This is a genomic window from Alteromonas sp. 07-89-2 (assembly GCF_013113925.1).
Classification (GTDB): domain Bacteria; phylum Pseudomonadota; class Gammaproteobacteria; order Enterobacterales; family Alteromonadaceae; genus Alteromonas; species Alteromonas macleodii.
This window is the reverse complement of the sequence record NZ_VTYM01000002.1, coordinates 173,014-228,397: the sequence shown is the minus strand read 5'-3', so window position 1 is coordinate 228,397 and position 55,384 is coordinate 173,014. Positions and strand designations below refer to the sequence as shown.

Below are 55,384 nucleotides of genomic sequence, written 5' to 3'. Positions count from 1 at the left end.
CACTGCGTTGGTATCTAAGCTGGCGAAGCAAAAGCAAAATGGTAAGGAAAGAAAGCATTGGGTTTAAGATGCCACCGAAGAAATCGCCAAATGCGCCGAAGTCACCCTGATCACCAAAACCACTGTGAAAATTGAAAAAGTATGCCGCTAACATCAATATGGCGATGGGTACTGCGAAATAGGGGAAATAATGAATTATTTTATCTAACGTTGAGTTTTCGTCTTCGACAAGGGGCTTCCCTTCGCTCATTGCTGTTTAAATCCTTTCAGAAGTGTTTAAGTTTTTTAATTGGTAACTTTGCTCGTCTAATCAACAAAGTCGCCTTAGGATGTCTTACAGGGCGCTTTTATGCAATAGCATCTTTTAAGTGGTCTTGCAGTATTTCAACAATCTCGTCTGCATCTCTCCACGGCCCAGTTGTGAGACCTAAGAACGGCCTAGCGGGTATGCCGTCTTCTTCTCTACCGAATTGGTGCGTGGCGGCGTATTCTTGGTTGCTTCCGAATGTGAGTACTCTTCCCGTTATCTGATAGGTTAACAAATCACGCATGGTACCGGATTGCTGCAGTATCCTATCTTCGCCACCTTTTCGTGCTAACGTCTCTGGCGCAAGCGGTTCCCACTGTTCACCATTGGGCGCTAGCTCAAGCTTAAAACGTTCTTGGGTTGCTTCTATCAGATATTCACCGATTTCCGCGAACGCTGGCTCTAAGTCAGTTCCTGCCCTGGCAATGCGAGAAAGCAACGCATTTATCTCACCACTGCCATAAGCACGAACTGTAATGAAGCTGCCAGCCATATTAATCTGCCTGCAGCACTAGGTTAGAAAGAAGATCACCAAACATGGCTTTTTCATGTTCAGGGGCTTTTTTCATTAGCGCTTCAATACGCGCTTGCTTTTCTGCAGTTGGTACCGACGATTGAAGCACTTGCTGTGCGTCACGCAGCTGCTCGCTTTCTTCTTTATGGCCAGCGTTAATTTTGTCGAAAATACTCATTACAGTAGTTCCCCCATTAGTTCGTCGAAGTATGCGACTATCGCTGGATAGTGCGTTTCAAGCATGGCGCGATTAAGCGCCCATGCGGCAAAGTGCTCGGCATGCCATTCCATGGTGTCTTGCATACTGTAAGTGGTAATACTCTCATTTAAGCCAAGTGTAGGAATATCCATGCGCATGGCCTGAAATTGAACTTGGTGTCCCATTTCATGAAGCCATGTGATTATTGCGCCACCATGATCACCACTGTCTGTATAGTGCCTTACAATATGCGACAGTGACCATTGCCGCTTGCCAGCCTGTAAAGCGAGTATTGCCGCCTCTACCGCATTGGTTAAGTCGGTAATGTCGGCAATTTTATTTAAGTTTACACCTGTTTTGGCTTTTACGACGACGTGTTTCCAAGCAAGTGCTGTGTAACCATTTGCACGTCGTGCGGTGTTACTGGGTACAGGCCAATGGCCATTGGCTTTTGATATTGGGACATTTAAATAACTGGTAATGTCCTCTTCCAACTCTTTGGCTTTCTTGCTTCCACGCACCATTTCAGTCGGTTTAAGAAACAAGGTCTTCATACCGTAGGTAGTAATGAAATCGGTCACTTGGCGCATTTGTGGTTGCGCCTGGCTCAATTCTGAAATGACCTTGTTTAACCCATGAATGGTTACATTTTTATTCGTTGAGTAAGCACTAGGTACCACACGTTCAGGAAGGCGCTCTTTTAGTGGTGGCTTTGAAAGTTGCTGCTGGCGCAATACATCGGCTTGCGATTTTGAGCCAGGCGAATAATCGAAACCAGGGTCGATACCTACTGGCACATAATGTACTTCACCTGTTCTCTTATCTACCCATTCACGCGTCTCAATAACGGGCTCTTTGCTTAACTTCAGGCCTTTTCGCTGAATGCTTCTGGCTGTCTCACCAAACACTTTGCATTTACAGCCCCAGCCGTTTTGGGGAAACCAGGTAAGCCAGAACGGCGACTCTTTAGGTAAAATGGTACCGTCTTTACTTTGGTGATGTGGGCGAGGGTAGCGACTATCCCCGTGCGCGTAGCGCCAAATCGGAAAGTTCTGCAGCTGCTGGAAGCGCCCCGCATTATAAGCTTGGCGCATGTTTGTGTCATAAATGATATTAGCTCGCCATGCGGCACTGCCTGTGTGTTCCCATCCATGCTTTTTAACCAGGTGTTTAAACTCTTTTTGAAACCAGCTTAAACTTTTACCCTCTGCTATTGCGCTGTCTACCATTTGGCGAATGTCGGCCAACAAATCCGTTTTCGTTGCGCCAGCCACCATAAAAGCGTTATTGTGCTGTTCACGCCACACATCAGCCCAGCGTTCGCTGGGCATGTTCAACTTGTTTCTAAAGTGGGTGATGGCTTCAGAAAACTTCTGAGGGCCGTACTGGGCAGGCATAAGTTAGAGCCTATCCAGCTTGCTGTAATCGTTATCAAGCATCGCCCACATAAGTATGAGCGAATACAAAAAAGCGACGACGATGCGAAAGTGCTCAAGTGCATCGAAATGGCTTAGTATTACGAATATCCACGGGCCAGTAATTAATAAGTGCCCGCCCAAAACCACACCAATAATTCTGGTGTAGTCGTTAAACCAAAATCGTAGCCATGCTTTCCGCATCGTTATCTCCCCTCATTCACATCAAATCGTCCGCTTAACTCAGCTGCGGTAAATGCTTGGCCCAAAAGTAGTTGATAATCTTCAATGGGCAGTTGGTCTTCTAGTTCCAGCAGCTGCTCTAATAGCGCCTCCAATGAATCAGCATTAGCTACGAGTGATTCAATGGGTTGCATTAACTGACTGAACGATTCGCCAGCCTGTTGTGCTAAGCGCTTGGTGAGCACATCCGTACCGTCGTCTTTCGGTTGTTGTGCTTTAAGTGCAGCGAGCGCTAAACGCAATGCAGCGGTTTGCGGCTCTTGTTTTGGGTCGTCCTTATCCGCATCTTTTTCCTCTGGCTCGTTAACAGCAGGTGTGGCGACAGCGCGAGCCAAGATGGCCTCTTCGCCTTCAGGCTCTGGAATGCGAAGCTTATCTTGTGCCCAGCTGGCCGGAATGCGAAAACCAATGTCGACCAGCTTGGGTAGGCTCTCAGCGTATTGGCTGATGTCTTCGGGCTCTTGTGTGTCGAATATAATGCGCGGCTTACGTCTTGGGTCGCCTCGGTAGCTTAGGCTGTTAAGCGCGTGCATAGGCAACACAAGGTCGCGATTTAACGTATTGGCTATTTGGCGCAAATCGTGGTCGCGAATGTCTTGTCGTACTTCATTGTGCACATTGCCTAACGCTTGGCTGCCCGTGCTGTCTACCTGCGATGTGAGGGTTTGACCCAAAATGACTTTGGATTGAATGCGCTCACACCAGCTCATCATGGTCATGAAGGGGTCGCTGCCGCCGCCTTTCGCTGCTTCGTGAAATTCAATTTCCATGCCTTTGGGGATTATGCCCCCAGCATTGTGGCCAATGCCGAGTACTGCCTGAAGCAAGCGGCTCTTTTCAGTATCAGTTGCACCACTAGGGTATTTACCCAATTTAATAGGAATGCCGTAGATCTCTAAGAACTCGGCTAGGTCGCGTACAGAATAGTTTTTGAATATGAACGGCCATGCCAGCTGACGAATTAGGCCTATACGTGCGGCATAACCGCTCTTTGCAGGGTGGCGGTGCTGCAGCCAGTTAAGCGGGCGTAGTTTCTCGCCTTTGCCCGTTTGGTCTCGAAGGGCAATGCAGTCTTGGTCGTCGTGGTGTAACTGAAACCACGTAGCAGGGCGGTGCACGAATGCCTCAGGAATACGGAAGTTATTGTAAAAGCCCCATTCATACTCAATGTTTGAAAAGCCTTTTAAAATGCCGTCACCCATACCAAATATGATGTTGTGCCAGTCTTCCACATCTTTCAGCATTTGCTCTATGTTGGCCGCATCCTTTTGTTCCTGGGCCGAAGCATTCACAGGCGGCTCTATCTGCCAATCGATATCGGTTAGCGCCATCTTACGCTTGAATATTTCAGCCTGGATGTGACCGTCTTTCTCTTCGATGTCTTCAGCCAGATAGCACTGTTCTAATAAGCTACCTTGTTCAGCATTTTTAAGAATGACCGCCAACGTGGCAGGCGTTAGCCCAGAACTTGGATGCTCAGCAAACTCGCGCCGCATTTGCGCCACGCGTGCTGAATTATCGGTTTGTTTGGTTTTAAGGGCGCGTTCGCGTACACGAAAGCGCGTACCGTTTTGCTCGTAGGTTTCCATCAATAACACCCACTTTGTTGGATTGAGTAGTTGTCGTCATTGTTGCGGTTGTCGCGCCTTTCGGCTTTAGAAGGTAGGCTCATGTAGTCAATTTCACCGCCCTCCATTTTACTGGCCGCAACCATCATGCAGCAGGCAATAGCGCCGTCGCCATGTCGCTGTTTTTTGCTGTCGGTTTTCGCATCGGGTATGCGAGGCACGCCCCGGTTGTTAATTTGAATAGAGCGCAGGTCATCCAAGATGTCAGCGTCACTCGGCAGGATAATGGTGAAGTCCTCAAAGTGGGCTTTCATAGGCGGCATGCTTTCTCGATACCAGTTTTCGGTGATCTTGACCGACTCGATAAGCCCCGCGCCGTAGTGGTCAACTGCTTGCTCTGCCAAGTATTCACCGTTACCCGTGGCATCCAATTGCGCGCCAATAAAGCGCGGTAGCCTGTCGATGATGAAAAATAGAATTTGCTCCTGCTGCTTGTAGGGAATGTTTTTAAGTTCCACCACAAGCGGTACACAAAGGCTTAAGTCTTGCTGTATTGCGCCAATCCATAAACACGTTAAGTCGCCAGAACGCGCAAAGTCCTCCCCTAAGCAGTGGCGCTGCTCTGGGTTTAACTTCTCTAGCTGTGGCAGTAATACCTCTTTGCACCAGTCTTTAATATCAGCAGCGCGCAAGTCAGGGCGCATCTGGTTCCACTCAGCACTTTGTGCGTAGTGGACTACGGTGGGCTGACCATTCTCGTCGGGTTGCACCATGGCCTTATCGATAAGGGCACGGCTGATGTAAGCGCCACCACCCGATTTAGGCACACAGAAGTATTCTTCCAGTGCATCCTCTTGGCTGGCGGTATCGTTAAGTAAATCGTCCTTCCACTTTTGTTCGGCCTCTTGGCTCCAGTCATTCCCTTTAACCTGGCATATCCGCTGATATAGCCCTTCATTACACGCATCATCTAGCGTAATACGATGAATGCTGTAACGCTTTTTGCCTGCTCGGCTGTCTTGTATTAGCTGGTTAAAAAGGTTCTCTGCACCGTTGTGAGTGCTGATAAGGCGCACCTTTGCGCCCCACATGGTAAGTGCAAGTGCGGCCTTGAGTACTTCCGCTAATTGGTCGTGAAAGGCGGCTTCATCAATCGTTACGTTACCCTGCATACCACGCAGGTTAGACGGCTTCGAGCTCAGCGCTTGTATTTTAAAACCACTGGCAAAATGAATAACGAAGGTAAGAATTTCTTTGCCTTCTTGGCCATCATCAATGAACAGCTCTTCTTCAATGTCACCTGCAGCTTTATCAAAGGCTTTTGCCCACATGGCCGCTGCATCAATGAACTCGCGGGCCATTTCCTTATTCGAGCCCACATAGAAGTGATTGGTACCGTGTGCGCTTTTGGTTCTACTGGCGGTAAGCACAGCGTCTGACGCTTCGGCCCACGTGATACCGGTTCGACGGGACTTCTCAGCAATCTTCAGCGGTGAGTCATCGGCTACCCAGCGTTTCTGGTACCCAAGTAAAAGTTCGTTCTCATCGAAGGGAATGAAGGTAGGGAGGCCGAACCGCGTTTCTAGTCTGTCGCATTGCTCAATGGCTTTTTGATATTGCGTTTTACTGGGCCTGATTTCCTTAGGTGTAGGGGCAGGCTGTGGTGGCAGCTTCATTAGGCAATCCCCAAAATCTCACGCTTGATTTGCGCAGCACCATCTGCGGTTAATCCCGCTGCTTTGGCGACTTCTGCGGCGCGCTCTGCGGCTTCTTCCGCCATGGCCTTGCGGATTTCTTTTTCACGCTTGGTACTTTCAGTAGCGGCTTTCTCAAGTTTTTCTACTCCAACGGCAAGTTCTTTAATGAATTTTGGGGGAACCGCCTCACCAGACTCAGACAGTTTTAATACTTGGTCGAACGCTAGAGTACGAACCATTTCAATGAGCACTTTCGATACTTCGCCCGTTGGCTTACCGCCTAGCTGGTCTACCCATTGTTTTGACACTTCACGGGCTTCCTGAATTCGACTGCCCACTGTGGCCATGCGCGTGGCATAGCGGTTAAGGCCGCTACGTGAGATATGTTCTTCTTCGGGTAAGCCTGCGTCACGTATTAGGGTGTTAACCCGTTCAAGCACTTCGGTTTGTGTAACGGATTTATCGCGCAATAGCTCAATCAGCTCAGACTTTATGTCGTCGGGAAGCTGGTCTATTTTGCTGGGCTTGCCACGGGTGCGTTTATCGCTCATGCGTTCTCGTCATCCTTATGCTCTTGAAATGCCTTAAGCACCTGTTTGCGGATGCGTGGCACGGCTTTTTGGAATTCATCTAGAAGCCTGAAACCTTCAGGGAATTCTTTGCGCATATGTTCACGATATGATTTAGCGTGTTCGGGAAAGACCTCGTTGCCAATTTCTGAAACAATGAATGCATGAACAAAACGAGTAATCATTTCTTTTTCAGCTTTAGTTGCTACTTTGCGCTTAGCCAATATTGCTACCTCGGTCCTGGGCGTTTAACACCTGGTGTGGTGGCAAGGCCTCGTTCAACGTCTAGGCCGCGCTGTGTAATGCGGGCTATGGTGTAACTCTCATGATGGTCTAAGGTGACTAAGCCTTGCTCTTTCAACCAATGAAGCTGAGTGCCTAGCTTATCGATGGTCATTGTGTTGCCGTACTGTGCACATATGCTTTGAATAATGCTGTTATTCGCGGCGTAGTCATCCATTGCTGCTAGGCAGTGCAAGATGCTTAAGCGCTCGTGTTCGTTTACTATAATTGCGATTGCCATTAGTTCTTGTCTCCGCGCAACTCGTTTTCAAAAAGTATGTTTACGTTGTTTAACACCTGTTTAAACAAAGGTTCCATGCCTTCTAATCGTCCATTTAAACGGGCTATTTCTTCTCGAAGGGCGGCGCTTTCTCCGGCACTTGGAAGGTGCTTAACGTGGCTGTCAATTTCATGCACCTTATCGCGTAGCTTGTAGTGCTCAATCTGATGGTCTTTGAACTTCAGTTCGTTTAGTTTGAAGCGCTCTTCCTGGCTGTTAACGTGCGCTGCTAACTCTGTCTTTGTCGCGAAATACTTGCTCAGCCAATAAAGTCCAGCCATCAGCATTACTGATACAAAGAACGAATAAATCTTCCAGTTGTCGTTAAGGTGGCTTACTACATGTTCCATGCTATCGATTCCCGTTCTCTACATCTTGTTGGCAATCGGCGCAGCGCTGAGCATCGACTATTATTCTGCGGCGTTGAGTTATATCGGCATCACAGCGCACGCATAAAGGTGCGCCATGCTCATCAGTTTTAATGGGTGGTGTAGGTGTTACTTGGTTAGGCCTAAAGCGCGTGGCCATTCGTTTAAAAGGGGCGCTGGCTTTATCTGCCATATCCGCTGCATCCATCAGCTGGCTCCCTGCTTGCTGAACTTATCCCATGTTCTAAAGCCAAACCAAGCAAGCACTGGCGAAGCGATAAGTAGCGCTATCTCCCAATTGGCACCACTGCCATGGTCGAAGGCATTGAGCAACTCCATTACAAAGATATACGCCACTGTGAACCAGCTGTGCCTTGACGCTATTTCAGGGCGAAATGTTTTAATTTCTTTACCCGAACGCAGGGTTTCTTGCTGCTGAGTATGCATCCCCAAATCATGAGTTAGCCTGGCTTTCTCTCGCTCGGCTTCAATTTGTGCTAGCCCTAGCTCAATTTCGCCTACAACCTCGGGCGGCAAGCTGTCTACGGTGGCCTTTACCTTGGCTACGCTACTAGGCGATGTGTCGCCGTTAACTGCCTCTACGACATCAGCAATGGTGTGTGCGACTTGCTCTGTCGTACCGCCTTTACTCTCACCAAGAATGCGAATCAGTGACGGACCATATTTAATGAGGGCTGAAATTCCTGCAGTGGCTAATACAGACATTAAGCATGTGCTCCAAGTTGTTTACGTATTTTAGTAATGTGTTGCTCGGCATTCAGTCGCTGAGGTGTCTCACCATTATTTAGGTAAGCTTCCAGCTCTTGGCGCGTCACACTATTCCAGCCCTGCCGCCAGTACCAATGAGCAGTAGCGCGATAGCTGCTTTCAGGTAACAGCGTAAGGGTTCCCGACATTCTCGCTTGTTTCTCGGCTTTAAAACGAGCACGGCGACCCGTGTTAAACCATTCTTGGTTAAATTTGCTTACGGGCATGGTGGTGTGCTCAAGTCTGAAGGCGTTAGGCAGTAAAGATATGCATGAGCATTGTCTAAGTAGTGTTGAACTGTGCCTTTACCTGCCATTGAGTTGTAAAACTGTTTCCAGTACTCCGCGCGACCTCGCAATGACGAAGGGATTGGCTCTGGCCGTAAGCGATAGTGCAGACGACAGAATATGAAGCTAAGAAGCGGGTCATTGGCCAAATCGGTATGCACCAGCTTTCGAATGTCGTAGCCGAAGTGCATATGAATAGTCTTTACCAATCGCATGGGTGTGCGGCTAATGATGTCTTGAAACCCGATTAAATCGTGCTGATTTAAGCCCATGCCAGCACCGCCAGGCGTCGGGTCTTCATAAAGGCCAAGGCACGTTTCAGCTGCTGCAGTTTCAAGCAGCAGGTTCGTAGCACAGCCAGTCGAGCCATGGCCCAACACATTACAAACTTGATGTGCTAAAGAAAGAGCTTGAATTTTCGACTTAAGGCCGTAGTAGTAAGTGAGATTTTCTTGGTTCATGCCGCCATCGTAGCGATGGCGGTGAGATAGGTGGGATTAGTCTGGGTTTAGGTTAACTTTTAACTTCAAGTAAAAAACGTTTGAGCGCATGGTATGACTTACTATCTTTACCATTGTCTATGATAGCGTCCTCTATTGTACCGTCGGGCGTTTCAACTCGCATCCACACTCTATTGGCGTTTTCAATGCTCTCAAGGGTTTCTAGACTCACTGAAAAAGCTTTCGAACTGTTTCGCGTATAGCCATCGACGTCGTAACTCGAAACAAGTTGGCTTTCTTTTAACGTGATAATGTCACCGTCAATATTTAACTGCGCACCAAAAATTGGAGTGACGTTATTGAATACTTGAACGATCATAAAAGCATCATCTGGATACTTACTATTCCATTGAAGACCGAAGCCAGTGCAAGTCATGTAAGTGCAAGCGTTACCGTGCGGTGCGATATTAACGACTTTTGAATTATCAAAACCAGAATGACTGACTTTTGGGGCTAGCCCAGACGTATTTGAACAAGCGCCAATGGCTAAAGCAGAAAGAAACACGATAGTTCTAAACATATTAAACTCCTTTTAAAAGCCAGTAGAATGGATCGCATTTTGAATTCAGTCAAATTTAAACACGTTCTGTAAATAAAAAGCCCGCACTTGGCGGGCTGACGTTCATCGTTTTAACGCTTCTATCAGGCTTACTTGCTGTGACTGAAGGTAATGAAGTAAAACGGCAAGCTTGTGTGTTGAACATATACCTTCTGGTACGGAACTCAACAATTCGATCAAAGCCTCCTGGCATAAAATCAAAGTGTCTAGCTCATCAAAAAGTTCGGTGTTTTCCATTTGCATTACTCCTTGCAAAAAAGCGTGAGAGATACCGAAAATTTCTCTCTCTCAGTGGATGCGATAATACTCATGCCAGCGATTTGCGGACTACTTTATCTTCCAACTGCAAGGAGCAGACTACTACTTAATTTACCTTAAGGGGTGGCTACAACAACTACAACTACGACAACTGGTAAAATATGCGAGTGTGGCGTTTAGAGCTTTTCCAGTAAATACCGTCGTATTTTTCTAGTCTAGCGCGAGCGGTCTTATCATCTTTGGCATATCCAGCGGCGTTAAGCAGGTCGCCTTTTCCAACTTGGCCTTCTCGAACTAACACGTGCTTAACCTGGTTTACAAACTCAAGGTCTTGTTCTGAGGCTTGCGCTTCAATTAAATCTACCTCTTCTAGGTCTAGCGTATTCGGGTCGATATCAAATGCTTTGTCGACAATGGCGGCACGTTCTTTCCTGACCTCAAGAATCACACCTACGCCTTCAGCAAGCTCTCGCTTCTTAAGCTGATACATATTGTCTAGGCTATTTCGAATTGCATTACTGCCCTGGTAATTGCGCCCGTCTTTATTGCTGTGGCCGAGTATAAGAATGGTACCGCCCGCTTCTCGAATATCTTTTAGTAGGTTCATTACCAGTCCAATTTTGGCTTCGTTGTTTACATCGGCGAAGTCTCGAAGACTGTCCACAAAGAAGATCATGTTTTCAAATTGATTGGCAGTTGCGTTTTCTGCCAACGTTCTTAAAAGCTCGAACGGGGGCAGGGGGCTTTTGCTACGTTGCACATAGTGCAAGTTTGCATGAGGTGCGATAAGCAGTTCGTGTACCTTGCGCTCTTTCAATACACTTAGAGGGTTGTCAAAATCTAAGTAGAACACTTGTTTCATTCGGGGAGCACAGTACTTAGCCAGCGCAAACGCTAACCAGCTTTTGCCATTCCCACCATCGGCATACACCATGGTCATCATGCGCTTAGTGATGAAGCCTTCAATAACGAAATCTATCTTTTGATTAAAATCAGCTTCGCACAGGCTTGCTTGTGTGAGTATTTGGAGCATTTATTGGTCCTTTCTTATTAGAGTTCTTCTAGCGCTTGGTATTTGATGGTGTGATACACGCCACCAAAATGTTCAATGTCTTCATCTGTAAAGCCAGCAGCAATCAAATGGTCTTTGGTTAAACTTTCAAACAGTTTGAATAAAAGCTTTGAGCCGCGTTTAGAAAGCTCCACACAGCCAAACAATTCGTCCATTGGAATATCTTCAGACTCGGTTTCTTTTTCTATCACTGGTATTTCTCCTGATAATTTGTTGTTACCGCCGTAAAGCAGTTTGTTTAATACTGGCGTTACCCTTAAGCCCTCCACCTGAACACGTCGCACCACTTCTTTGACGACAGTTGCGGGTAACTTGCTTCTAATCGCCAACTCGCGAGTGCTCTCAATTCCTCTGCCATCTAAAATGGCATTGAGCTGTAATTGCGTAATGGTGTGGCCGAGTACTTGTAGAGTCATCGTTTCACCTACAAAAGCTGTGGTTGGATTTTGTTGCGATATTCTTCACGCTTGGTGCGCAGAATCTCGTAAACACGAATTTGATTGAGTTCAGGACAGTATTCTTTTCGTATCTTTTCTACTGGCCAGTTGTGGTTGTGCCACAAACGAAACATTTGAATGTCTCGTAGTTCTTGTTGAAGGCGCTCACCGCGTGGTAAGTATCTACACTCACCACCTTGGTAATGCGCTATTTCTGCGATAAGTTGGCAGCTAAGCTTGTAAGCCTTGTTATCTTCGATATTTGCCTTTTTAAGGCGGCGCTCACAAATTAAAACCAATGCCCACAAGTGCTCTTTGTATCTGGCCATGGCTAGTGCTTTGTCGTCAGCTAAATCCGGCAGGTGCTCCAATAGTGAGTCAAAGTCATCATCAAAATCGAACTGCTCTTGATTGCTCACGGCATCAGCTCCTCAAAAGCGCTTTTTACATACTCGTAAGGCGCTTTTTCTGTACTCCACACCTTTCTATGCCCTTTCAACACGGTGTACCCTTCAGCAATGAGTTTTATTGCCATCTCACGTCGATGCCAGTTCTTTAGTGACTCCAGTACTTGTGCCAAGCTCTCATCTTTCAGCCAGCCCACGTGCGACACGTTAACAATGCGAGACACATAGGCGTCTAATGCACTCTCAGAACCGTCTCGCACAAAACCTTGCTGATACATGGTTATCCAAATAGCACGTATTTTGTCTATTCCCGTACCTTTAGACTTGGGTGACAGTCTGCGTCCAGAAGATGCTTTTCTGACTTTGAACCCTTTATCTTTCATTTCGTCCATGACGCGCTCAAGCTGTTCTACGTTCATGCCTGCACATGAATTCGTCCCTGTAACGCGTTGAAGCAAGTTGCGGTAACTGTCCTCATCCATTTTGAGCTGCGCTTTTGCGACATGAATTTTGGTAATTAACCCGCGCTTGATAGACATTTATTCGTCTCCGATTGGCAAGCTGTCAGCCGCGCCTTGAAAAAACGCTTGAGCAAACAGCAACGCTGCAACTAAAAGTGAAAACGCACCTCCCCAGTTGTATCCGAAGTAAAAGCAATACGCCGTGGCGTAAAGAAACATCATAAATAAACAAAGACGTAGCATGGTTTTCTCCTTTCCCTAAACAAAGCCCTGAACGTTCAAGGCTTTGGTTAAGGGCCCCGAAGGGCCGCTCGTTAGTTAGCTGGCATTATTTCTAGCCACTTTTCGTTGTTGCTTTCGTCGTGATACACGTTCATCACGTAAGTTTCTTCTACGCCATCAACGTCTGGCGGCAGCTGCGCAACGGCTTCGGCTAGCTCTCGTTTCGAGCCAATGTGGGTTCGGCTAAGCACTTTCGGTTGGTTGCTCATTTTTTAACTCCTTGTTGGTGTCAGTAGTAATGTCTGAGATATCCAGGGCAAGCTGGCGATACGTGCCATCTTCGAGACGGAAATAAATGCGGAAGTACTCAGCACTGCTATCAACCTCAATGGCGTCAGCCAGTGCGGTCATGGCCAGTTGCCATTGCTCGTCTTGAATGTTGTGTTGGCGAAGGCTTAGTACCTTGGCAGCGCTAAAGCGCCCGTGCTTATCGGTTTTAAATGCGCCTTGCACAATGGCTTGGAGGTTCTTGTTACTGCCTTTTGACCAGCGTTTGATGCACTCGTCAATCATTGCTTTTGCGGCTACAAGGTTTTCGTTGAAACACAATCTGTCTTGACGGCTGCGCTCAATCTTTATGCGACGGTCAAAACTATAAAGCGTGACATTGCCCTTGGTGCCGCCCAGGCGTTTGTCATAATTCTTCATTGCGTGACTTACAAACTCAGCAACGTCTCGTTTCAACTTTTTTGTGAACGCTTGTAGTTCGTCATGCACCAAAATTGCGTTAAGAAATAACTCTCTTGTTAATTTGTCCCGCTCAATCTCAAGCGGCTTGATACGGTCTTTGCGGCGTAGGTTGCCCTCACCATCTTCCATAAACCCAGTCGGGGCTTCTGGTTTGGCAATTTGATAAAGCTTGTCGATAGATGTCATGCGTTTAGTTCCTGTTGTGGTTCTTCATTGGTTAAGTGCCATTGCACAGTGCAGCCGTATAGTCGTGTAGCCATCATGTGACAGCGGCCAGTGTGCGTTCCCGTAATTGAAATCAGTGTTCCTTTAACCCGCTTATCTCTTGGCGGGAGGATATTGATAACGGTGGATGTGTCTTGGATAGACAGGCCAGTGATGGCACACCCTTGTTTGATGAGGTGCGTCATCGCCAGGCTCGCCTTATCCACTCTTTTCTTAAAAGCAGTGTTATAAGCGTTCATTGCTTGCTCCTGTGTATGCAGTTTTGGCACGCTCTAAAAAGCCTGACGCGCTGCGGGTTACTTGCCGAAAACGGTCTTATCTGTTCGTTTAAACAGCGTTTAACCGCTATTGAACCAAGCACTGGACAGGTCACTGTTAAATTTGCGTACGCTGCCAGTACTTTCTTTTCAATATTGCTAATGCTTCCTGGATACTTTTCATTGAGTACCTGCGAAAGCGTGGTCTTACTCATGCCCGTGTCTAACTCAACCTGACGTCGGCCCAGCTCCTTGACTTTTTTCAACAATAATGCGAACCACTCCATGCTCATCTCTCCTTGTCGGGCTTAACAAGTTGTTTAAGGTTCTGGTCCCAAAGCCCCGACTTTTTGATCACTGGATATTTATGCCCAGTATTTTCTATAAGAAGATACTTGCAGACGCGCGGACCTGTTTGCAGCCCTTTGCTCCGCTGGTTGCGTGTCTTTACTACGTATCTGTATTTAACTAAGTCACTGATAAATCGAGTGACGTTTTGGCGGCTAGTACTTGCAGCTGCCTGCACTTCTTCAACGGTAAACTGGCTGTTTAGAAACCGAATGGCTTGCCATATTCTTTGTCTTGCGTTTGCCTTAGGGTGCGGGTTAGGCCTACTTCTGTTAAAACTAGGCTCCTTACCCGTTGCCTCATAGACATACGGTTTTGCCGATTTATTTACCGCTTTAACGTATTTATTTCTTACAAACTCATCCATGACAGTCTTGATTTTTGGCATCGGTACTTTCATTGCTCTCGCTAAGTCGGTACTGTGAAAATCAGGCTGTTTCTTTATCCACTCCCAGCTACGCTGGCTGAGGGTCTCTCGCATATTTACAACTCCGCGACGGGGAAGAATTGACGGCCCGCCCATTGATCAGCATCGATGGTTTTCAAGCTGTTCGACTTAGCGAACTTCTCTATGCTCGCAAGGCCAGTGGTGATGCGACGAAAGTTACCTTTAGAGGCATCTAACAGTTCTTGCAGTAAGTCGGGTGCAATTGCCGTGTGCTCAACCAGCTCACTCGCCATAATTGAAATGTCTTCCTCGTCAGCCTTTTGAAACTGCACATGCTGACTAATGCGTCCGAACAGTTGCGGAAGACGCTTTATCTTTTTTGGAAGGTGTTCATACCCGATTAAAACAATGGGCACGCCAGACAAGTCGTAAATGTCACGGATGGTTTCTAGCACTTCAGTCTTGTCAGCGAGGTAGTCCGCTTCATCAATAAAGAGCGGCTTGCCTGTGAGCGCCAGTTCTCTAACAATGAAATTGATCATGTCCGCTTTTCGCTGACGTTTATCTAGCCCTAAGTCCTGTGCTAGTCGCTCTAGTAGCGTGCCCATTGTGTCGCTTTTTAAGCAGCGCACTAAAATGCCGTCAGCTTGAACAAACAGAAACGCACCTGCAGTTGTTTTGCCTAACCCAGCTTGGCCCGAGAATAAGGCCATGGCGGGTGAGCCTTCTTGCGCTGCTTGCTCAACGGTCTGGTAGGCGTCAAATGCGGCCATGACGTTTTTAGTTTTTGCTGTGATTGCCTTCATCGTTTATTTCCTTTGCTTTCTGATGTGAAAAGTTTGTCTAACATTTGCGCCGAACGTCGGTTGTCACGTCGGTATTGATGTAGCCACGCTTTTTCGGTTGGGCCTAAGCGGCCATCAATATTAAGTTGTGTGTAATGGCGAGCCTTGTGGTGTTCGTTTTGATAAATGGGCTCACCACTGTTTCGAATGGTTTCGATAGCATTGAGCTCGTCTCTGCGTTGAGCCAGTTCGTCTTTTCGTGCAGTTGAATAACCTTCCTGTTTTGGCTCTGCATGCGAAATAGAATTTATGATCCCAGATGAAACTTGCTTCGATGGTTTAGGGAACGATTTGAGCCCTTGAGTCTGTGACTCTCGATAAGCCAAGAACTTTTGTGCAACGTCTGATACATCGAATTCCTTGGACGCTTGCTTGATTGCGTCGCGCTCACTGCGGAGCCTGGCGCGCTGTATCCGCTTAGCCTCTTGTGCATGGTTCATCGTAATTTCGTTATCGACCAACTCCGGATTGAACGCTTCACAAATGAACTCTCGCTTTACCGGATCGAAAACATAAATTTTGCCAATATCATCGGGGTTAAAGCGGCAGTGAACACGCTCACCAATGTAAGCGCCAAGTTCCGCGTGAATGTACTCAACACCCTCAACGCTGATACCTTCTTTACCAACGGTTCTAAATCCTTTTTGGCTGGGTACCGGTGCAAGTAAAACGTCCAATAGCCGCTCGTTATCCAAGCGTTTTATGGTTTGTTGATGCTGAGTGAATTTCTCAAATGGTGTGCACTTAAGCTCACTGTGCTCGGTATGGTCGTAGTGGTAATCAAGCCAAGAGTTAATGAATTTTTCGAAGTCAGTTGATGAGATGGATACATCAAGTGCGACTTTATCTGCGCCTTTTTCTCGTCGCTCTATTAAGCGCTGAGCAAAACTTAGGCGAGCATTTATCTTTTCACGATCACTAACGTTATGACCGATGTAGCCCGATAGCATCTCGGCAATACCGTGGCTAAACGTTCTGAAGAAACGTTCTATGAAGGGTTTTTCCCAGCCGCTGTAAGGATTGGTAATTTGGTTGTGTATACCAAGTGCATCCCATATCGCGAAGATATGCGCAGAGCAATAGTCAGCCCCATTATCTGTTCGAGCGACTTCTGGAATACCCCAATCAAGGATTGTATTGCGGATTAAAAGTGCAATACCTTCGGCATTCGATGTAGGTTTTAAAACGACTTTTACACGTCGTGTAAACACATCAATTACACCAATAATTGAGTATCTACCATCGGTAAGCATTACGTCGGCTGGTGTGCTATCAAATTCCCAAAGTTGGTTGATGCGTTCAACACCTGCACTGCGGCTGCCAAAAGCTGCCATGTGTTTGTTCTGCCAGCCACTGGCATCCATAAGAGATAGGAAAGTGGTTTTGTTTTCATCTTTCCATTTACGTAGCCAATCGCGGCACGAAGAAGGTGAGGGCGTTGGGTATTTTCCACCAAATTCCATTTTTAAAAGCTCCGCCAAACGCTGGCCTTTAATGTGTGGGAATTGGTGGATTAGCGCGACACAGTACCGATACATTTCTGATGTACTGTCTATCTTTCCCTTGCCTTTATTCTTCCCATAATTGGCCTTTAGTCCTTCTATACCATTTTTTTCATATGCCTTTTCCCAACGCTGAAGTGTTCTATTACTCAGTTTTGGTATTACTTTATAGACTGATTCATTGAGCTCTACGGATTTAGAATTGTATGCATCCACAAAGCATTTGAACGACGATATCTTCCCACTTTCAGTAATCGAAGATCGCGCGTACTTAACAATTAGAAGCGCAGCTTTAGTCCTGTCATCAAGATTGATCAACTCACTTGTATCAGAGTGGACAGCTTTCGACCGTTCTTGAGCAAGTTTATCTCTTTCTATTTCAAAGTTTGCTGCTTGAGTAGCTCTTTCTTCGATACTACGTAAGCTAACGTAGTGAGTCTTCAATGTACTTTTTATATCCTCTGGGAGAGTGTGGTAGTTGTATTTCACAACTGAGGTGTCATTGTCGTCGCTAGAGACTGGCACCCAACTTTCTTTCGTTGCTCTCTTCCTAATCCATCGCGGCGTTACATCCAGTGCACTTGCAATTTCTCTTACAGTGAAGTTCTCCATTAGCCTTACTCTTCAACAGCTAAGTTTGTTTTCAAATTAGAAGCATCACTCAAGGAGTTTTTTGTGCTCTTTAAAGATTTATTTGCTACCATTTTGCTGTGAAGGAAACGTCTTCGTTTACCATTCTCGTGATATCTAGATGGCCAAATTTCTTTTGGGTGAACACCAAGTTGATTTGCAATGACTCTCTCAGGCTTTTCATAAGGGCGGTGCATGGCAGAAGAGCAAGCTCTCGGAGTTAGGCCATTGGCAATAGAAAGTTCTTTGAGGGTAAGTTCTTGTTTTCTAATCGCCGCGACGATATCAGCTGGGTGCCAGTCATGTTGTGACATAAATTGTACCTTGTTTGTGTCAATGTACATTTAATAAAGCACACAAAAGTGTGCAATGTAAACACGTAATGCATACAAATGTGTGCTTATGGGTTTATGTTATTGATAAAAAAAGAAAATAATTTTATGAAAACAGAAGCGTTTTGTTCGTATTTAAGAGATGTGAGGGTGTCCGCAGGTGTCACGGTTTCAGAATTGAGCAAAAAATACGGATGGCATCGAAATACGATAGGAAGATATGAAAAAGACAGGCTTTGTGATATCGAATATCTCTACGCTCTCTCTAAAGAAGGGAATATCTCTTTAGATTCTCTGCTCACAGAGCGTTTGAGAGCGGGTATGCTTAATGAAGTCGAAGAACTACGCTCCCCCAATTTTAGATTTTCCCAATTGCTTAATATTCAGTCAAAGAATACTGGTGATTTTGTCCGGATAAAAATTGACTACTCTCATTGCGAACCGATTATTCCTACTGGTTGTTTAGTTGAAGTTACTACGGAACTTCCAGAGATAAAACCAAAGCAATACCTGGTAGTAAAAGATGAGAGCAATAAAATGCATGCATGTATGGTTATGGAAAAGGATAAAAAATTGTACGTATTATTCTTAAAAGGTATGCCAGAAATGGTAGAGCTAAATTCCGATAAGGTGAAAGTAATCGGGAAAGTCAGTTCAATTTTGCTCGTTTAGTAGCTTTAAAATGGGAACTAAAAGGGGATCTCTAGATCCCACTTACAACTACTTTAAAATAGATAAATGGCCTTATTTCTAGCTTTGATTTATTAAGCTGAGCGTCTCTGCAGCCTTTGTTTAAACTGGGGTTGAACACTTTTCGTTGCAATATCAGCCAGACGCACATTTCATTTGCCAAACTTCACCTCCATTTCTAGGAACCTTCTTACTTTCGCCAAACTACTCTGTTTCAGCGCTACTTTTATTTTGCATTTATGAACTTAGCTGAGCCCTTATATTACAAGGCTTCCCGCTAATTCCCGCCAAATATTACTGGATCCCACTTAATTGCCATACTAATCTGTCATCTACAGTGTAATTCTTGTTAAGGTGACCCTGTACGCTCACTTTTAATTGGCCTTGTTAATTGTAACAAAGCGTTAAAATCTAAAATTTACAGGATGTTATGTCTGTTCCTATTTTTATTATTCGGCTATGCTTTTCAATACTTAGTCATACTGTCTGCGACATAAACAAAACAATTTTTACGAGGCACTATAGTGCAAAAAACACTTAGTCAGAGTTTGTTCCAAACCCTATTCATAGGGATTGTGATAGCATCACTTCTGATAATTGGAGCAGTGTGGCGCTCAGCCAATACTCTCGTTGTTCAAAACATTGACCACAATATTGTTTTAGCAGAGAAAGTATTCGATAAAGTGGTTGCGGATCGTCAAGCTGTCATACGCAACGTTTCAAAAGTACTGTCTCGCTCATTTGATTTCAGGCGTGCGGTTGGCACAGAGAATATACCTTCTATTGAAGCGGCGTTTACCAGTTACGCGCAGCGACTAAACACCGATATCATCGCTCTGGTAAGTCTAGACCATCAAGTAGTTGTAACGCGTACAGACCTATTCGAAGTCGGTCAAAATGTGGAAAGTAGCCTTGCATTGGTTGCTAAAGGGAAAGACAGCGGTTTTTTCGTAGTCGATAATAAATTAGTACAGTTAAATCTAATTCGCGTAGAAATACCTACGCTTAGATATTACATGCTAATAGGCGTTGAGTTTGATAGCAGATTATTAGAAGAGCTAAAAGCGCTCGTAGACGCTGAAATTATTATCTCAAGAACTGATACCAATGACGTTCTTACGACTACCTTAAAAGAAAATGATGCGCAACGGATCCTCGCGTCAGAACACGACCCCTCGTGGATAGATGTAACCTTTAAAGACGAGCTTACTTACTTTGCCCGTGAGGTGAATATCGCCTCTGATGGCAATTTGCCGGTTAAGATAACTCTAGCTGTAGATACAACGTCTTCATTTAGTGCTTTCACACGTATTCAATTGACGATTCTGGCATTTTGCTTAGTCGCAATATTCATTGCTCTGGGTCTTTCTCTGCTGCTTGCCAGAAACGTGAGTCGACCAGTGTCTACCTTGGTAAAAGCAGTGAATAAGGTCGCGTCAGGAAGCTATGGCGCAACCCTTGACGCACCGTCGAACCTCAAAGAGATTACCGAACTTGCCAACGCAGTCGACAGCATGCAAGCAAGTATTAAAAGCCGTGAAAATCATATTCGTTATCAAGCAGAGCACGACGTGCTTACCGGGCTTTTCAATCGGAACTATGTTGAAGGCTTCTTTGAGTCAGAACTTCAAGAAGAAAGAGAGTTACAGGTTGTTGCCATTACCGTAATCGGATTTCGAACCATTAACGACCTCTACGGTTACTCTAACGGCGATAATACACTGAAAGCATTGGCCGAGAGGCTTCAGCGTTGGCCTGGTACATCCGCAAGATTAGCTGGCGGTGAGATTTTATATATTACGCAAGATTCACTTAATGATGACCAGCTCGAAACGCTCAAGCACATATTAGAGCAACCAGTGGAAAGTAACCTGATTGCAATTCCAGTAAAAGTCGCCATGGCGGTTATCCAGTGCCCGCAAGATGCAACAACATCAGAAGAATTATTCAGAAAAATGAATATTGTTACTGATGAAGCGATACACAGCGACAGCTGGTGCGTTCGCTATAGGACAGAACTAGAAGATAAATACAATCGCAGACTATCAATTACCACTGAACTAAAACGTGCACTGGCTAGCCAGCAAAACGAACTGTCTATGGTTTACCAGCCAAAAATAGATCTGCAGACTATGAAAGTATGCAGCATGGAAGCGCTTATTCGCTGGAATAATAGTGTTCTGGGCTTTGTTCCACCTGATGAGTTTATTACCATTGCTGAGCAAGCAGGGTTAATTGAGCAAGTTACGACTTGGGTAATGAAGCAAACCATTTCAGACTTAGCTTATTTTAGAGGCATGGGGTATGGGTTCACCGTTGCGATGAACTTATCTACTCAGGATATTCAAAATAAGGTACTTCTAGGGAAGCTGGTGTCGCTTTTAACTCAGGAAGGCCTGTCACCTGAAGCTCTGGAACTTGAAATAACAGAAAGCGATTTAGTTGCTGACGCCTCGCTTGCTATTGAGAACCTTAATGAACTAACGGCGCGGGGCTTTCATTTCGCCATCGACGACTTTGGTACAGGCTATTCGTCGTTAGCCTATTTAAAGAACTTGCCCGTAAAAACGATTAAAATTGATAAGAGTTTTATTCTGTCGCTGGCGAGTGATGAAAACGACCAGCAAATTGTTCATACCGTGCTGAGTTTGGCGAATGTGTTTAATTTAAAGGTTGTGGCTGAGGGTGTTGAAGACGTAGCGTCGCTTGAAATCTTAAAGGACTGGGGCTGTGATATCGTTCAAGGTTATTACATTAGTCGCCCACTTAGCCGTTCAGACCTTGAAGACTGGCTTCAAAATACGCCTTTCGGTGAATAGCTATTTTTTCAAATTAAATTTATTGTTTTACAGTAATCACCATGCCTTTATCGCAGTATTTGGCGACATGGCATCGTAAATGCAAAACTAATAATGAAGCGTGTAAAACGCTCTGCGGGCCTGATTTCTTCGCCAAAGTGTGAGTATTTTGCCCACTGAGTTGTGAAATTACTTCAAAAACAAGGAATTTATTATGGACATCATTCGTATACTTTTATCGATTTTACTTCCACCGCTGGGCGTATTTTTACAAGTGGGTATCGGTGCTCACTTTTGGATTAATATCCTTTTAACTATTCTTGGCTATTTCCCAGGTGTTATTCACGCTGTTTACATCATCGCTAAAAAGTAGGTGGTGAAAAACGCTGTATTTGCGGCTATGCAATGCGAGTACAGCAACCAAATATGAAATAAACAAAAGCCAGCTTTAATAGCTGGCTTTTTACGTGATGACGTTTGTCGAATAGGACGATTTCGGCAACGTGACATATCCCATGTTAGGCGGTGAGCTTTTCGTCGTCTAACTCTTGCTTCATCTCTTTTTGATATTCATCTGCAAGTTTTGTTTTTTGGCGGTCATTAAGCACATTGCCTGCAACTTGGAAGAATTCCTGTTCTTCGTCGGCAAGGTGATGTTCTACCTTTTCCTGAAGTGTTTTCAAATGACGCAACCAAGCTGGTGAACTCATATCCGTATCATCGAGCTTTGCGAGTAGCTCATCAATTTCGTGATGCTCTGCAATGCCGTGACGTGTTAAATCTACAGTGGCATCTTTCTCCAGAAGATGAGAATAGAAATGGCGCTCTTCAGCGATGGCATGACTTTCAAGTTGTGTCTTAAGCTCTTGATAATATTCACGGCGCGCAGCAGTGTTTCCGCTTGTTTCAGCTAGAATTTTAAGCAGTAAACGTTGCTTTTCATGGTCTTGACGCAAAGCTTCAAAAATTTTCATGGGTAGTTCCTTATAAATACCTAAAAAATGAATCACACCTGTGGTAATGCTATTTTTATTCCATTAGTGAGATATCTGTTACGCGCTGATTTTTAAAAGAAATTTCAAATGAAGTGACACAGAGTCATTGAATTGGGGAAGGGGACAACGCAAATTTTACAAGTCAGTTTCCGATAAATTCACGGCAGTGAGTCCGTGAATTTACCGAAAGAGGGAGATGGGATATGTGCTACACGCCTTGTGCGACCATGGCGTCAGCGAGTCTACGAAATGCTGCTACATTGGCGCCTTTCATATAATCAACGTAGCTGCTTCCAGCATCGCCTTCAGATTTACCCTCATCAACACAGCGCTGATGAATGCTTTCCATAATTGAATAGAGCTGTTCATCGAGTGCGCTTGCGTTACGTTGATTGAACATGGCGTTCTGGCTCATTTCTAAGCCTGATAGCGCAACGCCGCCAGCGTTAGATGCTTTGCCTGGTACGTATGCAATTTGGGCGTCTAAAAACAAAGCCTGAGCTTCGTTTGTGCACGGCATATTCGCACCTTCTAATACCATTTGACAGCCATTATCTAGCAGTGATTTTGCATCTTCTTCAAGTAGTTCGTTTTGCGTAGCGCAAGGCAGTGCTATGTCGCATTTTAAATGCCAAGGCTTTTTATCAGCTATCCACTTGCCCATGTTTTCATCTGCCATGTCAGCAAGGATATTGTTGCGGTTTGCATGGTTGTCGATTGCCCACTTAAGCGCGGTATCAGTTAACCCATTCTCATTATGTAAAAGCCCTCGGCTATTAGACAGCGAAATCACTTTTCCGCCTTTCTCTACCGCTTTAAGTGCAGCATGTAACGCTACGTTACCGGCTCCAGACACTGCAATGGTTTTGCCTTCAATTGGAGTACCTTGATGTCGACATACCGCTTCTAAAAAGTAAATTAAGCCAAAGCCTGTAGCTTCAGTACGTACATAGCTACCACCAAATTCTAAGCCTTTACCTGTTAATACGCCTTCGAACTTATTGTTTAGTCTGCGATACTCGCCATAAAGGTATCCTATTTCTCTTGCGCCAACGTTTATGTCACCTGCAGGTACATCGGTATTTGCGCCAATATGTCGCTGTAATTCACGCATGAAGGCTTGGCAAAACAACATAATGTCGCGATCAGTACGCCCTTTGGGGTTAAAGTCTGACCCGCCTTTACCTCCGCCCATGGGTAAGCCGGTCAGGGCATTCTTGAAACACTGTTCGAAAGCAAGAAACTTAAGCACCGATAAGTTGACGGTAGGATGAAAGCGCAAGCCACCTTTGTAAGGACCCATGGCTGAATTGTGCTGTACACGCCAACCTTGATTGACTTCAATATCGCCATCACTGTTCATCCACGACACGGTAAAATAAATAATGCGTTCAGGCATGCAAATGCGTCTTATAATATCGAACGCTTTGTAGTCTTTGTTTGCATTGTAAATAGGAACAATATCTTCTAATACTTCGTGTACCGCCTGTAGGTATTCCGTTTCGTTAGCAAATTTCTCATTAAGAAAGGTATAGATTTCTTCAAAGTTACTTTTCTGAGTCATGTACTGCTTAATCCTTTTCTTCAAAATTAGTGAGAACGTTAAGGCTTCGAGGGCATGTTTTTATCTCAAGCTTTTCGCCTTCGTAGATCTCGCCGTCGACAGCATACGCCGTGGGCTTATCAAATGTTAACGTTATGCTTGATGCGCGTTCGTGCCGTATTGATTCAGATTGCTTCTTTGCTTCAGCTGGACTTAGCACTAGCTCTGCTAACGATGCGAATTGTTTATCAGAGCTGGGCTGAGGTAATAGCCAGGTCAAATCAAGCTTTCCATCGGTGATGTCGGGCGGCTCTGCGCCCTGAGCAAGTGCTGTGGTCATTGGGGCTGCGTTTGCAATAACAAAGCTCGGCGTTTCTAAGGTTTCAGCTGGCTGGTTGTCTTTTGCTACTTTAAACGTCATGTTTTCATTATTTGAAATCGCGTTCCATAGCCCTTTTAGGTAGGCAAACTGGCCGCCTACATTCTTTTCTTCGCGATCAGCGGCCGAAATCATTTTTTCTTCGAAGCCAACTGCTGCCACCAAAAGCATAACGTGGTCGTTACAGGTCGCGGTATCTATGGCTAAGGTGTTGCCCTCTATAATGATGTCGCATGCTGTACTAATAGGCATGACTTTACTAATGTAGCCATGCAACACTTGGCTTAGTGCGTTTGCTGTACCAAAGGGGATAATCCCCATGGTAACGTCGGTGTTGACCAAAGCCGAGGCGACTTCAGTTAACGTTCCATCGCCGCCGCATGCGACAATAATGTGGGCGCCGTCTTGTTTTGCTTTCTCTGCTAGTGCCTTACCGTCTACTTCAGGTGTGGTTTCTTTCACGGTCACTTTGAATTTTTCATTTAATCGAGAAAGAACGTCATCTCGGTATTGCTCCCATTTACCGCCACCAGCAACTGGATTAACGATAAGGGTTAGATTCTTTTGTAGTGAAAGTAGGCCACCATCTCTGATCTGCTGCAGCGATGCTAATTGACGTTTGTTGAGCCTTGCTGTTTGGCGTATCTGGTTAATTTCACGCAATGCATCATCTACACTCAACGTAGGTTTTTTGGCCAGTAAATAGGCTGCAACCACCAGAACAGAGCGACCTCGTCCAAGCGCACAATGCACAACAACATTTTTCTTTTCAGAAATTTGCTGGTTCAACCAATTTATTGCTAAAACAAGTTGTTCAGGAGTGGGGCTGGTATGGTCGAGTACCGGTACGTTTAAATAGCGGTAATCTTCTTGATATGCCGTCCAATCCAGTCCGTCAAATTCAGCGGTTACGTCAAGAATGGCATCAATGTTGTTTTCGTTTAAAAGGCTAACGTGTTTTCCCGACATGCGGCACGCAAGGAATAAGTGCGGCTCAATTTTTTGTAGGGGAGGGACTTTATCCGTTCTGCGTGCGTATTCATTGTAAAGCCAAGAGCCCAGTAAAAAAGGTACAAAAATCCAGCGTATGTAGAATGGTATTGAGCCATCCTCACGTTTGCGAAACAGGCTTGGATAGTTGAGCAAATAGGCGCTGCTTACGGCAATAAGGGAAAATGCAATCCAACCAAATAACACTTTCAATAATATCACTGGCACGGTCAGCGTTAGTGCTAACGCCACTAATGCACCAAGTACGTAATACTTCACCATTTTCACGATTAACACATCCTTTGTAATTGGAAAGAGCAAACAGTCTATGCATCTATACTTACACTGGAGCGTTTTCGTTTACTTTTGTCGCAATAGGGTTGAACTATCACGTACCGGTAAACGTATGTTTTGGTATTGAAAATATGAGCGTTTCAAATGAAGAATAGTGCAGTACTAAAGGTTGCGAACTTTGTATGGTTCCAAGGAATTTGGTGGCTGGTCATCTTGTTCCAGAATAAAGCAGTAATTCCAGTGTTAGGGTTAATCCTTCTATGGATAGCCATTTCGCCCAAGCGAGTGGCAGATATAAAGCTAATGGGCACGGTATTTTTACTGGGCACGGTGGTTGATGCACTTTTAACCCTAAGCGGGCTGTTCATTTTTAACGAGACTGAAACGCTGGTCAGCTTCTGGCCAATTCCAATTTGGCTAAGTCTTCTATGGGCAGCCTTTGCAGGTACGGTCTATCACAGTTTAACCGCCTTTAATGGTCGAATGGCCGTTGCGGCGGTTGCTGGAGCTATCTTCGCGCCGCTCAGTTATATCGCCGGCGCCAAATTCGGCGCGGTTGAATTGGGCGCAAGCGTAGTGCTTTCTTATATTTTTATCGCTCTAGTGTGGAGTGTAATCTTCCCGCTGTGTTTTTATTTATCCAATCGTTTTGAGGCAAAACAAGCCCAAGCGTAAATGCAAGGAGTGTATTGGCAATGACGAAAAACGTATTAGTTACAGGTGGAAACAGAGGTATAGGTCTAGAAATAGTAAAAGGAATGCTGTCTAAAGGCTACAAAGTGCTAATGGGGTGTCGAGACGAAGAAGCCGGCCTTGAAGCCAAGAAAGATATTGTGGGAGGGGATTTGCATATTATTGAGATGCCTCTTGATAACGAAACAGCCATCGTCGATGCGTTTGTTCGAGCTGAGGCCGTGTATGGCCCTATTGATATCCTCATAAACAATGCAGGTATCTTAGACGACACGCCATGGAAGGATGTAAATTCTGAGACGTTGGCTAAATCGATGCAAATTAATGTGAACGCCCCGCTTACACTTATCCAGCAAACGTTACCGCAAATGATTGAGCGAGGTTTTGGACGTATTATCAATGTAAGCTCTAGTTACGGTAGCTTCGCCGAGGGGCTGAAAGGGCCAATGTGCTATGCGATAACAAAGGCTGCTATTAATGCGCTTACGGTTAAGATGGCAGCGGTAGTTGATGAAGCTGCTGACGGTAAGTCTCTTGATGTAACCGTTAATAGCATGACCCCGGGTTGGGTGCATACCAGAATGGGGGGGAGTGATGCGCCCAAAACGCCCGAGGAAGGTGCAGATACGGCTATTTGGTTAGCAACCATGGAAGAGGGCGGCCCCCATGGCCAATTCTTAAAAGATAGAGAGCCTATAAAGTGGTAGCCTTAATTAACTAGCCTAATTCATATAGTTTGAAGGCTACCATTTTCACATGCTTTTTAATCAGCATCTTCTAAAGTGAGAATCGCTCTCGTAGAAAGCGGGCGATTCCATCTTCATCGTGATGCCCAATGACGGAAGTGGCGGCGTCTTTGATATAAGGTTTAGCGTTAGAAGGTGCATAAGCCTCGTCTGCTAGCTTAAACATACTTAAATCATTATCACTGTCGCCAAACACAATAACGTTGCTTGCATTCAACTGTTGGCGCAGAAGCGCTACCGCACTACCTTTATTCGCAAGATTGTGGTGTACATCCATCCAACGGTACTCATCCCCTTCGATAGCTGGCCCAGAGTACGCTATCAGTCCTTCGTGCATGTTAAGCTGCTTATACATGTCATAGACTAGTGGTGCATCTCCGATCATACTGATGTTTGTTATATGTGCATTAGCAGGTAGCGACTCTATAGACGCTAGTCGCGCTTTAGTGCGCGAAAAATACTTTTCAATTAAATCGTGTTCCACCTGATGCTTCGGCGACGAATGGTAAATCACGTGCTCGTGATCTGGGCTATCCATATTCACTGTGTTAATGAAAGGCGTAATATTATTATTTACGGCGTGCTCGATAATAAGATTTACTTCACTGGGTGCGAGCAAATTTTCTAGTGTTAGCGCGTTTCCGGCAGGATCCCAAATTGCCACCCCATTATTATAAATGTGAGGGAGTACAAAAGACTGACCTTGTAGCACAAATTGCGCTGAATGCATGGTACGACCCGTTGCTACGGTGAATGCAATGTCTCTCTCACCAAGCAAGCCCAACGTCTCTTTAGTAAACGAGGAGATTTCAGAAGACTTATTTAATAAAGTGCCATCTAAATCAAAAAATATTAAATCCATACAATTGGTGCCTAATCTCTCTTTCAGAATAACGCCGACCAAACGACGAAGGGCAATAAACGTGGAGTTCGTTATATTGCCCTTCGAAAATACTGGAACAGCTAGATTGATAACTCCGCTATGATTACTGTATCACATTCTGCTTTGAAGCAGCGTTCCATATTATGTTGCTAGTTTTGCTACCGAATAGATTCGACCACTTTGTCGGTGTGCTGCTTCAGTAATTGCGAGACTTTAGAAGCAGACTGTGACTTTTTAAGGTTAATTACCAGCGCAACTTTACCATATCTAACCGCGTGTCTTACGGTTTGTATAACCTCATTTCTGTCTGGACGTAAACCGATTAAACCCGCTATGAATAATCCAATGAATATGCCTGGGCTAATTAGTGCTATGTAGGTAAACAAAGGATTTTGTTGAGTAAGCGCTGGGCCAAACTGCGTTAACAAAAATGCCGCCACTAAACCTGCAATCAGACCCATTGAACCAAGCAACAGGTGGGACGACCACATGCTTTTGCCAATGGATGCGCTGTTACGTTCAAGTTTTTCACTCATTTTAGGGTCGCCAGCTTCGATAATTTCTACTTGAGATACCTCAACAGATGTTTGGTCTTGAACTATCTCAAGTACTTCCTGCACTTTAAGTTTTGACGGAAATACAGCCGCGACTTGCAAATCACCGGTTGATACAACATGGGCTCTCAAATTCTCATGTTCATTACTGTTTTCGCTTTTTGACTCTACGTTTTTCGAACTTTGAACATTCATCTTTAAATCCTCGACTTCTTACTTGGACTCTCTAAATCAATCCACTTAACTTGCACTTCAAAGGGTATTGCTGTTCGGCTTCACCTAAGTGCATAAGTAACTCGACAACTATTGTTCATACTTATTCAAGTTGCATTCCGACGAAGAAAAGTAGCGGTTTATACTTTAGTAGAAAAAAGAGAAGGTGCGTTTTTATGTTATTGTTTTTAATTGTTATTTTAGGAGTGTTAAATATGATTTAGTAAGCTTTAAGGCGAAATAAAGAAGGATTTCGAAGCGATATGCTGAGTTTTAGCAAGCGTCACTGCCGGACCAAACAACCGGTACTGTGATAATTTTACACATAGCGTGAAAATTCGTTATGGCCTTTAAAATCACTGTCTTGCCGTGGAAGCGTCGGCTTGCGGCAAGGTTAATTGCGTGTAGTGATCATTTCTGTACGTTCTTCTGTAGATTCTATTTATAAATTGAGATTTGGTACCGTTGTTTGCAATCTGACTAAGAAAGCACAGCGAGCATCTGCGGCCGTAGCAGCACCTTAACAGTCGGTCTTCTTAGCTGGTAAGGACAGGAGTATCTATAAATGAAACGGATTAAGGGCTATTGCAACGTCTACTCTGATGATAGCCATCTATCAATAAGGCGCATCGCTTGCGGTGATAAACGGTTTTACTATCGCTATGCAAGTGGAAAAAAAGTCACAGGAGAGCGCGTGCTAAAGCGTATCAAAAAGCTTGTCATTCCTCCAAATTGGCGCAACACCTTTATAAGCCGTGACAGTAAAGCCAGCGTTCAAGCCGTCGGCTATGACGAAAAAGGACGTAAACAATATATCTATCACAGCAAATGGCACGAGCAGCAGCAAGTAGAAAAATTTGAGCGTTTGGTTGCCTTTGGTAATGCACTTCCTGAGTTCCGTGAGCACTGTCTTTCATTAATTTCACAGCCAACATGGACGCAAGAAAGAGCTTGCGCGCTGGTGTGCCTGTTGCTCGATTACACAGGTGCTAGAGTTGGCAACGCTCAATATAGCAAGGAAAATAACACATATGGGTTAACTACATTGCGGCGCAAGCATGTACAAGCGCAGTGTGACGATAGTGTTGAACTTGCTTACATTGGTAAGCACGGCAAACCAAGAACACTAAAAGTAAACGACCCTGAGCTTGCTTCATTAGTTTGTGACTGTGCGCAACAACAAGGTTACTGTTTATTTCGTTATCAAGATGAGAATAAACAATGGCACGACGTAACGAGCGAAGACGTTAATGCGTTCATCCACAACGAACTAAGTGAACAGTTCAGTTGTAAAGACTTTCGAACGTGGGCATCAAGTCGATTTGCACTAACAAACCTGCCCAGTGTGTATGAACAGATAGCAAACTCCAGAACCAAGAAATGGGAGAGTACGTTAAGTAAGTGTGTTGCAGCAGAACTTGGCAATACTCCCACCGTTTGCAGGAAATATTATATTCATCCGAAACTATTTACTGTGAAAAATGACGAAAAGGCGTGTGAGAAGCTAATTAATCGGGTTCGCTCGCTACATAGTGAAGATTGTACGCAACTTACCCATTTACTGCCTGTAGAAAAGCTTCTTTTGGATGTTATTTCGTCTGAGTGCGCGTAACAAAGTATTTTTAATGAAAATGTTTTAGCTGATAGTAAAGTTGCTGTTTTCCGCGCCTTTGCAGCTAAAGTTAAATTGTTTCATAAATGACTTAGTGTTTTTAAGTTGATGAATAATAATGGTAATTTTGGATTTTATTAGCGTAATATGCTGTGAAACATGGTTGGTGCTAATTTAAACATAAGTGCCTGTTAAACGATGTTGTTTAAAAATTGCACTTGAAATTTTCTGTCAGATCCTTATATTGTTAGAGCTCTAATGATTATTGTTCGATTTAATTATTTGCTTTTGAATTTGAATTAGCAAAGGTTAAATGGCGTTTTCATTTACGAGTTTTCGAAGAGCAATAGAGGAAATAACGAACGTTATGCCAATGGAAAGTTACCTATCACTAGCGGTGTATTTTATAGCGATGTTAGGGATAGGGTTGTTTGCTTACCGACAATCTACCAGTGATATTTCTGGTTATATTTTGGGAGGGCGACAAGTTAGCCCTCAAGTAACCGCACTGTCTGCGGGTGCGTCTGACATGTCTGGCTGGATGCTAATGGGCTTACCAGGTGCAATGTACTTAACCGGTTTCGATGCGGTTTATATTGCAATAGGGTTGGTTGCAGGTGCGTTGGCCAATTATTTACTAGTAGCACCAAAACTTCGCGTTTATACCGAAGTAGCGAACGACTCGCTGACTGTGCCTGAGTTTTTTGCCAAGCGGTTCAACACGCCGAACTCAAGTTTGCGCATTGTTTCAGCGGTGATCATCGTATTGTTTTTCACGCTATACACCTCTGCCGGGTTAGTTGCAGGTGGTAAGTTGTTTGAAAGCGCGTTTTCAGTCGACTATCAGCTAGGCCTATTTATTACGCTGGGTGTAGTGGTGTCTTATACGCTACTTGGTGGTTTCTTGGCAGTAAGCCTTACGGATTTTGTACAAGGGTGCATTATGTTCGTGGCGCTGGTACTGGTTCCAATTGTCGCTTTTACCGAGTTCGATAGCGTGTCGAAAATGACAAGCGCCGCTTATCAATCGGTACCCAATTTTTCTGAATCGTTAGAAACGCTAACGATTGTAGGGTTGCTATCGAGTTTAGGTTGGGGCTTAGGTTACTTTGGACAGCCGCACATTATTGTTCGCTTTATGGCAATTCGTTCTGTTAACGCCATTGGCGCAGCGCGAAATATTGGTATGTCGTGGATGTTAGTGACCATCATTGGTGCTTTGGCAACAGGATTTGTAGGCATTGCCTATGCCAATCAGTTTGGCCTGGCTGTCGATGACCCAGAGACGATATTTATTATTTTCTCGCAATTGCTATTCCACCCACTTATTAGTGGATTTTTAATGGCCGCTATTTTAGCCGCTATTATGAGTACAATTTCGTCGCAACTGCTGGTTAGCGCAAGTTCGTTAACCGAAGACATTTACCGCGTAATGGTAAATAAAAAGTCTTCAACCAAGGCGCTGAGTGAAAAGCAAACGGTAACAATTGGCCGTTATGGTGTAGCAGGTGTAGCTGTGGTTGCATTGTTACTAGCCATGGATGCGTCGAACACAATTTTATCTTTAGTAAGTAATGCTTGGGCAGGTTTTGGTGCAGCATTTGGTCCGTTAGTACTGTTTTGTCTGTATAAAAAGGACCTAACAGCGAAAGCGGCAATGGCGGGCATGATCAGCGGTGCGGTAACCGTACTGTTCTGGATTTATGCGCCCGTTTTAGCTGACGGTAAAACGTTAAGCAGCGTTATTTATGAAATTATTCCAGGGTTTGCGGTAAGTACGTTAACGCTTTATGTGGTAAGTCGCTTTAGCGAAAACCCATCGTCAAACGTACAAGCAACATTTGCGCAAGCCAGTGAAGAATTAGCAAATCAACAATCTTAAGGTTAAAAAGTTTATTATGAGTCATCCAAATTGGAAACGCGTAGTCATCAAAGTGGGTAGTGCATTGATATCGCCCAACCAACAAGGTTGTAGCAGTCATTACCTTTTGAGCATTGCGCAATTTATCGTGCGATGCAGAGCCAACGGTACACAAGTTGTACTCGTGTCTTCTGGTTCTGTCGCAGCGGGCGCGCACCTGTTTCCAGAGCAAGAAAAGTCAGATATTGCAGTTAAAAAAGCAATGGCAGCAGCGGGTCAAACCGAAATGATTGCCACGTGGGACAGACTGTTTGATTTTCCGTCTGCTCAGATGCTTTTAACGCATGCTGATTTGCGAGACAGAGAGCGTTACGTAAGTATCCGTGAAACGATATTCAGTTTATTGGACAACAATATCCTGCCTATCGTTAATGAAAACGACACCGTTACCACTGACAAATTGAAAGTAGGTGATAACGATAATTTATCGGCCATGGTGGCGTCGGCAGCTGAAGCAGATGCACTTATCATCTGTTCAGACATTGATGGGTTGTACGATAAAAACCCGCATGAACACGACGACGCACAATTGCTTAAATCAGTTAATACCATTGATCAAAGCATTTATGACATGGCTGGCGGTGCGGTAAAAGGCGGTGTAGGCACCGGTGGTATGCGCACTAAAATTGAAGCGGCCGAAAAAGCCGTTTCGCATGGTATAGATACATATATTATTAACGGCTTTACTGAACTGTCGTTTAATATGCTGCTAGCAGGTGAAAACCCAGGCACGCATTTCAAACCTCACGCCAAGCCAATGCAAGAGAATGTGCATTGGATGCGCCATACGTCAAACGCGCAGGGCGAGGTGATAGTAGAAGGGGACTTTGACGCCTCTTTAGCTGGCGACGCAGAGCAACTGACAAGTAGCGAAATTATTGACGTGAAAGGTGAGTTCTCGGTAGGCGACACCATTTTAGTACGTAAAGAAGACGGTACTAAACTGGTAAAAGCAAAGTCGAATTACAGTAGCTGTTTATTGAATTTCATTGCGAATCAGGAAAACGAAGAATTCGCCCATGAGTTTGAGGAAAAGACTGGGCCAATTATTTCTGATCAGCACATAGCAAATCTGGAGAAAGAATGAGCATTATTACAGAGTTAGCACAACAGGCAAAAAAAGCTGCACGTACACTGGCTATTTTAAGTGAAAGCCAGAAGAACGCGGTGTTAACTGATATGGCCGCGGCAATTCGTGCAAACAAAAGCAAAATTATTGAAGTAAACGAAAAGGAAGTCGCGCGCGCCAAAGAGAATAACTTAGACGCAGCGATGGTTGACCGCTTAATCCTAAACGATGAGCGTATTGAAGCCATGGCTGAAGGCATCGAAGTTATTGTTGAACTAGACGACCCTGTGGGTAAAGAGCGCGTTATCGGTACACGTCCAAACGGTATTGAGATTAAGAAAATGCGTATACCGCTTGGTGTTGTGTGCATGATATATGAAGCACGACCTAATGTTACTGCCGACGCAGGCGCGCTGTGCTTTAAGTCGGGTAACGCAGTAATATTACGTGGTGGTAAAGAGGCACTAGATACGAGTTTAGCCATTGCTGAACTTATGCAAGACGTGCTGGAGAAGCACAATTTACCAAAAGCGCTGGTAACGGTAGTTCCGAATCCAGATCGTGCATTAATGCAAGAGCTAATGGAGCAGCGTGATTACATTGACGTAATTATTCCACGTGGTGGTGAAGGTCTAATCAACTACGTGACTGACAACGCTAAAGTGCCGGTAATCCAGCACTTTAAAGGTGTGTGTCACCTTTATGTAGACAAGGATGCCAATTTAGATAAAGCCATGGCGCTACTTTTAAATGGTAAAACTCAGCGTACTGGCGTGTGTAATGCCTTAGAAGGCTTAGTTGTACACCAAGCCGTTGCGGGCGATTTTCTGCCTAAAGTGGCCGACGCATTCAAAGAAAAGGGTGTTAAGGTTCACGTAAACGAAAAAGGCAGCCAATACTTTGATGGTGCTGATGTTATTTCTGAAGACGCGTATGGTGAAGAGTATCTTGGTCTGGAAATCGCTATCCGTGTAGTTGACGATTTCGAAGCAGCGGTTGACCACATTGCGCAATTTGGCAGTAACCACACTGAAGTGATTTGCACGGAAGATGCTGAAAAAGGCAAGTTATTCCAACGCGCAGTTGATGCAAGTGTAGTAATGGTTAATGCCTCTTCACGTTTTTCTGACGGCAGTCAACTTGGCTTAGGTGCAGAAATTGGTATTGCAACCACTAAGCTACATGCTTATGGCCCGATGGGCTTGGAGTCACTGACTTCAGAGAAATATTTAGTGAATGGCGAAGGCCAAATTCGCGACTAATAAAAAGATGTTTTAACTGGTCGGCATTGTGCCACGAGTTTACATGCTTCATAATTAAAAGCGCTGACATTCGTCGGCGCTTTTTTTTGCCTATTCAAATATTTACCCTCGGAGTACAGACGGAGCTTACATGGAGATTGTGATAGACCCCGCGCAGTTATGGCATCAATTTATAAGTTTTGCCAATGATTATAAACTGCTGACATCTCTAGTACTTTTAATTGTACTGCACTTTATCAAAAAGGGTGTGTTGCGCCTTATCAGGCGTATTAGTTCTCATCGTGGCGAAGACCGCCGAAACCAAATCAATATCCTAGAGCAGCTGGGTAATGCCTTTATCATTATTGTGTTAATGATGGTATGGAGCTCTGAAATCCAAACACTGGCAATCTCCATTGCTGCCTTTATGGTGGCCATTGTGTTGGCAACCCGCGAGTTTATTCAGTGCTTTATGGGGTTCATTTACTACCTGGGCGCAAGGCCGTTCAGAGTAGGCGACTGGATCCAAATGAACAACATCATTGGTGAAGTGGTAGAAATGGACTGGGCAAAGACAGCGCTTTTAGAAGTAGACCCTGAAAGCTTTAACTACACGGGTAAACACGTGTACGTGCCTAACAGTCAGCTTGTGACTCAAACCGTACGAAATCTTAACTTTATGCGTCGCTACCGTTTGCATTCATTTGAAATAGTGAACGAGCCTTCTGTGAACGCCTATAGTTTGCTTCCAGCGTTTCATGCCAGGGCACAGGCACATTGTGAATATTTTCGCGATGTAGCAGAGCGCTACAAAGGCCTAATTGAACGTCATCTAGAGCAAGAGTTTATTCGCATCGACCCAGAGGTTGAGATAAAAACCAATGAACTTGCCAAAGTGGTGGTAAAGGTAAGCTTGTTTTGCCCTACAGCCGAAGCCCACGAGCTAGAGCACAAAATGTGCTCAGACTGGTTAAGTCTGTGGTTCAAAGCGCAAAAAGAAGAGCAACGCCAGCTTCACGCACAGCACAGCGATTCCTCTTCAGTGCAAAGCCAAGCTAAAGCAATGCCTGAAGCACAGACAACTACTAGCGGTGCGCTATAGCGTTTATTCCAAGCACGTCCATTCTCGGTGGCTGGTAAAGTGGCCTTGTAAAAAGGCCATTTGGTCAGCCAAAATTCGCCTGTTCATTAAATAAAAACGCTCGTACACATTTGGCCTAAACGGAACCGCGAGTAGAGGCATGTTGGCTTCTTCTGGCGTTTTCGCACCTTTCGCGTGATTACACCGCTGACAAGCCGTGGCAACGTTCGTCCAACTGTCTTTTCCGCCGCGAGAGCGTGGGATGATGTGGTCTCGGGTAAGCTGCTTTGGCGTAAATTTATTGCCGCAGTACATACACAGGTAGCTATCGCGCCTAAACAAATAGCGATTAGTAAGGGCAACTTTGCCAGATAAATCTGTTACCTTGCCGTCGCACGCGATAATACTAGACAGGGTAAGCTGACTTTGCAGCCCTTCGTGATTCCAGCCTCCCTTAAGCGTAATAGCATCGCTACCTAGCTCAAATAGCACCTTATCTTGACTGTAAAGCTTTGCGGCTTGTTCAACATCTATCCACTCTTGTGGCATGCCTGCTTTATTAAGTCGAAGTACCAACATGGTTATCTCCTTTAGCACACTAATATTAGACGTTCTTGTTGTGGTTAATCACTTCTGCGCATTGGTCGCACGTGATGTTTATTTAAGTTCTTACTTTGTTCGCTTTTTGTTCTAGCATACGCTGTTTTGTGTCAATATGATGAAAATATAGTCAATAATTGAAATTTCACAGATATTTCATATAGTCATGGTGCTATAGGTGGTAGCGGTTAATGACCAAATAACACGACAAATTCCGCGCGGGGCTGCATTTGACCATGGTATTAACGCTACTTCATGGCTATACTATGCGCCGCGTTTAAAAGCGATAAAATAAAGATTGAAATTAAAGGACAAATAGTGACTCCTATTACTAAATCATTTCAGTATGGACAGCATACTGTAACTCTAGAGACGGGTGTAATTGCTCGTCAGGCAACAGCTGCGGTTCTTGCGAGCATGGACGATACGTCTGTACTGGTAACAGTAGTTGGTAAAAAAGAAGCCAAAGCAGATCAAGACTTCTTCCCACTTACTGTTAACTACCAAGAAAAAGCGTACGCTGCGGGTAAAATCCCAGGTGGTTTCTTCAAGCGTGAAGGTCGTCCATCTGAAGGTGAAACACTGATTGCACGTCTTATCGACCGTCCAATCCGCCCATTATTCCCAGAAGGTTTCAAAAACGAAGTACAAGTTGTTGTTACTGTAATGTCTGCTAACCCAGATATCCCTACAGACATCATCTCTATGATTGGTACTTCAGCAGCCCTTGCTATCTCTGGTATTCCTTTCAACGGCCCAATCGGTGCGGCTCGTGTTGGTTTTAGCAACGGTGAATACATTCTAAATACACGCGCAGAAGAGCAATCTGAAAGCGAGCTTGACCTTGTTGTTGCGGGTACTGAAGGCGCAGTACTTATGGTTGAATCAGAAGCAAGCGTGCTTTCTGAAGACACCATGCTAGGTGCGGTTATGTTCGGTCACGAGCAAATGCAAACTGTAGTTAACGCAGTTAACGAATTTGCTGCTGAAGTTGGCACTGAGAAGTGGGACTGGGCACCAGAAGCAGAAAACACTGCGCTTAAAGACAAAGTTAAAGCACTAGCTGAAGCAGAAATGACTGCGGCTTACCAGATTTCTGACAAGTTAGAGCGTAAAGACGCAGTAACTGCAGCAACTGAAAAAGCACTTGAAGCTATCCTTGCTGAAGACGAAGAACAAGACAAGAAAGAAGTACTAGACCTTCTTCACGACCTTGAGTCTGACGTTGTACGTTCACGCATTCTATCTGGCGCGCCACGTATCGACGGCCGTGACCCAGCAATGATCCGTGCACTAGACGTAGCAACAGGTATTCTTCCTCGTACTCACGGTTCTGCACTATTTACTCGTGGTGAAACGCAGGCACTTGTAGCTGCTACGCTTGGTACAGAGCGTGACGCACAGATGATTGACGAGCTTCAAGGTAAGCGCGACAGCCGTTTCATGCTTCACTACAACTTCCCTCCATACTGTGTTGGTGAAACCGGTATGATTGGTTCGCCTAAGCGTCGTGAAATTGGTCACGGTCGTCTAGCGAAGCGTGGTATTCAAGCCGTAATGCCAAGTGAAGAAGAATTCCCGTACGTAGTACGTGTGGTTTCTGAAATCACAGAATCAAACGGTTCATCTTCAATGGCGTCTGTATGTGGTACTTCACTAGCGCTTATGGATGCAGGTGTTCCAATTAAAGCGTCTGTTGCGGGTATCGCAATGGGCCTAGTTAAGAGTGACGACAACTTTGTTGTACTTTCAGACATCCTTGGTGACGAAGATCACCTTGGCGACATGGACTTTAAAGTAGCGGGTACTACCGAAGGTATTACTGCACTTCAAATGGACATTAAGATTGAAGGTATTACTAAAGAAATCATGCAAATTGCGCTTAAACAAGCAAAAGAAGCACGTTTGCACATTCTTAACGTAATGGACGAAGCAATTGGCGGTCACCGTGAAGAGCTAAGTGAATTTGCTCCACGCATTTACACCATGAAGATTGATCAAGACAAGATCCGTGACGTTATCGGTAAAGGCGGCGCAATGATCCGTCAAATTACTGAAGAGTCTGACACTAACATCGAGATTGAAGACGACGGCACTATCAAAATCTTCGCGACAGAGCGTGCGAAAGCAGACATCGCTATTAGCAAGATTGAGCAAGTAACGGCTGAAATTGAAGTTGGTAAGACTTACAACGGTAAGATTACACGTATTGTAGACTTCGGTGCGTTTGTAGAAGTACTTCCAGGTAAAGAAGGTCTTGTTCACATTTCACAAATCGCTCACGAGCGTGTGAACAAAGTAACTGACTACCTAGAAGAAGGCCAAATGGTTGACGTTAAGGTTATGGAAATCGATCGCCAAAACCGTGTACGTTTAAGCATTAAAGAGCTTCTAGAAAAGCCTGCGCCTAAGTCTGACGACGCAGAGTAATGCCGATTAGGTTTTAAACCTAGTTAGCTGTATATAAGTAAAAAGGGAGCTTGGCTCCCTTTTTTCGTTTTGGGTTTTAAAAGCCGTAACGGGTTGGGTTTTACTCTTTAACCCACACGTTTAAGCCATACACTTAGGCCATAACGAAAAGCGCTTTTTTAGAGGTATTAGATAATGGATAAGCAAACGCAAACCGAAGTAGAGGCAGCGGTATTCCGCCGCTTAGTAGAACACTTAGACGCAAATAAAGATGTTCAGAACATTGACCTAATGATTTTGGCGGATTTCTGCCGCAACTGCTTGGCGAAATGGTATTCGGCGGCTGCAAGCGAGCAGGGCGCTGATATCGACTACGAAGCCGCACGCGAAGTGATATACAAAATGCCGTATTCAGAGTGGAAAGAGAAGCACCAGCTTCCTGCTACTGACGAGCAGTTGGAGAAACTGGCTGCTAGGCAGGGGAAGTAGTTTTTAGATAGGACGGAACTTGTCTTTGTGTTTTGAAAGCCAGCTTATGCTGGCTTTTTTGTTTTTGGGTGGGGTGGAATACATTGAAAGCATTTGCATGCAGAATCGTTGTATTTGATATATGAGTGATAAAAGGTATTGCGGTTTTTCTTTATTTTTCTGTTGGTTGTGGGGTATCGTATTTCTTAATACAAGGACAGGTTCCCGAAAGTGGTGTGGTAAAGCATGACGGTTTGGGGACGGGTAAGCTTTTAGGGCTCCGAAGAATTTCAGAATGGAGAGTTAAATTGAAGTTAAAAAAAGCGTTAGAAAGCCTAGGTAAAGAAGAGTCAATTAGGGTTGCTAATCAGGCTGCCTCGGATTTAGGCATAGAGTGGTATGGGGGTATATCTATTGTTTTCAACGCCATTGCCTCTGATGTTGAAAGGGCACCTGGAAATATTGGTGGTAAAAATGACAATGAATACGATGTTATTCGCAAATGGATTTCGAAATACCAAGCTGGAAAAAGTGGGCGGGCGAGCCGAAGATTCTCAAATCCACCTGGCACAGTTGCCGATCCAATTATTGAAAAAATTATTGGCGCTAGGTTAAGTGGTCTCTCTCAAGATGATTTGCACCGAATTAATTATGCCCACAGGCTGGGTATGTCTGCTGAAAATATTCTAGGTCTAATTTTAGAGGAGTACTTAGCAAATGAATTGGAGCCTTTTCGTTGGCATTGTGCATGGGGAGAAACTGTAAAATCTGTTGATTTCGTGAATGAGGATGGAAGGCTTCTCCAAATTAAAAATCGGAGTAATTCTGAAAACAGCTCAAGCAGTGCTGTTCGAAATGGGACACAGATTGAAAAATGGTTTCGCATAAAGGCACGTAGGGTTGAGTATATGTGGGGCGCCTTAAATGATATTTGCGGCACCTCTTCTCTTTCAGAAGAGTCTTTTGTGAGCTTTGTGCAAACCACCCTTGAAAACAACCCTGCTTGTCTAGCTATAGAGCCTGAAAATCCTTGGAATTAACGAGGGAAGCTGGGGTTAACCAAACCCCATCTCTTTCTGAAATGCGTTTCCGTTGTGGCGCTTTAACAGGTCTTCGAAGTCTGAGGTCCACTCAATATCAGACGTGCGTTTGTAGCGAGAGTACTTAAAGCCCTTAAATTGGATGGTATCAATGCCACTTAACAGGCCTTTTACTAAACGACCTACGGCGTAACCCAAGCTGATAGGTACTGCGTTACCAACCTGCTTATACCGTTGAATAAGTGGGCCCGCGAGCTCCCAATTGTCAGGAAATTCTTGAATCCTTTTATATTCCTGAATGGATAATGGTCTATTTTCTACAGGATGGGCCAGATCCGTTGCGGGCATTGCTGGGTGAGTGACAAGCGTCGGAGAAGGCTTATCCCACGCTAATCTTCGAAGAAAACCTGTCTTCCCACCTCCAGAATAATAAGATTTTCCCATAGCTTCTTTTTGCAAATCGTCTGGTAAATTTCTCCAATTCTGCCCGGGTTTTAGCAACCGATAATACTGAAGCCTTTTTTCTGGGAAGTTCAAATGATCGTGCTCTGGGATATTAGATAGGCATGACTTTAACGTCTTCCATTTCGGCAATCCGTGTTCTCCATTCTCAGAGTAGGTGGGAACTAGGTAAGGAGGTTTTTTTCCGTCTCGAGAACAAACGATTATCACTCTTTCTCTATTTTGCGGTGTTCCAAAGTTAGCTGAGTTATATAAATTGAATGAGAACCCGTAACCTGAATTATTCAGCCGGTTTATTATGAAATTTAAAGCACCGCCTTTGAGCTCGTCTTCGCTGAGGTCTGGATATCCTTCACCTCTTTTATCATGTGGTCTGTGATCCATTGGGCACGACAATAAGCCCCGAACGTTTTCAATAACAAAATACTTTGGTTTCAGATCTAGGCAAAGATCTAAATATTTTATAAATACGTTTCCCCTATCATCATTGAAGCCTTGTCTTTTACCTGCGGTACTAAATGCTTGGCAAGGTGGGCCACCGACAATCAAGTCTATATCATCTTTTTCTGATAAGTCTGCTGACTCGCGGATATCGTTCGCATTATAATTGTTTATGTCAGATAGCAAGGCTGCGTTAGGTTTGTTGAGAGCTATAGTTTGTCTGCAGTATTTATCAACTTCGCACGCAAGCCTGATTTCAAAGCCAGCCTTCTCAATACCTAAATCTAGACCCATAGCACCTGAAAAAAAGCTAAGGGCAACAGGTCGCTTTTTGTTGACATAATAGGCTGGATGATCCTCCGCCACTTTGTGAGAAGTTTTTAATCCATATGATTGTAAGCTTTCGCTATTTATAACCCACGAGCTGCCTATTTTTCGTGCACTTAATTCGTTGTTTCTACATAGAGTTCGGATGCGCTGCTCACTGATATTTAGTTGTTTAGCAGCTTCTTTTATCGTAATTTCGGTACCCATTTAGTGTTTCCTTTACGAAACCTTAGATAAGTACCAATATAGCTGTATAAAAACACATGTCAAGCCATAACAAGCGTAAGTTGACTGACTGGTTTTCAGCTGCGCTCCATACCAAACGCAAAGGCGAGATCTTAGGAGGTCCATAAATACTAGATTAAGCAAGCCCAAGATGAAAACTTAGCAATGCTTATTGATTAGATTGGGCAATATTCGGAAAGAAACGATACATTTTCTTATGCGGCTCATAAACAGTTTTTCGAAAGCCCATCATGGTCAGAAAAAGATGAACTAAACAAGACAGGCATGTTTGCGTAGGCATTCAGCACCGCGAAAAGTGCTAATTACTTGTGCAGAATGGAGTGATATACCAGGTGACTGGAAAAATGGTACACTAAACAAGACAGGCATGGACTAAACAAGACAGTCACTTTCGCACTTTTTCAAAGAATCGACCTATAGAAGTTAACGAACTTTTAAAAACTACAATAGGGGTTTAAATGGCATTGCACTTACTTTGGGATGAGTTTAGGTCCTCTTTCGTTAAGAATTTAGAAGCTTTACCTGTTTCTCAATTCAATGAGGCTTGGAAGACATCGAAGAATCGTACTCGCCTATATGAGCATACTATCTTAGAGCCAGTTTGTCGTGAAATAGGCTTAAACTACAAAAAAGAACTCTTTAAAATCGACTATACATTTTGTCGAAAATCTAAAAATGGAACAGATGTTCCACTGGTTTTTATTGAATCGGAAATGTTGCGCTCGACGCTGAGCACGAAATGAGAAAGTTATGTTGCCTTTCAGCACCGCTAAAAGTGCTAATTACTTGTGCAGAATGGAGTGATATACCAGGTGACTGGAAAAATGGTGGTTATAAAGAGCTGTTAACCAATAGGTGGTCCGAAATGATTTCCGCGCACAATTCAATATGGCCTCAACCTGCATTGACAGGCGTGTTAATAGCAGAGGCGGTAAATGAACGTTTGCGTTACTACAGCATACTTTTCGGTCCAAACGGTTCTATAGAAAAAGAAAGCGAAATCATATTTGAGATTAAGCTCCGTTAAAAAATACTAAACAAAGCACTAAAAAAGACAGGCATGTTTATAAACTCTCTAATTAAGGATAATTAAATGAATAAATTACTACCACTAATCTCTTTTATGTTTTTACTTGCACTTCCTTCAACGGCTTATGCTAAGGATGAATTGATAGTTATCCAAAAAGAGAGTAGTGATGGTAAACAAAGAGAGGATTATTTCTACTTGATAGGTACTCAATCAAGAGGAAAGCCCGCCAACTTCACCTTGTGGCGAAATCAGTTTGATTTTTATAAAGCTTGGGATGGTAAAGGTAATCCTAAACTTACAATCGAAAATGCTGCTTTAAAAGCCAAGGAATTTTATAAATCTGAAGGCGCATTTCAACTAATCGGACTTGAATTACGGTTAGGTTATTCATTTGATTCTAGTGTTTGGTATTATTTAATTAGCCTTGCAAAGACTAGCGATATAACAGAGCGAGGAGTTGAAAGTGATAAAATTTATAGGGTTGTTGTATTAACAAGTGGAGAAGTTCTTCCACCATACACTCCAAAATAAAATACTAAACAAGACAGGCATATTCGTGGCTATACGGAATCACCATGAAAAGTAAACTCTCACTTGCACAATATGTTAAGAAGCGAAATGGGGTTCCATTAGGGGCAAGTGGCTCCATGACAAACATGCTTTCGCGCTCTTTCGGCGCCGCATCTTTTCCGGTTTTTTGGCACTATTGGAATCCGATCTGGGGTTACTATTTATCACGCAATGTCATGCGTCCACTTGCGAGTTTTCTTCCTGTTTCGTTAGCCACTTTTCTTACATTTCTTGTTAGCGGGGCGCTTCACGATTTAGCGGTCTCTATCGTCAAGCTGAAAACCATTTTTTTCTTCACCCTTTGGTTTGGATTAATGGGTTTGATTGTTGTAGTTTCTAAAGGGGCAGGGATCTCATACGGCCATGTAAGTTGGCCTGTTCGTGCGTTAATAAATTCGTTGTTTATTTTAGTATCGTTAGGTTTAACGTACTTTTTGGAAAAGTTGTACGCATAAAGGAAGCTTCTAAAGACTAAATAAGACAGGCATATTTGTGTATTTTACACTGACCTTAGACGAGGGAATACGGCCATAATGAAGGGGCGTCGCTCCACGTTTCTCTTCACAATACGCAACTTCGTGAGACTCTTTATGCGTATCCAACCCTATAAAAATCATGCTATGTTTGTTCATGCTAGCCTCCAAATTGATTTAGTATTGAACAAACTAATAATGGACTCCGGCCGGCGCTCCGGTGGCTGACAAGTTAACCCACGAAAATGCGGGGGCTAGCACTTATACGGGGAGTCATAGTGTCTAGCGAGATCACAACAACAAGGAAAGTTATGCTTAAACATATGCTCACTGCGATTCTGTTTCTACATTATCCTACTTTTGCAAAAGAGAGTGTGCTGATTGAAAATGTGACCGTCGTATCATCGCACCTTCAGGAGCCATTACTAAAGGCGCATGTTCTTATTTCTGATGGACGGATAAAGACAGTATCGTCATCTAAGATTGAAAAAACATTTGATGTACAGGTAATAGACGGGACTGCTTTATACCTAGCTCCTGGAATAATGGATAGCCATGTTCATGTTTCATCTATTCCTGGCATGGGATTTGGCGTGGAGCCTGTGGCGCAAAAGAATGAAGCACTTGCTGAAGAATACTATAAACAGCAACCCTATAGCTTCTTGTACTACGGTATAACACAGGTTGTCGACCCAAACCCCGGGCTTGAATGGAAGAAATTTACTGCTTCTGAAATACATCCTGATTACTATCGTTGCGAAGTCATTACCTCACGCTCAACGTTTCCTTTGGTAGAGAAAAATGATGAGCTGTCGAAATCCATGTTTTCCTATATCGTTGAACAGGACGTTGCTGAGACAGCACAGAACTCTCCTGAACAAATTGGGAAACGTATTGCTGAATCCGGCGCATCTTGCATAAAAATATACTTTGAAGATGGCTATGGCGATGAAAGTCATTGGCCGTTATTGTCTGACGATACCCTGAAACGTATTCGAAAATCTGCATCACAACATAAACTACCTCTGGTAGCGCATGCCAATGCATTGGATATGTATCGAAGAGCCATTGATGCAGAGGTGGATGTAATTGCGCACGGGCTCTGGAATTGGGGGGAGTTTTCGCGTGAAACTGAAGTGTCCAAATCAATGCATGGCGTGCTCAACCAGTTAATGAGCAAAAGCACTGGGTACATGACAACCCAAAGGGTAATTGCCGGACTAGGTGAACTCATGTTGCATAACTCACATGGTGTTTCTGAATACAGTAAGGTAACGCCCGAAGAATTAATTGAATGGTATAAGCAACCTTCAGCACAATGGTTTAAAGAAGAATTACGCGCAGGATTTGACGGACTACCCGACGAGGTTATTGCTCGAATCTTTTTGAAAGATAGGGTGGGGAAAGGTAACAAAATTTTAAAAATCCTCACCGAGGCAGACTATCCGCTGTTATTAGGTTCTGATTTTCCGGGAAGTCCCAGTTTTTCCAACCAACCTGGTTTAACCACTTTCCTTGAAATGAAAGCAATGGCAGACGCTGGCGTATCTTTAGCTGCAATACTCTCAGCTGCGACCATTAACAATGCGCGACAATTTAATATTGATGAAGATTACGGAACGGTTGAAGTTGGTAAGGTTGCAAATTTACTTTTGCTAGAACAAAACCCTTTAAATACCGTGGACGCTTGGAGCAACATCCACCACATTATCCTACATGGAGAAGTTTTTAATCGATCAGATTTTGCTGCAGATACTATAGCTAACAAATCATTGCAGCGGACGAGCCGCTGAATGCGGCGTTAGGGTTAAAATGGAACTTCACGTCACAAGCGTAGATTACGCTCCAGAGGAACTACATGATCAAGTACCTTTGGTGTTTGAGTTATTAAGGGAAATTCCAGGCAGTGACCGTCCTGACTATTGGATAGGAAGGTGTAAAACTCCTATTCAATGGATCGAAGGCAATAAAGATATTACTTATGTAGTTGTTGCGGCTAGATGGCAAGGCACAAGAATCGAACCTCATGTCAAAAACTTGCCCGTTGGAATATCCTACGTCTTAGACGAATCTGTTTTAACTGACGAAACATTGGACTTTAAAAAGTGCAGCTATGTAGCTATCGGCATATCCCATGAAACTACGGGTGGCACACCGCCAGAGAAACACAAAGGCATATTGGCGGGTACTATTGGTAAGTTCTTTGGCAAGGGTAGTCAATAAAATGACTAAATCACCTAACAAACACATCAAAAATCGCCCCCCAAAAGGCGTGGGGAGACTGGTCAGTAAAAATGATCAGTAATATTTAACATTGACTAACGAAAAACAAATTTTGAATTTATCCCTATTGCACCAATGCAGGCTAATATGGGTGTTTTTGGCGCTCTGTTGTTTTGAAAGTAATGCAGTAGTTATGAGACACGATGTTTCTGCAGAAAAATATCGTGTTGAAAAAATGCCAGAATATGTTGTAGATATGCCGGGTGAGGGCCACGGAGTTCTCATCGCAGAGCAGTGGGTTGTTACTGTCGCACATAGTATCTTTTACGATTATACGAATACCAACTTAAAAGTTGGTTCTAAATACTATGAAATAGAAAAGGTTTATATTCATCCAGGTTACATAAAGCCAAGGGGCAATGAATTAAGCGGTGATTTAGCTCCGCTAATGCAAGTTTTGAAATCCAGCAGCGATATTGCGTTAATAAAACTATCCAGTCCAGTTTCAGACATTATACCCATTTCAGTCTATTCAGAAGCTGCGGAGAAAGGGCGTGTCATAACAGTTTTTGGTAAAGGCGCAACTGGAAATGGGTTAACAGGTGAGAACGTAGAAACTAAGTCGCTCAATCAGGCAAACAAATTTCAAAATGTCGTAGAAAGTGCAAATGGTAAATGGCTAACGTTCAAATTTGATTCTCCTAAAAATGCGCTTCCCCTAGAAGGAATGCATGGCTCAGGAGATAGCGGAGGCGCTTCTATTATTTATCAAGATGGCGAACCATATCTAGTGGGGTTATCGAGTTGGCAATTTGCGACTGGAGATATTTCTGAATTTAAAGGCGGACTGTATGGTACTACTGCTTATCAGACTAGATTATCAAATTACTACCATTGGATTCTGAATATTATTGGTAATTAAAAAGTAAGCTAATTTATTCGTGTGCTCGTAGGGCGCGAATACATTTACTTCGTAACGCAAGAAGATTGTTCAGGCTGTTTTCTCGCTATACTAAAAACTTTAATCAATGCATGCGTAGGCCAAATCAATAAGTCGCAAGTTTTACGATAAATAGGGAAATAAGTGAGTAACGATGAAAATAATAATCATAGCTTTTGTATGGCTTTTTGTTAGTAGTTCGTTCGCTGAAATCGTTTTAGATGAAAGTGCGTTTACTCAGCGCTATGCTAAAGCAATGAACATCAGAGAAGATGGCGTAAGGGCAGATATAAAGGGTCGTTTGGAAGTGGAAATGACTTACAGCAACGGAGAAACATCTACCGCGTACCTCGATAACGCCTACATGAATTACCGCTCAAGCCCAGGCGAACTAGACGCAATTATAAACGCTTACATCAATGCATTAACCAAAAGCAGTAGCGATGTTAAATCCAACATAGAAAAAGAGCATATCTTTCCCGTTATCAAGGACAGGGGCTATATGGAGCAAATAACGAAATTAATGAATCATAGCAGCAAGGGGGAACTACCTTTCTATTATGAAAAATTAAACGACGTCCTGTATGTTTTGTATGCCATTGATACGCCTTCTTCTATTAAATTCATGCCAAAGGAAGATATCAATGCTCTCGGAGTAGAAGAGGGAGAACTTAGAAACCTTTCAATGGCTAACTTGATGAATGCTAATGAGTCATTACAAATTCAGGGTGACCGGTCGACGGTCTCGATGGTTGTAGCTGATGGAATTTACGAAGCATCTTTTTTGCTTTATGACGATCTATGGACGAAAGAAAACTTTCCGGTGAAAGGAGATATAGTAGTCTACGTGCCATCCAGAGATGTGTTGATTGTTACGGGTTCAGAAGATACTGAGAGCCTTGAAACAGTGAGAGGTATTGTGCATAACCTTGAAAGTCAGTGGTCTCATGCTGTGACAGATATTGGATTTGTGCGAGAAAAAAATAAATGGGCTGAATTTCACAAGTAATAGGAACGTCTAGCTGATGCGGTATCTCTGTAGATGCGACTAATAAAGATACGCTACCTATGATTTGTCATCATCTACGTTTAGCAGTTAATAGGTTAAATGCGATAAAACAATCTACGCTGGGTGAAGTTACTGTTATTTGGTCTAAGGAATAGAACATTGGCAAAAATTTTAATATTTGGAAACTCTGGTTCTGGAAAATCTACGCTGGCACAGCACTTATGCAAAACACAAGGTTTGGCTCATTTAGATCTAGACACATTAGCGTGGAAACCTACTAGCCCTCCTGAGAGAAAGCCTATTGATGACTCTGAAGAAGAGATAAAGACGTTTATTTCTTCCAACGACAAATGGGTAATTGAAGGCTGTTATACAGACTTACTAAAAACTGTAGAACAGCAGTCTACTGAAATTATATTTATGAACTTACCCATTGAATCCTGCATTTCAAACGCAAAGGCGAGACCTTGGGAGCCCCATAAATACAAAACAAAGCAAGCCCAAGATGACAACTTAGCAATGCTTATTGATTGGATTGGGCAATATACAGAAAGAAACGATACATTTTCTTATGCGGCACATAAGCAGTTTTATGATGGTTATCACGGTCATAAAAAGATGATTACGCAAAATGTCCCAACTGAGCAATGTTAGGCAAAGTTTGGAACTTGAAAGATAATAAGTCACTATAGTTACTTGTTTGCGCACTCTGAAACAATAATACATAGACTCAGGTCGCTACGCTCCCAAGTATAGTTTACGTGCAATTCCCCCTTATTTAGGGAACTGCTACAAGGAATCCTCATGCTGCAAACGCTGGTCATTTGTCTTTTTATCCTGTCTATTTGGGCGTTGTTAAAAAGCGCTACCGATTTCGTTAATGTATGGAAAAGTGAGGCGCCACTTCATTGGCAGCATTGGGGAGAGCCAGAATTTGTGGATTTATATCGTGGTATGTTTGGAGAGCTTTGGCCTGTAATTTTTGGCAAAGCTTGTGAAGAAGCGGGTAGTGACCTGCTAGTAAAAAAACGAAATGATATCCGTTTTGTTCTAAAAATTATCGTTTTACTTTTTATCGCATCTACTGCTTTCAACGGGTTCTACTTTGAAGTTAAGCCACGCGGATAAGCGAATGTTCCCGTAATGGGTTGATACATGCCAGGAAAGACGACACAAATGCACGTAGCAATTAGTTTTAAAACAGCCATGTTCGATTTATCCAAAGAACATGAAAATATGATAAATCCAATATACGGTGAATCTTTTCTTATTTGGTTAAAAGAGCAATTCGATGGCGAGTTCAGTGTAACAGCGCCTTTTATGGAAGATTGGGGTTGGTACTGTAATGTCTTGTTTCAAGGACAGAAATACTTGGTCGGCTCATCAGTTTTTATCGAAGAGGATGATAGTCCTAAATCAGAACTGAAAAAATGGCTAATTCAAATTGATAAACATAGGTCTTTCATTGAAATCTTGCTTAGAAAAGCACACATATCGGAAACTGATGAATTTGTACTCCTCCTAAAGTCAAAATTGGAAGTTGAGCCCAAAATACAATCAGTAGCTTTTGAGTAAGGTTCCCATTAGTGAAGAGTGAAGTTTTTCATTGGTTGAAGCACTTTCCGAGCTATGGAATAGCGCGTTTAAAAATTTCGCATCTAAAGCTCATTAATTAAAAATAAAATGTATGAAATAAGTGAAACGGAGTTTCTAGTGAAAAAAAATCTACTTCTTGCATTATCACTTCTAGTGTCAGCTACGGTATCGGCTGAAGATATTAAAATAGATCTTAAGCAACTTGCCCAACAGTACTTCGACACAATGGTTGCAACTCAGGCCCCTGGCGCTACAAAAGTTGAGCTTGAAAATCACTTAAATTTGCTCGCGGATGATGTTGGTCATTCACATTTGCCATGGGTGATAGACGATACGCGATTACCTGACGGTAAGGAGCAAATGAGAGAGGGCATGACATTCTATTTAGGCGCACATACAGAATATAGTGCTGAGTTGTTAGATGTTTTTACATTTAATCATTCTGCTATTGCTATCAGATATAAGAATTATGCCAAGGGCGTGCACCCGCAAAACAATCAACCTATTGAATACAGTCAAGTAATGATGGAAGTATTAGAAATAGAGAACGGTAAGATTGCTGTAATTCGAAAGTACCATGAGTAAATTTCACATTCTGATAAGTTGCGTTGGGATGAGATGTCGATCGTTGCTTAGTTTCGTGGTAATGCGCCAGGCATTGACGCTTCTTATCGGTTTGATTTTACATGTATAATTCTTATTCAGGTACTGCTAGTATGGATTGTGTGGTGTCTAATGCCTATAACTAACATTCCCATTGCTTCTCGAAACGATTACCTGAGAGCTCAGCGATAGAACAGGGAGCTTTCTAGCTAGAAAGTAGGTTATTACATTTTAAAGGAACGGTATGTTTAAGAAGCTGTTAAAAGGATTTGGAATAGCGCTTCTAATCCTTATCTGTCTATTTGTGCTTATTGCTGTTTGGTCGGGCTATAAATCTTCTGAATACGAGAAAACGGCAATTCCTTACATGGATACTGCAATTGCTGACATCTCCTCTTGGGAGCTAGGTATCTTTAAAAGTTACCTCACTCCGTCTGAAGTAGAAAATATCAATGAAGATGACCTTAAAAGGCTTATAAAGGCGCTATCAAAGATGGGGGCGTTAGTTGAAATTGGCGAATATCAATTCAATACAGTTACTTCCAGAGCACTAACATCTGGTGGCTCAGGAACGTTTGTTACCTATACTGTTCCAGCAGTATATGAGAATGGCGACGCAGTACTAACGATCACTCTAAAAGAAGAGGGGGATTCCTTTTCAGTTTATCATTTTAAACTAGACTCCCTCGCGCTGTTTGACTAACGAAGTTGTTAAAGCTAATCGCGCGTCGACGCCAAAATGAAGACACCGACAAGCATATTTTTACAGAATATTAGGCCGAGCTTTAAGGACGGAGTAAAATGACGAAGAACCGAAGAACAACCATCATCAGGTTTCTTCTGCTAGTCAGTACTATTGTTTCCTTGTTTTTCGTTCCGTGGATATTAGTTAAAGCCTGGATCCTACCTTTGCCACACACAGTACAAGAACAAGTTGATGAGGCTATTAGCCATGGCTTTGACGGCATAATTGTTTACGTGGATGAGGCGGGAAAACCTCCAGCTTTCTACACAGCAGGCTGGAAAGACAGAGATAACAAAATACCCGCTGCCCCCGACTCTTTATTTAAAATTGCCAGTATCAGTAAGTTGTACACTGCTGTGGCTATCACCAAAATGGCGCGAGAACAGCGACTATCCCTAGACGATTTACTCGTTGATCATTTACCCGAACTCAAAGACAGAATTGAGCATTCAGAAAAAATAACGCTTAAAATGATGGTGCAGCATAAGTCAGGAATCCCTAACTTTACTGATAATGCTGCTTACTGGGAAAACGAACCGGAAAACGGCAAGCGAGCGCTCGACTTTGCGCTAGATCTTCCGGCGAGTTTTGAGCCCGGTGATGGATATGAGTATTCCAACACGAACTATCTGTTGCTTCGCAATATTATGGATAAGGTTTTGGGGAACAGTCACCACGAGTACATTAAGCAAAACATTTTACTTCCGCTTGAATTGAACAACACCTATTTTTCATTGAGCGAAGTCAATATGGACGACGTGATGAGCGGCTATTACGTTGGTTACAAGGAAGATGTTAAAGCGCGCGACTACGGTATGCTAGCGACAGCAGAAGATGTGGGTAAGTTCTTACGAGCGCTAAACAACGGCGCTATTTTCAATGAAGGCGAAGCGGAACTTTACCCTTATGTGTTCGAGCATGGAGGCTTGGTTATCGGTTACCAGAGCCTTGCAGAATATGACAAAGACCTCGATACCGTGGTTGTTCAATTTATCAATACCACTGACTTTGACGGTTACGAATGGAACTTGTCTGAAATCACAATTAGCCGAATTTTTAAAATACTAAGAAAAGCAGAAAACGAGTAGGTGGTAGGCTTGGTTCAACGCTTTTTCAGTGTAGGCCAATCATTACAAGTTAGAAAATAATGGGTGGCAACAGAACGGTTTTTATTATGTGCTTAGTTTATTAATTCGCCGTTTTTACTCTATGCTTTTAGTGATTATTTTATCTCTTCAGCTGCTCGGCAAAAAAAAGGGGCAAAACGTGAAAAAACTCTTCTTAATGTTATCTGTGCTTATATCGGTTTTGTGTTTGCTACTGGCCGCTGCGCCATTTACTCCGGCAGTTGCGGGCTCGTTTTTAATGCTTATCCTCGCTGGAGTTTTAGGCTTTAAAGGGTATTCAAAAATAAGCTTGCTTTTGCTTTGTATCAACACCTTTTCGATAGTTGTCAGCCCCAACATAAACGAGTCTAGTTTTGCCGGATTAACTGTAATATCGATTATCTTTATTTTCTCTTTCACCGGTGTAGCACTTGGTCTGCCGAAAGGTGTTCAAAGATATGATAGTTGCGTTGATTGACGTTTGAGTATTCAAATATTCAGATGTTAGAGTGGATAATTAAAGGGATTAAAAAAACGTTGCCCCGTTTTGTTTCAACCGCTAGAGTTTAAAAACTCGACGCCTACAAAAGCAAGGATGTTATTTATGGTCAGGTATGAACTTCCCGCCAGAATTGTATTATCGCTATTTACTGTCATTCCTCTTTTTTTCGCTTATTCCACGCTTCAAAGCAGTCAGCCATTGCTATTCATTTCAATGCTTCTTGCATCGGTGCTGTTTTTGGTAACGCAACTAAACATAAAACAGTTTTTAATGCCTAAACGCCAACCCAATGCCAAATTACTTAATATGCAAAAAGCTTTAGGAACCGCTTCGGTTGTTTTATTGATGTTAAATATTGCGTTCAAAGACATAATGTTGTTCTAGAAGAATTTACTTTTTTGCCCAGGAAAAATAAAAAAACAACGCCAAAGGAAGGCCAATGAAGAAGCATTTAGTATCGCTTTTAATCTTTTCAATCCCTTTTATCTGTCTTTCTGAAGAGTTACCCAGTGAATTTAAGAATAACTTAATTTACCTAAAACCAAAGCTCGCGGACGGAACTACCCTGACATTTTTTACTGATACTGGTGGTGGTTGGAATGCGATCTCACGAGAGCTCAGCGAAAAATATGGTTGGGAGATAAGTCAAAAAGAATCTGAAAATGGGGTGATCGATGTTACTGATATGCCTCAGTTTGATCCAGAAGCGTCAATCCCCATGGCGGGATTGAATAATTGGTGGGCTGGAAAATTACAAGTAGTACCATCCGAAGAATTTAGTTCGACTAAGAAAAGCGACGGAACGCTAGGCGGACGTTGGCATGCTGAAAAAGTAATTGATTTTAATTACCCTGAGAAAAAAGTAGAAGTGCTAGATGAAACTCCGACATCAACTGAGTTTTCGACGGTTCCTTTGGGATTTCAAAAAGGCCTGGATGGTGGTTATACAATGGCTTTTCCAAGTATCGATATCTCAGTTAATGACAGACAGATTCCAATGTTATTAGATTCAGGTGCTTCGGCATGGCCATCGACAGAGGCGATGGAAAAAGGAGGGCTAGAAGGTGGTCAAGTTGCGACTTCTTTCATTGTCGCTTCAATATTCGATGAATGGGTGAAGTCTAACCCGGAATGGTTAGTGATTGAGGATGCATGTAATTTTTCTCATCAACCCATGATTCGTGTTCCTCATGTAAGAATTGGAAATAAAACCGTTGGCCCAGTTTGGTTCACAAGAAGAGCAGACAGTAGTTTCCACCAATTTATGTCTTCGATGATGGATAGGCGCATTGATGGCGCGTTAGGAGGTTCAGCGCTTCTGTACCTAAGACTCATTGTTGATTACCCCAACGAGCAAGCGTTGATAGCTAACGAAATTTGATAACAACGAGATAATTAAACCAAGATGTCTAATTTAATAACCCTTATGTTTATGCACATTCTTCTTTGTGCATTGCTCTACGTATTTCTCACGCTAGCTCGCGCGCCTTCGGTATGGGGAGTAGGGAAAAACAAAGATGGTTCAAACCCGTTTGCTGATATACAGCCTAAAGTAAGTGCGAATCTGAGCAATCAGTTTGAGTGGCCGTTATTTTTTCACGCTGTTTGCGCCTTGCTAATTGCCTTAGGTGAGCCAATCTGCAATTCACAAGTCTTCCTTGCGTGGGTATTTGCTATTGGCAGGGTGCTGCATAGTCTTGTACAAATATTTACTGACAATATTAGATTGCGTGGTTTGGTGTTTACTATCAACTTCGTTGCCGTTCTTGCAATGTGGTTGTTGCTTTTTATAGAACAGGTTTTAGGTTAAAGAGCGTAAGGGTTATGGAAGAAGTTTTTGAACCGCTGGGCCGCTTTATGCTTCGAGTAATAAAGTGGATTATCATAGACGCTATTATGGAATTCGTTTTGAAGGGCACGGGCCATGTGGTGCTTAAATTGCTTACCTTCGGAAAATATCCAAGAGCAGGTCGTGATGAGGGAAGGACCGTTGCTGTTGGTTTTATAAGCTTTGTGGTGGTTTTTGTCTGTCTTGCAATGATTGCTTAGTATTGAAAAAGGATATCTGCGATGAAATTAGAAAAGTGGGCGAGAATAAGAGAAAAAGGAAAACAGCGCTTCGTTCTAGTTTACGGCGTTTTAGGCTGGGGAGTCTCTACCGGTTTATTATGGTCATTATTTATGGCGTTTATCGAGCCTTCCGAAAATATCTGGGGAAGACTCGCCATTGCGATGATCATCTTTCCCATTGCGGGTATCGCTTTTGGCCACTTAACGTGGAACAAATCTGAAAAAGCTTTTGCAAAAGAAACGACGAAAACTGTATAGAATTGCTAGAACATGTCTTGTAATAACCAATGAAGGGAAGCCGCTGTTGTTAAGTATCAAAAAATTATTTGTTGTTTCATTAACTTTGCTTGTAGTTAGTTGTGCCAATATACCTATTGCAACAGTGCTTGAGTTTCGCTCATTTGATGAGGAGAAATTTGTTGAACTCGACCCCAATCATTTACTTACGAAGATTCACTTAGACAAGCCTGCCGAAATAAAACCAGAAAGCACCTGGCTTACCTTGGGTGTTAGCTCCTCAGAGCAAGAAAGAAGTTTTAAGTATAATCTTGAGGTTATTTCAGAAAAAACACTGCCGGCCGAGTCAGGATGGCTGAGTAAAACGCCAGTGCGAACTGAGTACATTTTAGGGTTAAGTGCCGACGCAATAAAAGAATTCACTGAACTTCAAGAGTTCATGGGTTCTGCATCGCCAACGGGCTTTGAACTTCACGTCAATACTGGGTTTAAAGAGGCGGCAAATGAAATGACAAGCATCACTATGTCTATCTTTTTAAAGCTTTACGCTGATGAAGACTATTTTACGCTAATCGATAGAGCGGAATTAGATATCGAGAAAGGAAGCGAGTAACTTCTATTAGGCTGGCTTTTTACCCATAACAAAGTAAAGTAATAATCTTCAGCTCTTCAAGCTTATTTAGAGAAGTACATGGAAGTATCTAAAGCCAGTATTCAAAAAGCAGTAGCTAACAATATCATCTCCGAGCAACAGGGCATTGCTCTGTACAATTTCTTCCAAGAAGAAAATCAGCATACTCCCTCTTTCACCTTCACGCATATTCTGTACTACTTAGGTGGCCTTATTGCAATTGGCGCCATGACTCTATTTATGAATTTAGGTTGGGAGCAATTT

71 protein-coding genes and 1 pseudogene (2 of these 72 running past the window's edge) are annotated in these 55,384 nt (G+C 43.5%); 34 read left to right on the top strand and 38 right to left on the bottom strand.

All coding sequences use genetic code 11. The features are described 5' to 3' along the window. From F0261_RS02400 to F0261_RS02255, 30 genes are all read right to left on the bottom strand, one after another. Positions 1–250, bottom strand: the start of a protein-coding gene (locus F0261_RS02400) for a hypothetical protein (RefSeq protein ID WP_171337135.1). 584 nt of this gene lie to the left of the window's left edge; the window shows 250 of its 834 coding nt (coding positions 1–250); it begins with the start codon at positions 248–250; its stop codon lies off the left edge, out of view. A gap of 97 nt (positions 251–347) precedes the next feature. Then, complete coding sequence (locus F0261_RS02395; protein WP_171337134.1) at positions 348–800, bottom strand: phage virion morphogenesis protein; 453 nt, start codon at positions 798–800, stop codon at positions 348–350. A gap of 1 nt (position 801) precedes the next feature. Next, entirely contained in the window at positions 802–999 is a 198-nt protein-coding gene (locus F0261_RS02390; protein WP_014976445.1) for a hypothetical protein, read from the bottom strand. Continuing rightward, a complete protein-coding gene (locus F0261_RS02385) occupies positions 999–2,417 on the bottom strand; it encodes a phage minor head protein (protein ID WP_171337133.1) in 1,419 nt (472 codons plus the stop codon). Before F0261_RS02385 ends, F0261_RS02390 begins: the two co-directional genes overlap by 1 nt. Before the next feature lie 3 nt (positions 2,418–2,420). After that, positions 2,421–2,639: a hypothetical protein gene (locus tag F0261_RS02380; protein ID WP_171337132.1), complete on the bottom strand. Its 219-nt coding sequence runs from the start codon at positions 2,637–2,639 to the stop codon at positions 2,421–2,423. A gap of 2 nt (positions 2,640–2,641) precedes the next feature. Beyond that, entirely contained in the window at positions 2,642–4,267 is a 1,626-nt protein-coding gene (locus tag F0261_RS02375; RefSeq protein ID WP_171337131.1) for a DUF935 domain-containing protein, read from the bottom strand. Continuing rightward, complete coding sequence (locus tag F0261_RS02370) at positions 4,267–5,922, bottom strand: terminase family protein (RefSeq protein WP_171337130.1); 1,656 nt, start codon at positions 5,920–5,922, stop codon at positions 4,267–4,269. Before F0261_RS02370 ends, F0261_RS02375 begins: the two co-directional genes overlap by 1 nt. Beyond that, positions 5,922–6,494, bottom strand: coding sequence for a DUF3486 family protein (locus tag F0261_RS02365; protein ID WP_044446754.1), 573 nt, complete (start codon positions 6,492–6,494; stop codon positions 5,922–5,924). Before F0261_RS02365 ends, F0261_RS02370 begins: the two co-directional genes overlap by 1 nt. After that, positions 6,491–6,736 (bottom strand): hypothetical protein, encoded by a 246-nt coding sequence (locus F0261_RS02360; protein WP_171337129.1) that lies wholly within the window; start codon positions 6,734–6,736, stop codon positions 6,491–6,493. Before F0261_RS02360 ends, F0261_RS02365 begins: the two co-directional genes overlap by 4 nt. A 5-nt stretch (positions 6,737–6,741) precedes the next feature. Continuing rightward, entirely contained in the window at positions 6,742–7,035 is a 294-nt protein-coding gene (locus F0261_RS02355; RefSeq protein WP_171337128.1) for a hypothetical protein, read from the bottom strand. Beyond that, positions 7,035–7,424 (bottom strand): DUF2730 family protein, encoded by a 390-nt coding sequence (locus F0261_RS02350; protein ID WP_014976452.1) that lies wholly within the window; start codon positions 7,422–7,424, stop codon positions 7,035–7,037. Before F0261_RS02350 ends, F0261_RS02355 begins: the two co-directional genes overlap by 1 nt. A gap of 1 nt (position 7,425) precedes the next feature. Next, a complete protein-coding gene (locus F0261_RS02345; protein WP_014976453.1) occupies positions 7,426–7,650 on the bottom strand; it encodes a hypothetical protein in 225 nt (74 codons plus the stop codon). Then, a complete protein-coding gene (locus F0261_RS02340; RefSeq protein ID WP_171337127.1) occupies positions 7,650–8,168 on the bottom strand; it encodes a hypothetical protein in 519 nt (172 codons plus the stop codon). Before F0261_RS02340 ends, F0261_RS02345 begins: the two co-directional genes overlap by 1 nt. After that, positions 8,168–8,437 (bottom strand): hypothetical protein, encoded by a 270-nt coding sequence (locus F0261_RS02335; protein WP_171337126.1) that lies wholly within the window; start codon positions 8,435–8,437, stop codon positions 8,168–8,170. The genes F0261_RS02340 and F0261_RS02335 overlap by 1 nt, the downstream gene beginning before the upstream one ends. Continuing rightward, complete coding sequence (locus tag F0261_RS02330; RefSeq protein ID WP_171337125.1) at positions 8,428–8,958, bottom strand: hypothetical protein; 531 nt, start codon at positions 8,956–8,958, stop codon at positions 8,428–8,430. Before F0261_RS02330 ends, F0261_RS02335 begins: the two co-directional genes overlap by 10 nt. Before the next feature lie 52 nt (positions 8,959–9,010). Continuing rightward, the gene (locus F0261_RS02325; RefSeq protein ID WP_014976457.1) at positions 9,011–9,517 is read right to left on the bottom strand and encodes a hypothetical protein; all 507 of its coding nucleotides are present in this window, start codon (positions 9,515–9,517) and stop codon (positions 9,011–9,013) included. Positions 9,518–9,619: 102 nt separating this feature from the next. Further along, the gene (locus F0261_RS02320; RefSeq protein WP_157160413.1) at positions 9,620–9,793 is read right to left on the bottom strand and encodes a hypothetical protein; all 174 of its coding nucleotides are present in this window, start codon (positions 9,791–9,793) and stop codon (positions 9,620–9,622) included. Between the two features lie 163 nt (positions 9,794–9,956). After that, positions 9,957–10,847: an AAA family ATPase gene (locus F0261_RS02315; RefSeq protein WP_171337124.1), complete on the bottom strand. Its 891-nt coding sequence runs from the start codon at positions 10,845–10,847 to the stop codon at positions 9,957–9,959. A gap of 17 nt (positions 10,848–10,864) precedes the next feature. Continuing rightward, positions 10,865–11,302: a hypothetical protein gene (locus F0261_RS02310; RefSeq protein ID WP_171337123.1), complete on the bottom strand. Its 438-nt coding sequence runs from the start codon at positions 11,300–11,302 to the stop codon at positions 10,865–10,867. Positions 11,303–11,310: 8 nt separating this feature from the next. Further along, positions 11,311–11,742: a Mor transcription activator family protein gene (locus tag F0261_RS02305; protein ID WP_171337122.1), complete on the bottom strand. Its 432-nt coding sequence runs from the start codon at positions 11,740–11,742 to the stop codon at positions 11,311–11,313. After that, positions 11,739–12,269, bottom strand: coding sequence for a gp16 family protein (locus F0261_RS02300; protein WP_171337121.1), 531 nt, complete (start codon positions 12,267–12,269; stop codon positions 11,739–11,741). The genes F0261_RS02305 and F0261_RS02300 overlap by 4 nt, the downstream gene beginning before the upstream one ends. After that, a complete protein-coding gene (locus F0261_RS02295) occupies positions 12,270–12,434 on the bottom strand; it encodes a hypothetical protein (protein WP_171337120.1) in 165 nt (54 codons plus the stop codon). It lies immediately after the preceding gene. 71 nt (positions 12,435–12,505) lie between these two features. Further along, the gene (locus F0261_RS02290) at positions 12,506–12,682 is read right to left on the bottom strand and encodes a hypothetical protein (protein WP_171337119.1); all 177 of its coding nucleotides are present in this window, start codon (positions 12,680–12,682) and stop codon (positions 12,506–12,508) included. Further along, on the bottom strand, positions 12,657–13,349 hold the full coding sequence (locus F0261_RS02285) for a DUF3164 family protein (RefSeq protein ID WP_171337118.1): 693 nt from the start codon (positions 13,347–13,349) through the stop codon (positions 12,657–12,659). Before F0261_RS02285 ends, F0261_RS02290 begins: the two co-directional genes overlap by 26 nt. Next, a complete protein-coding gene (locus F0261_RS02280; RefSeq protein ID WP_014976464.1) occupies positions 13,346–13,627 on the bottom strand; it encodes a hypothetical protein in 282 nt (93 codons plus the stop codon). The genes F0261_RS02285 and F0261_RS02280 overlap by 4 nt, the downstream gene beginning before the upstream one ends. Next, on the bottom strand, positions 13,624–13,932 hold the full coding sequence (locus F0261_RS02275; RefSeq protein ID WP_014976465.1) for a hypothetical protein: 309 nt from the start codon (positions 13,930–13,932) through the stop codon (positions 13,624–13,626). Before F0261_RS02275 ends, F0261_RS02280 begins: the two co-directional genes overlap by 4 nt. A gap of 2 nt (positions 13,933–13,934) precedes the next feature. Continuing rightward, a complete protein-coding gene (locus tag F0261_RS02270) occupies positions 13,935–14,474 on the bottom strand; it encodes a hypothetical protein (RefSeq protein ID WP_014976466.1) in 540 nt (179 codons plus the stop codon). 2 nt (positions 14,475–14,476) lie between these two features. Next, a complete protein-coding gene (locus F0261_RS02265) occupies positions 14,477–15,187 on the bottom strand; it encodes an AAA family ATPase (protein WP_014976467.1) in 711 nt (236 codons plus the stop codon). Further along, positions 15,184–17,340 (bottom strand): Mu transposase C-terminal domain-containing protein, encoded by a 2,157-nt coding sequence (locus F0261_RS02260; protein ID WP_171337117.1) that lies wholly within the window; start codon positions 17,338–17,340, stop codon positions 15,184–15,186. Before F0261_RS02260 ends, F0261_RS02265 begins: the two co-directional genes overlap by 4 nt. A 5-nt stretch (positions 17,341–17,345) precedes the next feature. Continuing rightward, positions 17,346–17,672, bottom strand: a complete 327-nt coding sequence (locus tag F0261_RS02255; protein ID WP_014976469.1) for a helix-turn-helix transcriptional regulator — start codon at positions 17,670–17,672, stop codon at positions 17,346–17,348. Between the two features lie 126 nt (positions 17,673–17,798). Between F0261_RS02255 and F0261_RS02250 the strand changes: the two genes are divergently transcribed. The 3 genes from F0261_RS02250 to F0261_RS02240 all read left to right on the top strand — a co-directional run bounded on the left by F0261_RS02250 (position 17,799) and on the right by F0261_RS02240 (position 21,551). Further along, positions 17,799–18,362 carry a helix-turn-helix transcriptional regulator gene (locus F0261_RS02250; protein WP_157160416.1) on the top strand — a complete coding sequence of 188 codons (564 nt, stop codon included), beginning with the start codon at positions 17,799–17,801 and terminating at the stop codon, positions 18,360–18,362. 542 nt (positions 18,363–18,904) lie between these two features. Then, positions 18,905–21,199: a bifunctional diguanylate cyclase/phosphodiesterase gene (locus F0261_RS02245; protein WP_061485811.1), complete on the top strand. Its 2,295-nt coding sequence runs from the start codon at positions 18,905–18,907 to the stop codon at positions 21,197–21,199. 193 nt (positions 21,200–21,392) lie between these two features. Beyond that, positions 21,393–21,551 carry a YqaE/Pmp3 family membrane protein gene (locus tag F0261_RS02240; RefSeq protein WP_014949371.1) on the top strand — a complete coding sequence of 53 codons (159 nt, stop codon included), beginning with the start codon at positions 21,393–21,395 and terminating at the stop codon, positions 21,549–21,551. 145 nt (positions 21,552–21,696) lie between these two features. Here the strand turns inward: F0261_RS02240 and F0261_RS02235 are convergent, their stop codons facing one another. The 3 genes from F0261_RS02235 to F0261_RS02225 form a co-directional block, all read right to left on the bottom strand. Further along, positions 21,697–22,152 (bottom strand): hemerythrin domain-containing protein, encoded by a 456-nt coding sequence (locus tag F0261_RS02235; protein WP_014949372.1) that lies wholly within the window; start codon positions 22,150–22,152, stop codon positions 21,697–21,699. A 229-nt stretch (positions 22,153–22,381) separates the two neighbouring features. Further along, the gene (gdhA, locus tag F0261_RS02230; RefSeq protein WP_014949373.1) at positions 22,382–23,737 is read right to left on the bottom strand and encodes an NADP-specific glutamate dehydrogenase; all 1,356 of its coding nucleotides are present in this window, start codon (positions 23,735–23,737) and stop codon (positions 22,382–22,384) included. Positions 23,738–23,744: 7 nt separating this feature from the next. Further along, entirely contained in the window at positions 23,745–25,373 is a 1,629-nt protein-coding gene (locus tag F0261_RS02225; RefSeq protein ID WP_171337116.1) for a diacylglycerol kinase family protein, read from the bottom strand. 150 nt (positions 25,374–25,523) lie between these two features. Between F0261_RS02225 and F0261_RS02220 the strand changes: the two genes are divergently transcribed. Both F0261_RS02220 and F0261_RS02215 read left to right on the top strand, forming a co-directional pair. Further along, positions 25,524–26,054: a DUF2878 domain-containing protein gene (locus tag F0261_RS02220; RefSeq protein WP_061485814.1), complete on the top strand. Its 531-nt coding sequence runs from the start codon at positions 25,524–25,526 to the stop codon at positions 26,052–26,054. Between the two features lie 20 nt (positions 26,055–26,074). Further along, positions 26,075–26,779, top strand: a complete 705-nt coding sequence (locus F0261_RS02215) for an SDR family NAD(P)-dependent oxidoreductase (protein WP_171337115.1) — start codon at positions 26,075–26,077, stop codon at positions 26,777–26,779. A 70-nt stretch (positions 26,780–26,849) separates the two neighbouring features. Here F0261_RS02215 and F0261_RS02210 read toward each other — a convergent pair whose 3' ends face one another. Continuing rightward, positions 26,850–27,680 carry an HAD family hydrolase gene (locus F0261_RS02210; protein WP_171337114.1) on the bottom strand — a complete coding sequence of 277 codons (831 nt, stop codon included), beginning with the start codon at positions 27,678–27,680 and terminating at the stop codon, positions 26,850–26,852. Positions 27,681–27,859: 179 nt separating this feature from the next. Then, positions 27,860–28,450, bottom strand: coding sequence for a hypothetical protein (locus tag F0261_RS02205; RefSeq protein WP_171337113.1), 591 nt, complete (start codon positions 28,448–28,450; stop codon positions 27,860–27,862). Between the two features lie 583 nt (positions 28,451–29,033). On the opposite strand from F0261_RS02205, the gene F0261_RS02200 reads away from it, so the two are divergent. The 5 genes from F0261_RS02200 to F0261_RS02180 all read left to right on the top strand — a co-directional run bounded on the left by F0261_RS02200 (position 29,034) and on the right by F0261_RS02180 (position 35,413). Next, a complete protein-coding gene (locus tag F0261_RS02200; RefSeq protein WP_171337112.1) occupies positions 29,034–30,080 on the top strand; it encodes a DNA topoisomerase IB in 1,047 nt (348 codons plus the stop codon). 367 nt (positions 30,081–30,447) lie between these two features. After that, positions 30,448–31,962, top strand: a complete 1,515-nt coding sequence (putP, locus tag F0261_RS02195; RefSeq protein WP_171337111.1) for a sodium/proline symporter PutP — start codon at positions 30,448–30,450, stop codon at positions 31,960–31,962. 16 nt (positions 31,963–31,978) lie between these two features. Next, positions 31,979–33,088: a glutamate 5-kinase gene (gene proB, locus F0261_RS02190; protein ID WP_014949381.1), complete on the top strand. Its 1,110-nt coding sequence runs from the start codon at positions 31,979–31,981 to the stop codon at positions 33,086–33,088. Further along, the gene (locus F0261_RS02185; RefSeq protein ID WP_039229394.1) at positions 33,085–34,332 is read left to right on the top strand and encodes a glutamate-5-semialdehyde dehydrogenase; all 1,248 of its coding nucleotides are present in this window, start codon (positions 33,085–33,087) and stop codon (positions 34,330–34,332) included. The genes proB and F0261_RS02185 overlap by 4 nt, the downstream gene beginning before the upstream one ends. A 130-nt stretch (positions 34,333–34,462) precedes the next feature. Continuing rightward, entirely contained in the window at positions 34,463–35,413 is a 951-nt protein-coding gene (locus tag F0261_RS02180; RefSeq protein WP_171337110.1) for a mechanosensitive ion channel family protein, read from the top strand. A 3-nt stretch (positions 35,414–35,416) separates the two neighbouring features. Here the strand turns inward: F0261_RS02180 and F0261_RS02175 are convergent, their stop codons facing one another. After that, positions 35,417–35,971 (bottom strand): HNH endonuclease, encoded by a 555-nt coding sequence (locus tag F0261_RS02175; protein ID WP_014949384.1) that lies wholly within the window; start codon positions 35,969–35,971, stop codon positions 35,417–35,419. Positions 35,972–36,310: 339 nt separating this feature from the next. On the opposite strand from F0261_RS02175, the gene pnp reads away from it, so the two are divergent. The 3 genes from pnp to F0261_RS02160 all read left to right on the top strand — a co-directional run bounded on the left by pnp (position 36,311) and on the right by F0261_RS02160 (position 39,909). Then, the gene (gene pnp / locus F0261_RS02170) at positions 36,311–38,422 is read left to right on the top strand and encodes a polyribonucleotide nucleotidyltransferase (protein ID WP_171337109.1); all 2,112 of its coding nucleotides are present in this window, start codon (positions 36,311–36,313) and stop codon (positions 38,420–38,422) included. A 174-nt stretch (positions 38,423–38,596) separates the two neighbouring features. Continuing rightward, complete coding sequence (locus F0261_RS02165) at positions 38,597–38,890, top strand: DUF1244 domain-containing protein (RefSeq protein WP_049587806.1); 294 nt, start codon at positions 38,597–38,599, stop codon at positions 38,888–38,890. Between the two features lie 125 nt (positions 38,891–39,015). Next, positions 39,016–39,909 (top strand): SinI family restriction endonuclease, encoded by an 894-nt coding sequence (locus tag F0261_RS02160; RefSeq protein ID WP_171337108.1) that lies wholly within the window; start codon positions 39,016–39,018, stop codon positions 39,907–39,909. A 15-nt stretch (positions 39,910–39,924) separates the two neighbouring features. On the opposite strand, the gene F0261_RS02155 is transcribed toward F0261_RS02160, so the two are convergent. Next, on the bottom strand, positions 39,925–41,346 hold the full coding sequence (locus F0261_RS02155; RefSeq protein ID WP_171337107.1) for a DNA cytosine methyltransferase: 1,422 nt from the start codon (positions 41,344–41,346) through the stop codon (positions 39,925–39,927). 778 nt (positions 41,347–42,124) lie between these two features. On the opposite strand from F0261_RS02155, the gene F0261_RS02150 reads away from it, so the two are divergent. The 3 genes from F0261_RS02150 (at position 42,125) to F0261_RS02140 (ending at position 43,440) form a co-directional block, all read left to right on the top strand. Beyond that, positions 42,125–42,412, top strand: coding sequence for a hypothetical protein (locus tag F0261_RS02150; RefSeq protein WP_171337106.1), 288 nt, complete (start codon positions 42,125–42,127; stop codon positions 42,410–42,412). Positions 42,413–42,478: 66 nt separating this feature from the next. After that, entirely contained in the window at positions 42,479–42,946 is a 468-nt protein-coding gene (locus F0261_RS02145) for a hypothetical protein (RefSeq protein WP_171337105.1), read from the top strand. 44 nt (positions 42,947–42,990) lie between these two features. Continuing rightward, a complete protein-coding gene (locus F0261_RS02140) occupies positions 42,991–43,440 on the top strand; it encodes an acyltransferase (RefSeq protein ID WP_171337104.1) in 450 nt (149 codons plus the stop codon). A 54-nt stretch (positions 43,441–43,494) separates the two neighbouring features. On the opposite strand, the pseudogene F0261_RS19840 reads toward F0261_RS02140, so the two are convergent. Continuing rightward, positions 43,495–43,617: pseudogene (locus F0261_RS19840) on the bottom strand (IS110 family transposase); the annotation flags it as partial. Positions 43,618–43,769: 152 nt separating this feature from the next. On the opposite strand from F0261_RS19840, the gene F0261_RS02135 reads away from it, so the two are divergent. The 18 genes from F0261_RS02135 to F0261_RS02050 form a co-directional block, all read left to right on the top strand. Then, complete coding sequence (locus tag F0261_RS02135; protein WP_171337103.1) at positions 43,770–45,251, top strand: amidohydrolase family protein; 1,482 nt, start codon at positions 43,770–43,772, stop codon at positions 45,249–45,251. Between the two features lie 19 nt (positions 45,252–45,270). Further along, positions 45,271–45,681 (top strand): hypothetical protein, encoded by a 411-nt coding sequence (locus F0261_RS02130; protein WP_014949398.1) that lies wholly within the window; start codon positions 45,271–45,273, stop codon positions 45,679–45,681. A gap of 193 nt (positions 45,682–45,874) precedes the next feature. Next, positions 45,875–46,603, top strand: coding sequence for a trypsin-like serine protease (locus F0261_RS02125; protein ID WP_014949399.1), 729 nt, complete (start codon positions 45,875–45,877; stop codon positions 46,601–46,603). A 172-nt stretch (positions 46,604–46,775) separates the two neighbouring features. After that, positions 46,776–47,630, top strand: coding sequence for a DUF1444 family protein (locus F0261_RS02120; RefSeq protein ID WP_253819165.1), 855 nt, complete (start codon positions 46,776–46,778; stop codon positions 47,628–47,630). A 159-nt stretch (positions 47,631–47,789) separates the two neighbouring features. Further along, complete coding sequence (locus F0261_RS02115; protein ID WP_171337102.1) at positions 47,790–48,284, top strand: AAA family ATPase; 495 nt, start codon at positions 47,790–47,792, stop codon at positions 48,282–48,284. 150 nt (positions 48,285–48,434) lie between these two features. Beyond that, entirely contained in the window at positions 48,435–48,758 is a 324-nt protein-coding gene (locus tag F0261_RS02110) for a hypothetical protein (protein ID WP_014949402.1), read from the top strand. Between the two features lie 27 nt (positions 48,759–48,785). Beyond that, positions 48,786–49,205, top strand: a complete 420-nt coding sequence (locus F0261_RS02105) for a hypothetical protein (protein WP_253819164.1) — start codon at positions 48,786–48,788, stop codon at positions 49,203–49,205. 138 nt (positions 49,206–49,343) lie between these two features. Continuing rightward, on the top strand, positions 49,344–49,811 hold the full coding sequence (locus F0261_RS02100; protein ID WP_171337101.1) for a nuclear transport factor 2 family protein: 468 nt from the start codon (positions 49,344–49,346) through the stop codon (positions 49,809–49,811). A gap of 262 nt (positions 49,812–50,073) precedes the next feature. Beyond that, positions 50,074–50,532: a hypothetical protein gene (locus tag F0261_RS02095; protein ID WP_171337100.1), complete on the top strand. Its 459-nt coding sequence runs from the start codon at positions 50,074–50,076 to the stop codon at positions 50,530–50,532. 98 nt (positions 50,533–50,630) lie between these two features. Continuing rightward, complete coding sequence (locus F0261_RS02090; protein WP_171337099.1) at positions 50,631–51,662, top strand: serine hydrolase; 1,032 nt, start codon at positions 50,631–50,633, stop codon at positions 51,660–51,662. A gap of 88 nt (positions 51,663–51,750) precedes the next feature. Next, a complete protein-coding gene (locus F0261_RS02085) occupies positions 51,751–52,158 on the top strand; it encodes a DUF6419 family natural product biosynthesis protein (RefSeq protein WP_171337098.1) in 408 nt (135 codons plus the stop codon). Positions 52,159–52,284: 126 nt separating this feature from the next. After that, positions 52,285–52,566, top strand: coding sequence for a hypothetical protein (locus F0261_RS02080; RefSeq protein WP_171337097.1), 282 nt, complete (start codon positions 52,285–52,287; stop codon positions 52,564–52,566). Positions 52,567–52,621: 55 nt separating this feature from the next. Next, positions 52,622–53,563, top strand: coding sequence for a hypothetical protein (locus F0261_RS02075; protein ID WP_171337096.1), 942 nt, complete (start codon positions 52,622–52,624; stop codon positions 53,561–53,563). Positions 53,564–53,587: 24 nt separating this feature from the next. Further along, positions 53,588–53,992: an MAPEG family protein gene (locus F0261_RS02070; RefSeq protein WP_171337095.1), complete on the top strand. Its 405-nt coding sequence runs from the start codon at positions 53,588–53,590 to the stop codon at positions 53,990–53,992. Positions 53,993–54,006: 14 nt separating this feature from the next. Continuing rightward, the gene (locus F0261_RS02065) at positions 54,007–54,231 is read left to right on the top strand and encodes a hypothetical protein (RefSeq protein WP_014976508.1); all 225 of its coding nucleotides are present in this window, start codon (positions 54,007–54,009) and stop codon (positions 54,229–54,231) included. Positions 54,232–54,252: 21 nt separating this feature from the next. Further along, positions 54,253–54,510 (top strand): hypothetical protein, encoded by a 258-nt coding sequence (locus F0261_RS02060; protein WP_171337094.1) that lies wholly within the window; start codon positions 54,253–54,255, stop codon positions 54,508–54,510. 46 nt (positions 54,511–54,556) lie between these two features. Continuing rightward, entirely contained in the window at positions 54,557–55,102 is a 546-nt protein-coding gene (locus tag F0261_RS02055; RefSeq protein WP_171337093.1) for a hypothetical protein, read from the top strand. A 78-nt stretch (positions 55,103–55,180) separates the two neighbouring features. Then, positions 55,181–55,384: the 5' portion of a DUF2157 domain-containing protein gene (locus F0261_RS02050; RefSeq protein WP_171337092.1), read on the top strand. The gene runs 843 nt beyond the window's last position; 204 of the gene's 1,047 nt are visible here — the first part of the coding sequence; its start codon is at positions 55,181–55,183; its stop codon lies beyond the right edge, outside the window.

Bases quoted from the DNA above. Each gene is read 5' to 3' on its own strand.
- F0261_RS02395 (WP_171337134.1), bottom strand. From the start codon at position 800: ATGGCTGGCAGCTTCATTACAGTTCGTGCTTATGGCAGTGGTGAGATA.
- F0261_RS02390 (WP_014976445.1), bottom strand. From the start codon at position 999: ATGAGTATTTTCGACAAAATTAACGCTGGCCATAAAGAAGAAAGCGAG.
- F0261_RS02385 (WP_171337133.1), bottom strand. From the start codon at position 2,417: ATGCCTGCCCAGTACGGCCCTCAGAAGTTTTCTGAAGCCATCACCCAC.
- F0261_RS02380 (WP_171337132.1), bottom strand. From the start codon at position 2,639: ATGCGGAAAGCATGGCTACGATTTTGGTTTAACGACTACACCAGAATT.
- F0261_RS02375 (WP_171337131.1), bottom strand. From the start codon at position 4,267: ATGGAAACCTACGAGCAAAACGGTACGCGCTTTCGTGTACGCGAACGC.
- F0261_RS02370 (WP_171337130.1), bottom strand. From the start codon at position 5,922: ATGAAGCTGCCACCACAGCCTGCCCCTACACCTAAGGAAATCAGGCCC.
- F0261_RS02365 (WP_044446754.1), bottom strand. From the start codon at position 6,494: ATGAGCGATAAACGCACCCGTGGCAAGCCCAGCAAAATAGACCAGCTT.
- F0261_RS02355 (WP_171337128.1), bottom strand. From the start codon at position 7,035: ATGGCAATCGCAATTATAGTAAACGAACACGAGCGCTTAAGCATCTTG.
- F0261_RS02350 (WP_014976452.1), bottom strand. From the start codon at position 7,424: ATGGAACATGTAGTAAGCCACCTTAACGACAACTGGAAGATTTATTCG.
- F0261_RS02345 (WP_014976453.1), bottom strand. From the start codon at position 7,650: ATGGATGCAGCGGATATGGCAGATAAAGCCAGCGCCCCTTTTAAACGA.
- F0261_RS02340 (WP_171337127.1), bottom strand. From the start codon at position 8,168: ATGTCTGTATTAGCCACTGCAGGAATTTCAGCCCTCATTAAATATGGT.
- F0261_RS02335 (WP_171337126.1), bottom strand. From the start codon at position 8,437: ATGCCCGTAAGCAAATTTAACCAAGAATGGTTTAACACGGGTCGCCGT.
- F0261_RS02330 (WP_171337125.1), bottom strand. From the start codon at position 8,958: ATGAACCAAGAAAATCTCACTTACTACTACGGCCTTAAGTCGAAAATT.
- F0261_RS02325 (WP_014976457.1), bottom strand. From the start codon at position 9,517: ATGTTTAGAACTATCGTGTTTCTTTCTGCTTTAGCCATTGGCGCTTGT.
- F0261_RS02320 (WP_157160413.1), bottom strand. From the start codon at position 9,793: ATGGAAAACACCGAACTTTTTGATGAGCTAGACACTTTGATTTTATGC.
- F0261_RS02315 (WP_171337124.1), bottom strand. From the start codon at position 10,847: ATGCTCCAAATACTCACACAAGCAAGCCTGTGCGAAGCTGATTTTAAT.
- F0261_RS02310 (WP_171337123.1), bottom strand. From the start codon at position 11,302: ATGACTCTACAAGTACTCGGCCACACCATTACGCAATTACAGCTCAAT.
- F0261_RS02300 (WP_171337121.1), bottom strand. From the start codon at position 12,269: ATGTCTATCAAGCGCGGGTTAATTACCAAAATTCATGTCGCAAAAGCG.
- F0261_RS02295 (WP_171337120.1), bottom strand. From the start codon at position 12,434: ATGCTACGTCTTTGTTTATTTATGATGTTTCTTTACGCCACGGCGTAT.
- F0261_RS02290 (WP_171337119.1), bottom strand. From the start codon at position 12,682: ATGAGCAACCAACCGAAAGTGCTTAGCCGAACCCACATTGGCTCGAAA.
- F0261_RS02285 (WP_171337118.1), bottom strand. From the start codon at position 13,349: ATGACATCTATCGACAAGCTTTATCAAATTGCCAAACCAGAAGCCCCG.
- F0261_RS02280 (WP_014976464.1), bottom strand. From the start codon at position 13,627: ATGAACGCTTATAACACTGCTTTTAAGAAAAGAGTGGATAAGGCGAGC.
- F0261_RS02275 (WP_014976465.1), bottom strand. From the start codon at position 13,932: ATGGAGTGGTTCGCATTATTGTTGAAAAAAGTCAAGGAGCTGGGCCGA.
- F0261_RS02270 (WP_014976466.1), bottom strand. From the start codon at position 14,474: ATGCGAGAGACCCTCAGCCAGCGTAGCTGGGAGTGGATAAAGAAACAG.
- F0261_RS02265 (WP_014976467.1), bottom strand. From the start codon at position 15,187: ATGAAGGCAATCACAGCAAAAACTAAAAACGTCATGGCCGCATTTGAC.
- F0261_RS02260 (WP_171337117.1), bottom strand. From the start codon at position 17,340: ATGGAGAACTTCACTGTAAGAGAAATTGCAAGTGCACTGGATGTAACG.
- F0261_RS02255 (WP_014976469.1), bottom strand. From the start codon at position 17,672: ATGTCACAACATGACTGGCACCCAGCTGATATCGTCGCGGCGATTAGA.
- F0261_RS02250 (WP_157160416.1), top strand. From the start codon at position 17,799: ATGAAAACAGAAGCGTTTTGTTCGTATTTAAGAGATGTGAGGGTGTCC.
- F0261_RS02240 (WP_014949371.1), top strand. From the start codon at position 21,393: ATGGACATCATTCGTATACTTTTATCGATTTTACTTCCACCGCTGGGC.
- F0261_RS02235 (WP_014949372.1), bottom strand. From the start codon at position 22,152: ATGAAAATTTTTGAAGCTTTGCGTCAAGACCATGAAAAGCAACGTTTA.
- gdhA (WP_014949373.1), bottom strand. From the start codon at position 23,737: ATGACTCAGAAAAGTAACTTTGAAGAAATCTATACCTTTCTTAATGAG.
- F0261_RS02220 (WP_061485814.1), top strand. From the start codon at position 25,524: ATGAAGAATAGTGCAGTACTAAAGGTTGCGAACTTTGTATGGTTCCAA.
- F0261_RS02215 (WP_171337115.1), top strand. From the start codon at position 26,075: ATGACGAAAAACGTATTAGTTACAGGTGGAAACAGAGGTATAGGTCTA.
- F0261_RS02210 (WP_171337114.1), bottom strand. From the start codon at position 27,680: ATGGATTTAATATTTTTTGATTTAGATGGCACTTTATTAAATAAGTCT.
- F0261_RS02205 (WP_171337113.1), bottom strand. From the start codon at position 28,450: ATGAATGTTCAAAGTTCGAAAAACGTAGAGTCAAAAAGCGAAAACAGT.
- F0261_RS02200 (WP_171337112.1), top strand. From the start codon at position 29,034: ATGAAACGGATTAAGGGCTATTGCAACGTCTACTCTGATGATAGCCAT.
- putP (WP_171337111.1), top strand. From the start codon at position 30,448: ATGCCAATGGAAAGTTACCTATCACTAGCGGTGTATTTTATAGCGATG.
- proB (WP_014949381.1), top strand. From the start codon at position 31,979: ATGAGTCATCCAAATTGGAAACGCGTAGTCATCAAAGTGGGTAGTGCA.
- F0261_RS02185 (WP_039229394.1), top strand. From the start codon at position 33,085: ATGAGCATTATTACAGAGTTAGCACAACAGGCAAAAAAAGCTGCACGT.
- F0261_RS02180 (WP_171337110.1), top strand. From the start codon at position 34,463: ATGGAGATTGTGATAGACCCCGCGCAGTTATGGCATCAATTTATAAGT.
- F0261_RS02175 (WP_014949384.1), bottom strand. From the start codon at position 35,971: ATGTTGGTACTTCGACTTAATAAAGCAGGCATGCCACAAGAGTGGATA.
- F0261_RS02165 (WP_049587806.1), top strand. From the start codon at position 38,597: ATGGATAAGCAAACGCAAACCGAAGTAGAGGCAGCGGTATTCCGCCGC.
- F0261_RS02155 (WP_171337107.1), bottom strand. From the start codon at position 41,346: ATGGGTACCGAAATTACGATAAAAGAAGCTGCTAAACAACTAAATATC.
- F0261_RS02150 (WP_171337106.1), top strand. From the start codon at position 42,125: ATGAGAAAGTTATGTTGCCTTTCAGCACCGCTAAAAGTGCTAATTACT.
- F0261_RS02145 (WP_171337105.1), top strand. From the start codon at position 42,479: ATGAATAAATTACTACCACTAATCTCTTTTATGTTTTTACTTGCACTT.
- F0261_RS02140 (WP_171337104.1), top strand. From the start codon at position 42,991: ATGAAAAGTAAACTCTCACTTGCACAATATGTTAAGAAGCGAAATGGG.
- F0261_RS02135 (WP_171337103.1), top strand. From the start codon at position 43,770: ATGCTTAAACATATGCTCACTGCGATTCTGTTTCTACATTATCCTACT.
- F0261_RS02130 (WP_014949398.1), top strand. From the start codon at position 45,271: ATGGAACTTCACGTCACAAGCGTAGATTACGCTCCAGAGGAACTACAT.
- F0261_RS02125 (WP_014949399.1), top strand. From the start codon at position 45,875: ATGAGACACGATGTTTCTGCAGAAAAATATCGTGTTGAAAAAATGCCA.
- F0261_RS02120 (WP_253819165.1), top strand. From the start codon at position 46,776: ATGAAAATAATAATCATAGCTTTTGTATGGCTTTTTGTTAGTAGTTCG.
- F0261_RS02110 (WP_014949402.1), top strand. From the start codon at position 48,435: ATGCTGCAAACGCTGGTCATTTGTCTTTTTATCCTGTCTATTTGGGCG.
- F0261_RS02105 (WP_253819164.1), top strand. From the start codon at position 48,786: ATGCCAGGAAAGACGACACAAATGCACGTAGCAATTAGTTTTAAAACA.
- F0261_RS02095 (WP_171337100.1), top strand. From the start codon at position 50,074: ATGTTTAAGAAGCTGTTAAAAGGATTTGGAATAGCGCTTCTAATCCTT.
- F0261_RS02090 (WP_171337099.1), top strand. From the start codon at position 50,631: ATGACGAAGAACCGAAGAACAACCATCATCAGGTTTCTTCTGCTAGTC.
- F0261_RS02080 (WP_171337097.1), top strand. From the start codon at position 52,285: ATGGTCAGGTATGAACTTCCCGCCAGAATTGTATTATCGCTATTTACT.
- F0261_RS02075 (WP_171337096.1), top strand. From the start codon at position 52,622: ATGAAGAAGCATTTAGTATCGCTTTTAATCTTTTCAATCCCTTTTATC.
- F0261_RS02070 (WP_171337095.1), top strand. From the start codon at position 53,588: ATGTCTAATTTAATAACCCTTATGTTTATGCACATTCTTCTTTGTGCA.
- F0261_RS02065 (WP_014976508.1), top strand. From the start codon at position 54,007: ATGGAAGAAGTTTTTGAACCGCTGGGCCGCTTTATGCTTCGAGTAATA.
- F0261_RS02060 (WP_171337094.1), top strand. From the start codon at position 54,253: ATGAAATTAGAAAAGTGGGCGAGAATAAGAGAAAAAGGAAAACAGCGC.